This is a genomic window from Flavobacterium cerinum, from assembly GCF_004028155.1.
Taxonomy (GTDB): Bacteria; Bacteroidota; Bacteroidia; order Flavobacteriales; family Flavobacteriaceae; genus Flavobacterium; species Flavobacterium cerinum.
Genome location: NZ_SBII01000005.1, coordinates 57672 through 114417 on the forward strand (window position 1 = coordinate 57672; position 56746 = coordinate 114417).

Sequence of the window (56746 nt, forward strand, 5' to 3'; positions counted from 1 at the left end):
TTTACAGTAACCTGAATACTGGCTACAAAACCCAATATAGTATCCCTGAAAATAAGAACGATAATGGCTGAAATTGCTCCAAAAGTACCTAAAAGAGTACCTATTTTTGTGTCAAATAGAATAAGAACAATAGCTGTAATGCCGAATATCCAAAGGATTATCATAACAACCTGAACATAACTGTCTATTGGTTTGTCATTATAATCCGGCTGCTGTTTTAAATAATCACGTATAGCATTGAAGATACTTCGGATGATCCAAAGGCTGAGCGTAATGATGAAAATTGTAATTCCTTTTGAGAAAATAAATTCCCAGTATACAAAGTCTTTAAGCGCTACCGGTAATGTTTTGTAAATAAAATATAAAGGAATTAAATGGGCAACATACTTCGATGTCTTGTTTTCAACCAATAAATCATCAAAAGTAGTTTTCGTCTTTTGAGCGATTATGGCTAAAGTAAGAACAATAATCTTTTTAAAGATCTTATCTAAGAGATAAGCAACAATAGCAATTACAAAAAGATTTACGATAAGGTTACCGTAAATAGCAGATACATGCCCTAATTTAAGCTCTCTTAATAGTTTGTATGCCCAGTTAAATATTTCCATTTAGATATTTTCGGAATTCTTATATTCTTCACCTCTAAAATATTTCCATTCCATATAAAAAGTACCGAATGGGGGTATAGATGCCAGGCAGATGATCAGGTATTTTTTGAATGACCATTTTAGTTCAAATTTCAGCATTGTAGCCATAATTATATAAACTGTAAATAATAAACCATGTGCCATACCTGCTACGCGAACATACTCAGGCATGTCATACATGTATTTAAGTGGCATTGCAATAAAAAACAGAACAAGTGCCGATATACCTTCAAGGGTAGCAATAATCTTAAATAAACGAATCATAAACGAAAGGTTTTAATTTTAAGCTGCAAAGGTAGTCATTAGGCGCTTTCAATTAAAGTTAAAAGAATGCAATTCCAGCCAAATTAGCAATAAAAAAAGCTGTTTGATGACAAACAGCTTTTAATTATAATGTTTTTGGGTAATTAAAACGCTAAAAAGGCTTTATTGTACTCCTTAAGATCAAGAAGATTATTCTTATGGCTTAGGTCACTGAATAAAGATAAAAGATATTCAAGACTTTCCATGTTGTTTTCTGCGCCACCTGCATTGCTGTCTTTTACTAACTCTGTTTCGTCATCTACAGGCTCATCATCTGGTATAGCGATAAGAAAAGCTCCATTAGCCTCCAGGTGCTCATAAGTAAGACGGATCGCCTTAGTTAATACCGGATTTTGCTCTTCAAGGGAATATTCGCGTAATTTTTTCAGATCGGCAATTAATGGTTCGGCTTCAAAACCTTTTTTAAAAAGGTCGAGCTGTATTTTGTTGATCAGTTTTAGTGCACTCGGATTTTCCACAGTAAAAGTTTATTTAGTTTTGACTTTGTTTAAAGGATTGCAAAAATACTATTTTATATAATTTTTCCACATTCTTTTTTACATTTTATTGCTGATGGTAAAATTAAGCTTTATTTTTGGATGCCATGAGTAAACGCGACCTTAAAAAATACCTTGCTTCATTGCCTAATGATGAATTGCAGGAACAACTAATATCACTCTATGATAAGTTTAGTGATGTAAAAGCTTATTATGATTTTGTTTTTAATCCAAAGGAAGAAAAACTGGAACAGGAGGCGAAGGTTAAAATAGCAAATGAATATTTCCCAATAAAAGGTAAGCGTCCAAAATTACGAAGGTCAACCGCTCAAAAGTACATTAAACATTTTCTATCATTAGGCGTAGATCCTTATATTGTAGCAGATGTTATGCTGTTTAATATTGAAACGGCTCAAAAATATTCGACAAAACGTGAATTCAGTAATTCGTCTTTTTATAAAAGTATTCTCAATTCTTATAAACAGGCTGTAGATTATATTGTTGTAAATGGTATATCGGGTGATTTTAAGGCGCGGTTGTTAGCAATTCATGACCAGACTTTTAAGCAGCATTGGGAAAACAGGAAAGAATTCGAAAGGATATATGATAATTTTGAATAACTCAAAATAATTCTGTCTGGACATCAATTACATGATAACCTTCTTTAAGTTTTCCGACTCTAAATAAATTTACCTTTTCATGTGCATGGCGGGTAGGTTCGGGAATCCTATGTTTTAAAACACAAGCTCTCATTAGTTCCAGACTATCGTTTACAGATACTTTGTGACCTGGCGAAATATAAACAGGTTTTACGCCGTCTTTTGTCCGTAAAGCAAATCCCATATGCTCTCCCTGACTGATTATAGCGCTATTATTAAATTTTTCAAGTCCTAAGGGTTTGTAATCACCATGAAGCATATTTTTTGCACAACCAATTGAAGGATGGTCGGTAAGTACACCAAAGTGTGATGCAATCCCCATTCGCCTTGGATGTGTAACACCTTGACCGTCTAGTATCATTAAATCAGGCTTTTGTGGTAACTGTTCCCATGCTTTTAATAATGCAGGAACTTCACGAAAACCTAAATAGCCCGGTATATAAGGAAATGTAGTTTTAGCAATGACCAGCGAATAGGAGAGTGGTACCATTTGCGGGTAACTCAATACAACAATGCCGGCATATACAATATCAGTATCCTTATTATGAGATATATCTCCACCGGCAATTGTTGTGATATTGACGTTTTCTGTCGTCAATGAGACTTTCTTACGGAGTTCATTTTGCATATTTGTCGCTTCTGTGAGCGATATAGTATCATAGTTTATCATATATCCTTCTTCATAGAATTCCAAAATTAACAATTAAACTACTGGTTTCCTGATGTATTTTGCTAATGTTTCATTAAAGTTTAAAGTTCTCATAATAATTATGAGTATCTATACAAATAAGAACGTTTAATTATTATAATTTTGTGGATTACGAAAACTGCATGGAAAGAGAAGACGAAGTTGAGGACAGAAAAGAGCTGTACCGTTATCAAAAAGAAGATATAGATGCCATTTTTGAGAAGTTTGAAGGCAAGCCTGACAATTTCCATTTGCTTTACCAGCTCCCTACAGGAGGTGGTAAGACGGTTATATTTTCTGAAATTGCACGACGTTATATTGAAAAATATCAACGAAAGGTACTCGTATTAACACATAGAATTGAATTAAGTAAGCAAACGTCTAAAATGCTGAAAAGCTTTGGCGTAAAAAACACAGTTATTGATAGTAGTCTTAAGGATTTACCTTATGATAATGATTTCTCGTGTTATGTTGCTATGGTCGAAACACTTAATAATCGTCTTAAAGATAAAAAATTCCACATGGATTATGTGGGGTTGGTTATTGTGGATGAGGCACATTATAATTCATTCCGTAAACTGTTTACTTATTTTAAAAATTCAATTTTTTTAGGTGTAACGGCAACTCCATTAAGTTCTAATGTAGAACTTCCAATGTATGAAACGTACTCTGAGCTAATAGTTGGTGAACCAATTCAATCTCTTATTAATAAGAACTATTTGGCAAAAGCCGAAATGTTTGGTTATGATGTGGAACTTACATCATTAAAACTGGGTATTAATGGTGATTATACTGTAGGGTCTTCCGATGAGTTGTACTCACGTTCTGCAATGCAGGATCTCTTATTGCATTCTTATGAAGCCAGAGCTAAAGGAAAGAAAACACTTATTTTTAATAATGGTATTGTTACTTCAGTGTATGTTTATGAAACATTTAAAGCAGCAGGTCTACCTATAAAACATCTTGACAATAAAACACCGGATATTGAGCGAAAGAAAATATTGACATGGTTTAAGAAAACACCTGATGCGATTTTAACATCGGTTTCAATTCTTACCACAGGATTTGATGAGCCTACTGTTGAGGCTATTATTCTTAATAGAGCTACACGATCACTTACGCTTTACTATCAAATGATAGGACGTGGGTCCCGTAAGCTGCCGGAAAAAGATATTTTTACTGTAATTGATTTAGGCAATAACGCACAGCGCTTTGGGTTGTGGAGTGATCCTATAGACTGGCAGTATATATTCCGTCATCCTGAACAGTTTTTAGAAAATATCCGCACAGATGCTGAAATTGAAAGCTATCATGTGTATGAAATGACAGACGAAGTTCGTGCTAAGTTTAATAAAAGCGCCGATGTTTTGTTTAATGTTGAAGAAGAATATAAACTGGCTATGGATCAGCAGTTACGACCTAAAGTTGTTATTGAAAAATCCATTCGTCAGCACGCTGTAATGTGTATAGAGAATACAGAAAGCATTGCCGAAGCACGTAAACTTTCCAGAGTATTGGATCCGGATATTGAATATCGTGTTAAGCAGTTTACTAAGTTTTTAGCAAAAACCACCAAGAATTATAAAGAGTGGCTTATAGAAGATTATAAAAATAAGCTTACGGTACTAATAGGAAGTTTATTTATTAAATACCAAGTGTTTGATGATGAAGAAGACGAGGAAGACCCTGTCGAATTGAAAGAATTATAATTATTTGTTACGTTAAGCTGCCTTAAAAAAGGCGGCTTTTCTGTTTTTATATAGTTTATACTTAATCAAGATTGTCGACTAATATGTTAGCTATCAAAGTAATCACTCAATCTGTTCATGTATAAATAAATCTTTAGCTTTAATTTAATACAATCTTATCTTATAATTAGGATTTTAGTGATTAACTTAGGTGAACAGAAATTAGCTTATAACACCTAAAATCGCAACACCATGGAACGTATTATTACTCAGCCGGGCAAGGTTAATGAGCTTAACGCCCTTTCTTATGAGCGAGCTGCTGCAGAACTTGCAGATGAAACCGAAAAAGATGAAGAGCTTTCATGTAGTCTCCTACTTAAGAATCTTTTAATGAACAATTTAAAGCTTCTTAAACTTAATGAGATAAGAGCTATTTTACTATTCTAATATCAATAATTATGGAAAATACCGAAAAAAAACATTCGGAGGATTCTCAGGATGATGATAAAAATAAAAAAAGCAACTTCAATACTAAATCCGAAAGAGATAAAGATATTGAGGATACGGATAAGTATTTAGCTATGGAGCAGCCTGGTGTAAAATATACTAAAGAAGTTGATCCAACCGTAAACTCTGATCAGGTAAATTCAAGAACTACAGATAGTAGTGGAGAATGGAATGAAGAAGGAGGGAATAGTAAAAATTCTGAAGCATTTAATCAGGATGATGATATACTTAATGACAATATAGATCTTGATGAAGACCAAAATCAATCCATCTCAAGTGATGATGACGATTTTGAAGAAAGTAATGAACGTTACACAAATTAAGACTTTTTAATATAAACAAGAAGCCCACAAATTTATTTTGTGGGCTTCTTGTTTAATAAATTATTAAGTAAACATTCTGTAATTAATTTGTGTGAATGTTTTCAATTTGATAATTCTCAGTTATAGCTGCAATCATAATTTTACTAACATTAAATAGCCTTTTTAAAAAGGCTGGTTAAATGTTATGAGTATAAAATCAAAAACGTCAAAGTAAGTGCTTTGACGTTTTAAAGAATACTATATTTTAATATTTTCCGCTTAATAATGCACCACCCATAGGTACTTTAGTGTCTAGTCCAAGTTTTTTAAGCATTTCGTAAGTAGTACATACTGCTGCTGAAGTTACCGGGATGCCAATCTCTTTTTCGATAGCATCAATGGCTTCTAGTGATGGCATTTGTACACAGGCAGAAACTACAAGTACATCTACACCTTCAAGGTTAAGGCGTTTGTATATTTCCAATAAGTTTTGAGGATCCTGTGCCGCTACTTCAAGATTGTCTGCAATTTCAAGGGCAACGAAGTCAACAACCTCAAATCCCTGATGTTCTATATAATCAACAACTAGCTGAGTAAGTGGTTTCATATATGGCGTAATAACGGCTACTTTTTTTGCACCTAATACTTTTAGTCCGTTTATTAATGCCCCGGCACTTGTAACGATTGGAGTAGGAGCGTCGTTCTTGACAGTTTCTTCGTACAGGTTAGTTTCAGATACACAGTGGTAACCGCGTCCCATACTCATGATAGCCACAAGACAGGCGTACCCCATAACATCTACACGCGCATCAGATAGTTCCTGAGCACATTTAAGGCTCATTGCATCCATGGCTTCCAGTTCTTCTTTTGTTACTTTCTTCATGCGCATACGGCTTGAATGGAAAGTAAAACGTTCTGGAGATATGGTTTCACGAGAGCGTAATAAAGCCGGGATCTCCGTTTCCATTGTAATGTTAGAACTTGGTACGATCTGGCCTATTCTATATGTTTTCTTTGTCATTTTATTTCTATTTCAACAGTCTGTAATATCTTCTTTTATTATTGTACTTCTTCCGAATCTACAATCGTGTTTCTTAGTGTACCGATACCTTCAACAGTAGCTTCTACCACATCACCAGGCCACATAAATTCCTGAGGATCTCTTCCGGCACCTACACCGGCAGGTGTTCCTGTAGCAATAATGTCGCCTTCTTCAAGTGTAAACACTGTACTTAGATCATGAATAAGGTCTGAAATATTAAACAACATAAATTTGGTGTTAGAGTTTTGCTTTTCTACACCATTTACTGTAAGACGAAGATTAAGGTTGTGTGGATCTGCAATTTCGTCACGTGTAACTAATACCGGTCCCATTGGAGCAAAAGTATCCTGTCCTTTAGAAACGATCCACTGTCCTGAACGACGGCAGTCACGAGCACTAATGTCATTTATTACAGTATAACCATATACATGGTCCATAGCTTCATCCTTAGGGATGTTTTTACCACCTTTTCCAAGAACTACAGCAAGCTCCACTTCATAGTCAAGCTGCTTTGTTATTTTTTGGTTGTGAATGATATTTGTATTAGGTCCTGTTACGGTCGTTGGAGGTTTTGAAAAGATAACCGGTTGTTGTGGTAAATCTTTGGAGGTATCAAGCGTACGTGCAGATTCTGCTACGTGTTCAGTATAGTTTAGCCCTATTCCGAAAATGTTCTTGCGAGGTTTAGGTATTGGTGCCATTAAAGTAGCATTCGCTAATGGAATAGAGCATTCCTGTAATTGTTCTTTAGAGGCTGTATTGATAAGGTTAGTTGCCTTGTTGATACCATCAGTTCCCATATCGATGAATTCAAGCATAGTATTAGGTAACGGACTACTTTTAATGTGGCCTAATTTTTCTGCATCAATGATCATTTCTCCCTCGATAAATCCAAGGCGGGAAGGTGTATGGTTTATTCTGTATGTAACTAATTTCATTATAGTATGTTTGTTATTGTATTATTGTTTGATTTCCATCAGGGTGTGCCATTTCTTGGTATAATCCTAATGAAGTGATTACCGGTAAGTCATTAAATGAGAACAGGCATGCATTTTCGGTTTCAGATAAATTTATATGCTCATGGTATGCCCATGACGGTACACAGAAGATATCACGTTCTTTCCAGTCAAACCGTTTACCGGCAATGATAGAATATCCATGGCCTTTTGCGCATTGATATACAAATGATCCTGTGTGTCTATGCGCTTTAGTGTGTTCACCTGCCCGTAATAATTGTATACTGGCTCCCATAGTCTGCATTACGTGACCGCCTGTTACAGGATTGGTATAATGCATTAAGATGCCATCATACAGAGAACCTTCGTTAACCTTTGCAGCTTCAAGAAGTGCAGGGTATACCTGTTTCCATGAATATTTAAAAAGGGGAGAATAAGGTTTGTTCCATTCATTATCAGCAAGAACAAGTCCTGCACCGCTATAGGTAAGTGGTGAATAATTTACAGGAGCCGTTAAAGGCTGTTTGCCATCATATACTGCATAGTCATTCGCCTCAAGCGCATTTATAAGTGGAATATCAAGGCCATCCTGCCAGATACAGGTTTTACCACCTGCTTCAACACCATGTTCGTGCCATGTACTGTTTGGTGTAATAACAAAGTCATTTACTTCAAGCATGATCTTGTTACCATCTACTACGGTATAACCACCTTCGCCTTCCATAATAAAACGAAGGGCAGAGGCTTTATGCCTATGTGCTGATGTACTTTCACCTGGGCGTGTAACTTGTATGCCGGTATACAACCAACCTACAGCTGCGCTAACATCCCTGCGTTTATCGTTTACAAGATATACCACGCGTCGACCAGCTTGTTCAGGTGTAACCAGTTCAGATGACTTAAGGACCAGTTCACGCAACTGCTCATATTTCCAAAGCATTGGTATTGATGATGTTCTCGGCTCCCAAGGTTCAATATCGTTGGCAACAGTCCATAGAGCACCTGCGCCAAGAGCTTCTAATTCTTTATAATAGGCTTCCAGTTCAGGAGTGTCCTGAACTCTTGCTCTGCCTAATACACTATCGTCATGTTTTGTTTCCATACTATAGTTCTTTTTGTAATCCTTCTTCGTTATCAATAAAGGTAATGTTTTTTCGAGGTGCTGTATTTACACGCAGATCAAAAATATCAAAACGGTTATAATGCCCAAGTATATCGTGCATTTGTTTAGGCTGTATGCATTTTGACAGATCAATGTCAGCATATACAATTCCTTCATCATCAATAAGTGGTTCACCTATTACCGCGCCATTCGGACCAATAATTCCTGAGAATGCACTGTTTTTACGCGTAAGCAGTTCTTCCGCGTTAGGTACATCTTCTTTCATGATGTCGATAATCTCTTTTGTAATAGTAGAGCAGGATACTATAGTGAACAGTTTTCCTTCAAAAGAGTGTGCTGCTGCCCTAATTTTAATAGCTTCTGCCATGTTGTAATCAGGAGGAGCAACAGGAAGTGATATGTAGTTGGCGATGTGTATAAGTTCTCCCTGTGTAAGTAGTGTAAAGCGTGCTAGTGTATTTGTGTTTTCACCACAGGCTAATGTACCTATAGGGCCAATCTCTGTATTGTATACTTTAAGCGAAGAACCGTCTCCTCCAGTCCAGGTAAGCTTTTCAGCCCAAGTAGGAACCAGTTTACGGTGTTTACCGATTAAGTTCCCTTTATTGTCAATAATCAGATTGGTGTTGTATAGTTCACCAAAACTCTGGCCACGTTCATTAACACCAATCACTACATGACAGTTATTGTCTTTTGCAGCCTGGCATATTGTAGCTACTTCAGGTCCTGGAACTGTAATAGAGTTAACATACAGCTTCTCATACCATTTACTTCCCTGTACAGGAGTCATGATCCAGTTCCAGTACGGATAACCCGCTACAAAAACTTCTGGGAAAGCTACTAACGAGGCCCCATTACCGGCAGCTTCGGCTATTATAGAACAGGTTTTAGCCACTGTAGCATCTACGTTTAAAAAAACGGGAGAAGCCTGTACGGCAGCGGCTTTAAATTTTGGTAAATCCAACATAGTGATTATTTTGAATTTTAAATTTTATACTTTTCAATTTTTGATCTCATTTCTTCAGTAAAAGGGCTTGATTTTATACCACCACGGTTATCTAAAAAATCTACTTTTACAAGTGTTACTTCACCTTCAAGACAGATTGAACTGTCTTCATGCTCAAATTTAAATCCGCAAACCATTGATGATCCTCCAAGAGTTTTGATCCAGAAGTATTTAGTAAGTTCATCACCTAAACGTGCTGCTTTTTTAAACTGAATTTTCAGGTCAACTGTAGGAATACCGCCTGTTTGATGGATGTTCTTAAAAGGCATATCAAGTGCTTCTTCATAAAAGTCTTCCACAAGACAGTTAAGCATCTCTAAAAAACGAGGATAGAATACTATCCCCGCGTAATCTACATGCTGAAAGCGTACTTTTTCTTTTTTTATAAATGCGTTCTCCATTAGGGTTGTAATGTGGTTTTTAATTTAAATCGTTGTATTTTTCCTGTTTCGGTTTTAGGCAGTGCATCCATGTAACGTATTTCTCTTGGATATTTGTATGGTGCAGCTACAGCTTTAAACCAATCCTGTATCTCTTTTGTAAATGCTTCACTGGCTTTATCTTTGTTTTTTAAAACAATATAAGCACATACTAACATTCCACGGTTTTCATCAGGAAGGCCTACTACGGCACATTCCGCAATTTCATCGTGAGTGATCAACACGCTTTCTACTTCTATAGCAGCAATATTATAACCTGAAGAGATGATCATATCATCACCACGGGCTACAAACCAAAAATAACCATCGTCATCCTTACGAAAAATATCTCCTGTTATATTCCAGCCGTTCTCTACATATTCTTTTTGTTTTTCTTCACTGTTAAGGTATTTACAGCCCGTTATGCCACGTACAGCTAAACGGCCTTCTTTACCATTTTCTACCTCATTACCTTCTTTGTCTACGATCTTAGCTTCATAACCACGAACAGGTAATCCTGTTGCGCCTTTTCTCATATTATCCTCAGTAGAAGAAATAAAGATATGAAGGATTTCGGTAGAACCGATACCGTCTATGATCTTAAGACCAGTAGCTTCATACCAGTCTTCCCAAACCTTTAAAGGCAATGTTTCTCCTGCGGATATGCATTTACGCAATGAAGAGATATCGTAATCTGCTACTTTGGTTGTTAATACTCTGTAGGCAGTTGGAGCAGTAAAGCAAATAGTTACTTTGTGCTTATCAATAGCTTCTAAGAGTAAATCAGGGGATGGTTTTTCTATCAGGAAGGTTGAAGCTCCATAATAGAATGGGAATAATACAAGACCGCCTAATCCAAAAGTGAAACCTAATGGCGGACTTCCTGTAAAAATATCATCAGGTGTAGGTTGTAAAGAGTATTTAGGAAACGCTTCACATATCAGTAATATATCTTTATGATAGTGTGACGTCATTTTAGGCTTACCTGTAGTACCGGATGTAAACCCTATTATTGAAAGCGAATCGGCTTTAGTAGGGTAGTTGGTAAAGGTTTTTGGTTTATTACCCATTAAAGTTTCCAGTTTTGAAAAACCTTCTCCTGTACCATCAAAAGTTACAATGTGCTTTAAGAATGGAGACTTAACCGCATTCATGGCATCTTCCAATCTAAAATCGCATAATGCATGAGATATTTCTGCGCATTCTACCATTATGCTTAGTTCCTTTTCGCGTAATAGGGGCATAGTAGCTACGACTATTCCTCCAGCTTTAAGGATGCCAAACCAACAGGCAACATACATAGGGTTATTTGCTGCGCGTATCATTACCCTGTTGCCCGGTACAAAATTTAAGTTTTCGATTAATACATGAGCAATCTGGTTTGCTTTTTCGTAGAGATCTTTATAAGTCCAAACGGTATCAAAAGTACGTATGGCAATGGTATTGCCACGACCTTCTTTTATATGATCATCAAGTAGTTTCTCTACACAATTAAGGTCTTTGGGAAATTCAAAATCCGGATGCCCTGTAAAGCATTCAGCCTGTAATAAGGCAGGCGGCAGGTGATCGTGCGCGAAATTATCTTCGTAATGTTTCATTGCTGTACTGCTTATTACTTTTTGTGGGTTACCGGTTTTAGTGCTTTTTTCATGTTTTCTATGGCTCTTCGTTCGCCTCCTTTGTAAGGGTATAAATGTGATACAGCCGATACATAAGGTTTAGGTATACCTAAAGAATCTAAATCATGGGCATTATACTGCTCATAAGCCTGTGCATTGCGCACAAATGCCGGATCGAGCAATAGTGTTTTACCTAATGCTACTAAATCGGCACGGCCATTCAAAAGAATAGTATTTATTTGATCTATATCCTGAATGTATCCTGCTGTAATGGTTGGAATATGAACGGTGTTTCTAACCATATCAGAGAATGGTGTCTGCCACATTCTGCCCACAGCCGGTTTTTGATTTGCTACCGTTAATCCGGTAGATACATTTATAATGTCTGCACCTGCGTTTTTAAACGCTTCGGTAATAGCAATAACATCTTCTTCTGTTATGCCGTCATCTGCCCAATCTGAAGCAGAGATACGCACACTCATTGGTTTATCGGCAGGGAAAGCCGCTCTCATAGCAGTAAATGCCCTGATAGGAAATTTTAATCTGTTTTCAATACTTCCACCAAATTCATCTTTACGGATGTTTGTTAGGGGAGATAGGAAAGAAGCCAAAAGGAATCCGTGATGTGCTTGTAGTTCTATCATATCGAAACCAGCTTCATCAGCATTTTTGGAAGCGTTTACAAATTGCTCTGTAATTATGTCCATCTCTTCCAAAGTCATTTCCTTTGGAATGTTCATGTTTTCATTAAAGGCAATCGGAGATGCAGATAACAGTTCCCATGCATTTTCAATTGTGCTGTTACTATCTTCCCAAGGAAATTGTACAGCCCCTTTTCGTCCTGAATGTCCTACTTGGATTCCTATTTTAGAAGCGCTGTTTTGATGTATGAAATTAGTTACTCTTTTCCAGTTAACTATTTGCTCTGTAGTATATATGCCGGGGCATCCTAAAGTAATTCTTCCGGTAGGAGATATGGCAGTAGCTTCAGTTAATATTAACCCGATTCCTCCTGTAGCACGTGCGCCATAATGCATTAAATGCCAATCTGTAACTAATCCGTCTTTAGCATTATATTGCTCCATCGGACTCATTACAATACGATTCTCAACTGTCATACCTCTTAAGGTAAAAGGGGTAAAAGCTGCTGAGGCACTGGTGTTCTTATTCCCTTCACCAGTATTAAAATCTTCTAATACTTTTTGAGTAAAAGAAGGATCTCTTAGTGCAAGATTTTCGAAAGTTACTTTTTTCGAACGTGTCATTACGCTAAAAGCAAATTTCATGAAATCGTGCTGTATGTGCCTGTCCATGTCTTCAAACCATTGTAATGAAACATTTGCAGCATGCTGGATCATTTCAACACGATTACGGCGCAGTTTCTCATAATTAGCAAAAACAGCCTGAGTGTCTGTTTTATATTTGATAACAGAATCGGCTAAAGCAATAGCACATTCCATCGCCAGTTTAGTCCCTGATCCAATAGAGTAGTGAGCAGTAGCCTTAGCGTCGCCTAATAATACTATATTATCAGTATTCCATTTTTTATTGGTAATAACCGGGAATTGTCTCCAGTGTGAACGATTGGATATTAATCCGTGTCCGTCTAGTTCCTCTTTAAATATCTCCGATATTTTTTTAATAGTATCTTCTTCATCAGTAACGCTAAATCCTGCCTTCTGCCAGGTTTCATCGGTAGTTTCAAAGATCCATGTACTCATGCCTTCTTCATACTGATAGGTATGTGCTACAAAAGTACCGTAAGGTGTAGTTCGGAAAAAGTAAGTAAAAGAATCTAATGGTCGTGAAGAGCCTAACCACACAAAACGATTGCTTTTCATTTCTATTTCAGTACCAAACTCTTCTGTGTATTTTTCACGGATGCCACTGTTTATACCATCGGCAGCTACTATGATATCAGAATCAGAGAACTGGCTTAGATCATCTACATTGGCTTCAAAATGAAGTTCTACGCCTTCTTCACGACAGCGTTGCTGCAACAGTTGAAGCAGTGTTTTACGGGAACATCCGCAAAAGCCATTTCCGGTAATGCGCACTTTTTCGCCGTCACGAGCTACATCAAGTTCGTCCCAATAAGCAAATTTTGTACGTATAAGATCATAGGATTGAGGATCACGGGTTAAGAATTCGCTTAATGTTTCATCAGAGAAGACAACACCAAAGCCAAAAGAATCGTCGGCTTTGTTACGTTCATAAACACTCACACTACAGTCGGGTACCGCCTTTTTCAGTAATATTGAAAAATATAAACCTCCTGGGCCTCCGCCAATTACCGTTACTTTCATTGTATATTAAGGTCTTTTAATTGAAAAAATTTCGCCAAGTTTAGCATAATTAGATCCGGCAAGGCGTGCGACCGGTCTGTATGTATCCATATTTATCTTGTAATCATCCAGTAATACTGATTCGTCTACATGGAACATAATAATACGGCCTATCATGATAGTAGCTCCACCATTTTTATGATCTTCCAGGCTATAATGGTGTACAAGTTCACACTCAAATGTAATAGGACTTTCTTTTACCCTAAATGGTTTTACTTTAATGGATGGGATAGGCGTAAGCCCTGCGTATTCAAATTCATTACCATTTGGTGGTAATTCTATAGATGTAGCATTCATAGCTTCTACTAATTCTTCGGTAGCCATATTCACGACAAATTGTTTTGTAGCCAGGACATTGTTAAGAGTGTCCTTATTTTTATCTCCTGTGCGAACAGTAGAAAACATTACATGAGGCGGGTCTTCTCCCACGGCATTGAAAAAGGAAAAAGGTGCTAAGTTAGGTACTCCATCTTCGCTGATACTGGATATCCAACCAATAGGGCGGGGTATAACAGCACCGGTTAAGATTTTATATATATTTTTCTGACTTGTTTCCAGGGGATCTATTTCCATACTAACAGTTACTAATGGCTACAAATAAAAGAAAATTTTATGATCAAATTTTATACATTTTTGTTATAAAACATGTTCATTCAGATTATTTTTCAATTATACTTATTATAAAACCTGATTTACAGAGAACTTAATAAGAAAGTGTAAATTTATAATACTTTAAAAATTATAAATAAAAATTACATTGTAAATAAAAAAATGATAAATTCATTTAATTATTCATTTTAAGGAACGAAAGTGTATAAAGTTATTTGGCATGACAATCATATCCTTATTATATTTACAGATAAATAAACAAGAAACTAACCTTTAGAGAATATGAGTTACTACCAGGTAAAAAGTTTAGAACAATATTTTAAACATTATAATAAATCGGTAAGGGAACCAAGAAAATTTTGGGATAAAATAGCCGATGAAAACTTCACGTGGTATCAAAAGTGGGATAAGGTAGTAGAATTTGATATGCAGGAAGCCGAGATTAAATGGTTTGTTAATGCAAAAGTGAATATCACTAAAAACTGTATTGACCGTCATTTGGCAAAAAGAGGTACAAAAACGGCTATTATATTTGAACCGAATGATCCAAAAGAAGAAGCTCAGCATATAACATACAATGAGTTGTATGAGCGTGTTGCGAAAATGGCTAATGTTTTACGCGATCAGGGTATTAAAAAGGGAGACAGGGTATGTATTTACCTGCCAATGATACCTGAACTTGCAGTTGCTGTTTTGGCCTGTGCAAGAATTGGAGCGATAAACTCTGTAGTATTTGCAGGGTTTTCTGCTTCAGCTGTAGCTACCAGAATAATTGACTCAGGTTGTAAACTTGTCATAACTTCTGATGGTGGCTTTAGAGGTAGTAAAACAATAGAACTTAAAAGTATTATTGATGAGGCTTTGCAAAAATGTCCAACGGTAGAAAAGGTACTTGTTGTTAAGAGAACCAATACCAATGTAAATATGCAGGAAGGGCGTGACCAATGGTTACAGCCGCTTCTTGATGATGCTGTACCTAATAATGTAGCAGAAATAATGGATGCAGAAGACCCATTATTTATATTGTATACATCAGGGTCTACAGGAAAACCTAAAGGGATGATGCACACCACTGCCGGGTACATGGTGTATACGGCTTATACTTTTAAGAATATTTTTGCTTACGAAGAAAATGATGTATACTGGTGTACTGCCGATATTGGCTGGATAACCGGACATTCTTATATTTTATACGGACCACTTTTAAATGGTGCTACTACAGTAATTTTTGAAGGTGTACCTTCTTATCCTGATTTTGGACGTTTCTGGGAAGTAATAGACAAACATAAAGTAACACAGTTTTATACTGCACCAACAGCAATACGTTCTTTAGCTAAAGAAAATTGGAGTTGGGTGGATAACCACGATCTTTCAACCTTAAAAGTTATTGGATCTGTTGGAGAGCCTATAAATGAAGAGGCGTGGCACTGGTACAATGACCATGTAGGTAAGAAAAAATGCCCTATTGTAGATACCTGGTGGCAAACAGAAACCGGAGGTATAATGATATCACCATTACCTTTTGTAACGCCTACAAAACCTACTTATGCAACATTGCCATTACCAGGAATACAGCCAGTGTTGATGGATGAACTTCGTAATGAGATTGAAGGCAATCAGGTAGTGGGCAGTCTTTGTATTAAATTTCCATGGCCGGGTATTGCAAGAACAATATGGGGAGATCATCAGCGTTTTAAAGAGACCTACTTCTCTACTTTTCCGGGTAAATACTTCACTGGAGATGGTGCTCTTAGAGATGAGGTAGGGTATTATAGAATTACAGGCAGGGTGGATGACGTAGTTATTGTTTCGGGTCATAATCTTGGAACAGCACCTATTGAAGATGCTATTAACGAGCATCCGGCAGTAGCAGAATCGGCTATTGTTGGTTTTCCACATGATGTTAAAGGTAACGCTTTATACGGCTTTATTATTCTGAAAGAATCAGGTGAAGGTCGTGATAGAGAAAACCTTATAAGGGAAATTAATGAGCATGTGTCCAGTCATATTGGACCAATTGCCAAGCTGGATAAAATACAATTCGTTTCAGGCTTGCCAAAGACGCGTTCAGGTAAGATCATGAGAAGAATACTCCGTAAGATTGCTGAAGGGGATTATTCTAATTTTGGTGATACAAGTACACTGCTTAATCCTGAAATTGTTGAAGAAATAAAAGAAGGAAAATTATAATTAGTTTTTAAATTGAGTGGAAGCGGCTTCATAATTATGAAGCCGCTTCTTTTTTGGGTAAATAATAACATTGACCTGTAAGGTTTTGCCTAAATTAGCTTTTATGGAAACAAACCATGATGTCGTGATTATAGGCGGCGGTCTTGCAGGATTGACGGCTGGGATTCATTTGTCAAAAGCGAAATTATCAGTTATGATAATCGAGAAATCATTTTACCCCAGGCATAAGGTGTGTGGGGAATATATTTCTAATGAAATACTGTCCTATTTGGAATGGTTAGATATAGATATATCTGAACTCCATCCTGCAAAAATCGATACATTTCAATTAACGACTTTATCAGGGAACAACATAAATGCAAAATTGCCTTTAGGTGGCTTTGGAATCAGTAGACATACATTAGATCATTTTTTGTGTAAAAAGGCGCTGTCAAACGGTTGTAAGGTGCTAAGTGAACAGGTTACTGGTGTTTCGTTTAATGACGAGGTTTTTACGATCATGACCTCTGAAGCTGTTTTTTCAACAAAAGTAGTTTTAGGTGCTTATGGCAAACGTTCCAATGTCGATTTGGTACTGGGTCGGGCATTTGTAAAGCATAAATCGCCGTGGCTGGCTGTAAAAGCACATTATAAAGGCAATTTTCATAATAATATTGTTGCACTTCATAATTTTTCAGGTGGTTACTGTGGTGTTTCTAAAGTAGAGAATGATATTTTAAATATTTGTTACCTGGCAGATTATACTACGTTCAAAAAACATAAGAACATAGAGGACTATCAAAGGCAGGTGCTTTATAAAAACAAGCATCTTAAGAATATTTTTGAAAACAGCACTATGGTATTTGATAAGCCTTTAACTATAAGTCAGATCTGTTTTGATGAAAAAACTATTGTCGAAAATCACATACTCATGATCGGTGATACTGCCGGGCTTATCCATCCACTATGCGGTAATGGTATGGCAATGGCAATACACAGTGCTAAAATTGCATCAGAGTTAGTTGTCAATTTTAATAAAGGTATAATTACTTCAAGAAAAGAGTTGGAAAAGAAATACATCAAGGAGTGGAATAGAAATTTCGGGAAAAGAATGCATACAGGTAAATTATTAGCGAAAGCTTTACAAAGGCCTGCTATTTCAAGGGTCTTATTTTCTTTTATTTTTTTATGGCCACGGTTATTAGACATAATCATTAGGCGTACGCATGGCAAACCTATACAAATAAGCAATTAATGAGTATTACTACTAGTTACAGGGCAGACGGAACCGAAATAATGGATGATTTTTTGCTTGAAGGCGAAGAATTGCGCAACGCTTTGGATAAAATTGCAGATATAAACAGGCTTTTGGGAGGTAACAAACTTACACTTAATGGGGTGAAGCAATTATTAAAAAAAACGACTAAACAAGGAATTGTTATTGTCGATGTTGGCTGTGGTAATGGAGATATGCTCAGGATGCTTGCCGATTATGGAAAAGAAGCGAATATTGATTTCAGGCTTATAGGTATTGATGCAAATAAATATACAATTAACTATGCAGGGAAATTGTCCAAAGATTATCTGAATATTGAATATAAATGCCTTGATATTTTTGAAGATGACTTTAAGGTTCTCAATTATGATATCGTGTTGTGCACCCTTACATTACACCACTTTAAAGATGATGAGATATTAAAAATTATAGCTACCTTTAATAAGAATGCAACAGTAGGAGTGGTGATAAATGATTTGCATCGTAGTAAAATTGCTTATAGATTGTTTTCTATTATGTGCAAGTTATTTAATCTTAACCGCATGTCAAGGGAAGATGGATTGTTATCCATTTTAAGAGGTTTTAAAAAAGAAGAATTAGAACTTTATTCAAAAAAACTGAATTTAAATAACAGCCAAATCCAGTGGAAATGGGCTTTTCGTTACCAATGGATAATATCTAAACTATGAGCGTAAAAATTGTAACTGTTGCAAAACAACTTCCTAAATATTCCAGAGAAACCAAAGAAATACTCCCCTTGTTGGATAACTGGCTGGAAGGCCAGAATGAAAGATTTATTAAAAAAGTAAAAAAGATATTTGAAGGTGCTGCTGTAGACAGGCGATACTCTATAATGGAACCATTAGAGGTTTTTACAGCTACTTCTTTTGAAGAAAAAAATGATATTTATTGTAGAGAGGTGATTGATCTTGGGGAGAAAGTGCTTGTGAAAGCTCTTAATAAAGCAGGATGGAAACCTGAAGATATTGATTACATTATTACAGTAAGCTGTACCGGAATAATGATTCCGTCATTAGATGCTTATCTTATCAATAAACTGAGGTTGAGGCAGGATATCGTACGATTACCTGTTACCGAAATGGGATGTGCTGCAGGAATATCAGGTATAATATATGCTAAGAATTTCCTGAAAGCCAATCTTGGTAAAAGAGCCGCAGTGATTGCAGTAGAATCACCAACAGCAACTTTTCAATTGGATGATTTTTCTATGCCCAACATTGTTAGTGCCGCTATTTTTGGAGACGGTGCTGCCTGTTGTCTTTTATCTTCACATAACGATGATGAAGGCCCTGAGATCATTGACGAACAAATGTATCATTTTTATGATGCTGAGCATATGATGGGTTTTAAACTTACAAATTCAGGATTACAGATGATTTTAGATATTGAAGTACCCGACACAATTTCGTCACACTTTGAGAGTATCATATATCCTTTTTTAAAGCGTAATGAGTTAAAAATAGAAGATATTGATCATTTGATATTTCACCCGGGAGGTAAAAAGATTGTTAATACAGTCGAAGATCTTTTTTTAGGATTAGGAAAAAACATTAATGACACTAAGGAAGTTTTAAGGCTTTATGGTAACATGTCTAGTGCCACAGTTTTATATGTGTTGGAACGGGTTATGGATACTAAACCTAAAAAAGGAGAAAAGGGAGTTATGCTAAGCTTTGGACCGGGATTCTCGGCGCAACGTGTTTTATTACAATGGTAATTATGGATTTTAAAGAAATACTATCGAAACTTCCTTATGAAAAACCTTTTCTGTTTGTGGATGAATTACTTAATGTTGATGAAAACGGGGTAAAAGGAACTTATTTTTTTAAAGAAGATTTGGATTTTTATAAAGGTCATTTTAAAGGAAATCCTGTAACTCCGGGAGTTATATTAACGGAAACAATGGCTCAGATAGGCGTTGTTTGTCTCGGTATTTTTTTACTAAATAAAGACTTAAATAAAAACAATATAATAACCTTAACATCAACTGAAATGGAATTTTTAAAACCAGTTTTACCAAATGAAAAAGTAACTGTTGTTTCAGAGAAAATATATTTTCGTTTTGGGAAACTTAAATGCCGCGTGGTTATGCTGAATGAAGTTGAAGAACAGGTTTGTAAGGGTACAATTTCAGGAATGATACTGCAACAAAAATGAACAGAAGAGTTGTAATAACCGGTTTAGGCGTTGTTGCTCCAAATGGGGTTGGGCTTAATGCATTTACACATGCCATAAAAAATGGTATTTCAGGAATACGGCATGATGCTCAATTGCATAATCTCCAATTTTCCTGTCAGATAGTGGGTAAACCTCAAATAAGCGAAGAACTTAAACTGAACTATTTTTCTGAATTAGAATTGAGAGGGTTTAATAGTACAGGTATTTTATATGGTGTAATTGCGGGTATAGACGCGTGGAAAGACGCCGGACTCACTATTGAGAACAATGTAGATCCGGATTGGGATAGTGGTGTTATTTTTGGTTCGGGAACATCAGGCATAGATAAGTTTCGAGAAAGTATTTATAAAATTGATGAACTGCAAACCAGAAGATTAGGTAGTACAGTAGTTGCTCAGACCATGAATAGTGGTATTAGTGCCTACCTGGGAGGTAAATTAGGATTAGGAAATCAGGTTACAACCAATTCATCTGCCTGTACAACAGGAACAGAAAGCATATTGATGGCCTATGAACGTATTAAAAACGGACAAGCTAATAGAATACTCGCAGGCAGCACAAGCGATAGTGGCCCATATATATGGGCAGGATTTGATGCAATGAGAGTATGCACATTCAAGCACAATGAATCTCCTGAGCAAGGTTCCAGGCCAATGAGTGCATCGGCATCTGGGTTTGTGCCGGGAAGTGGAGCAGGGGCAATAGTGCTTGAAGACCTCGAAAGTGCTTTACAAAGAGGTGTACGTATTTATGGTGAAGTGTTGGGTGGAAACATAAATTCAGGAGGACAACGAGGCAGTGGCACCATGACAGCACCGAATAGCGTAGCTGTACAACGTTGTATTAAGGAAGCCATTAAAAATGCCGGTATTACTTCAAATGATATTGATACTATAAACGGACATCTAACGGCTACTGCTAAGGATAGTCTTGAAATTGCTAATTGGAGGGAAGCCTTAAACCGTAATGGATTGGATTTTCCGTATATAAACTCTTTAAAATCGATGACTGGGCATTGTCTTAGTGCTGCGGGAAGCATTGAAAGTGTTGCAGCAATACTACAGCTGTATCATGGGTTTATTTTTCCTAACATCAATTGCGAAGACCTGCATCCGGAAATAGAAGGCAGTACAGATCGATTAAAAATACCTACAAAACTTATTAATACAGAAGTTAATATTATTGCTAAAGCCAGTTTTGGTTTTGGAGATGTAAACGCCTGCGTAATTTTTAAAAAATTCGATGAGTAAATTATGAAAAGAGAAGAAATAATTGAAAAACTAAAAACTATTGTTAAGCCTTATGTAAATAATCAGGAAGCTTATGAGAATATGAATGAAAGTTCAGATTTCATTAAAGATTTAGGTGTTAATTCGGCAAATCTGGTAGATATAGTATTGGATGTCGAAGAGCAATTTAATATTGTAATTGACAATCCCGAAATGGAGCGTATGCTCGATGTAAAGACAGCGATTGATATTATTGAAGTAAAAACTGAATAGCATGATTGGTAACGACGTTATAGATTTAGAAGCTACACGCGTGCAGAGTAACTGGAAGCGTCCGGGTTTGCTTGAAAAGTTATTTACACAGGAAGAACGTGAAGTAATAAATAGCCATAACTCTCCCGAAATCATGGTTTGGGTTTTATGGAGTATGAAAGAAGCAGCTTATAAAATCTATAACAGACAAACCAAATTAAGAAGTTTTATACCTCTACAGCTAATTTGTACAATTGATGTGAGTTGTAGTACGGTTATTAGGGGTGTTGTGAAGTGTAACGGATTCATTTATGCAACGAAGACAGTTTTAGACGGAAACTTAATACATACTATAGCTACGGTTAATATTATTGATATTGAAAAAATTGAAGAACCAGAAAATAGTAATGTTATTAAAGATACCAGTGGAATACCTTATCAATTGATTGAAAATGAGATGTATCCTGTATCAATAAGTCATCATGGAAGATTTTATAAAATTGTTAGTTTAAAGTATTGCTAATGGAAAATAAGGATAAACCTTTTAAAATTGGGCTTTGTATGGCAGGAGCAGTTTCTGCAGGAGCATATACAGCTGGTGTAGTTGATTATTTATTGGAAGCATTAAACGAATGGGAAAAGAGGCGTGGGCAGGATAATGTGCCAAGCCATAAAGTTACTATACCCATTATGGGTGGGGCTTCGGCAGGAGGCATGACCGCAATTTTAGCTGCCAGTACAATAAACAATAGTATTATACCGGTAGATTTACCCAAACCAGAACATCTTTTTGATGAACATCCTGAAAATAAACTTTATCACAGCTGGGTAGACCTTATTGATAGAGATATGTTTTCTAAAATGCTTGATACTTCGGATATTCAAAAAGGGAAAATAGTTTCAGCTCTTAATTCTCAATTTATAGATGATATTGCTAATAAAATGATTAGTAGTACTACTCAAAACAGGAGAGAAACCCCCTCTTATTTTCAGGGATCAGTTAAAGTATTTACCACGCTTACGAACTTAGAGGGGTTTAACTATTACGCAGGGCTAAATTCTGGGAGGCGTAAGGATAAGTATTATATGAGCATCCATAATGATTATGCCTGCTTTGAAGTTCTTGATGGTGTTAAGAAACCTGAAGGAGGTGCGTGGATGCCGTTAAACTTTATGACTGGAGAAAATTTACAGACTGCCAAAAATGCGGCAATGGCTACAGGAGCATTTCCAATAGGTTTAGCTCCGCGTATACTGGAGCGTGAAGCAAAATATGTAGAGAAAATCCCATGGCTTGATTATGTATTCAGAAATACTCCTTTGGATAAAGAGATTATCAGGACACTTAATGTAGATGGTGGAATGATAAATAATGAGCCGTTTGAAAAGGTGAGAGATATTTTTAATGATGAGATGGCTGCAGAGATGAATTTGCCTTATACTACTACAGAGGAGAAAATTAAAACATTTCAGGTATTAGAAGATATTAATAGTGATTGTAATACATTCGAAAATACGATATTGATGATTGATCCATTTCCCAGTGTTCAGAATGAGAATTTTAAGATGGATACTGATATAACTGATATCATCCCAAAAACGCTTTCAGCAATGCTTTCACAGATGAGAGCTAAGCCTACTGATTATAAGGATGCAATGAAAGAAAATGACACTAGTCAGTTTATTATTTCGCCCTCAAGACAAATACGTGATGAAGCCGGTAATATAATTGAAGAGTTGTTTGGGGAAAAGGCTATTGCGTGTGGAACTTTGGGAGGTTTTGGCGGTTTTTTGAATAAAGAATTTCGTATTCATGATTATTATTTAGGGCGTTATAATTGTGAAGTTTTCCTAAGAGATTATTTTACTGTGACAGAATCTGCATTACAGGATAATGAAATTTTCAGAAATGGATATGCCCAGGTTGATAAAAGTTTATATGCTTCGGATGAAACAAAACCAGGGGAAGAAAAAAAATACCAGATTATTCCTATATTCACACCAAGACCTGCTCCTGGAACATTAAAAGTACCCACATTTTCATGTGGTGAAAACTGGCCTAAAATCACTGAAAAAGAGATTGAAAAGTTTAATAAACCTCTGAAAAGGAGAGTTGAAAAAATACTCATGAACATTGTTGAACTTAATGGAATTACAAAACCCTTATTGTATATTGGAGCGAAGGTTGTACTCAATAAAATGCTGGCAGGAAAGGTAAGTGAGTCTATAAAAAAATCCCTTTATGACTGGAGGTTAATTGAAACTAAATAATTATTCATTCTTTTCTCCAACGGAGTTAATATTTAAAAAATGGAAGAAAGGTGAGAATGTGCCAAAGGCATTCTGAGAGAATGTTATTCGTGTAAATCGGATAAAAAGGTTCAGTATGCTGAATTACGTCAAATTATACCTTTGAAAAAAATAATCATTATTAATAATAATTAGAATTATGAAAGAGTTTTTTAAGGAGCTTTTTGAGTATACTTTTCATTTTAATGAAATAGTGGTAAACTCTTTGCAGAAAATTGACGGTACAATTCCGGAAAAAGCGGTGCAACTTATTAATCATACTATTAATGCACAGGAAATATGGAATGCAAGAATAAATGAAAAACCATATAGGATTGACGTATGGGGGATAAGACCCTTAGATACACTTAAAGAGATAAATGAAATTAATTATCAAAATTCATTAAAAATAATCGATACGTTTGATTTTGAAAATAAAGTCACTTATACGAATACTCAAGGAAAGGCTTTTAGTAACACTGTACGTGATATGCTTTTCCATACTGTAAATCATTCAACATACCATAGAGGGCAAATTGCAACGTATTGTAAATTAGAAAATATAATACCTGAGGTTACAGATTATATTTTTTACAAGAGGCAGCAATTATAAAATTCTTAAACAAAATTTTTAATAGAAAGCAAATTAAATTCCAAGCTTAGTTTTTAATTTTAAAAATATTAGAGCCGTTACATAGGCATTTCCTGATGCTGTATGACGGTCACTTTTTTTAATTTTTAAAGCATCACTTAGTTCGTCTAGGGTTGCTTGAGTAGTATCGGCCAATTCTTTCCATCTAAGATATAATGCATTAGTATCCATTATAGGGTTTTTTAGCCGCCCAAGGTCAAGACGTTTTAATGCCTGATTGATCATCTCAATATCCAAATTTATATTGTGGCCAACAAGTATAGCGTCTTTAGCAAAGTTTAAAAATTGTATCATTGCTTCGGCTTCAACAACTTTTTCAGTGCCTGTTTCTTTAACGTATTTATCTAATGCAGGAGACTGTGTATCGAACTGTTCCTGAATTAAAAAAATCTCAAAAAAATCACCAACTTCAATTGCATTAGCTGTAACACCAATTGCACCTATGGAGAGAATAACATCTTCTTTAGGGTCTAAACCGGTTTTTTCCATGTAAAAAATTACATAACGTTTATGATGATTACTATTATCACTATCAAACAGAGAAATATAATTTTTCCAGAATTGTGGAAGATTATTACCGGTGAGCCAATCAAAAGCCATAAATTAATTGATGTAAGTTAATGAAAAACGATTCTTGATCATGTCCTGAATGTCATTTATAGGCTGAAAACAGTTTTTAAGTTTTACTTTGTCGGATTTAGATAACTCGTTTAAGTTCAGGTATCTTCCATTAGAGTTGTTTAGTAATCCTTCTTCAGTTCTAAAACGCATAAGAACATTGAATGCTTCAGCACATTCGTCATAAAGTTCGGCATTATTTGGTTCTAATTCAGCAAGTTTTTTATAACGATGATATGTATTCGTAATTTCGGTAAGATTATGTGTTAATGCTAATAGTCGGGCAGCATCAATTAAGGGTTCCAAGGCACGGCTTTTAATATCAAAACTGTCTTTGTGTTCACCATCGTTTTCAACGAGGAACTGCCTAAAAAAGCCTAGTGGAGCTGGGTTTCTTAGTGTATCTGCTGCTAAAAAGGCAAAGAATTTTTTATTATGGTTGATCTTTTCATGAATATTCTCAGTTAAAACATTTTCTAATGCAGGAGCACCATATATAAAGTCGAAATCAAAGAAAATTGTACTTAATTCAACTCCTTTTTCGGCAGGTGTATTTATCCATGTATTGTATTGTTTAACCCAGTCGCTTAATGATTTACACCATTGTGTATTGCTAGCCAATAAACCTGAGGGCGAATGTTCGTAACCTACTTTTTCAAGATATTCTGTTACCATTTCCGCTAATTCCAGGAAATATCTTTTTACATCATCGTATATTTCAGGGGCTACATCCTCAAATATAAGGGCACTATCCTGATCTGTTAATAATAGCTGCTCTTTTCTTCCCTGGCTTCCAATGTTCATCCAAACAAAACGAACAGGTGGAGGAGTTCCCATTTTTTCTACAGAGAGTTCTATTGAACGTCGCGTAAGTGCTATATTGATTTCTGAAACAATATTAGATATATGAGATATTGGTATGTTAGTATCAATTGAGTTCTGAATTAAATCAGTAAGCTTTTCTCTTACATATTTAAGTTCTTTAGCATTTGTTGCTCTTCTGGTTTGTTTAAGCAGCACACCTGGAGTATTTGACTGTGCAGCAACTACATCATGTTCTGAAATAATCCCGCTGACAGGTGACTTATCACTACCATCGCGGGTAACACAAAGATGCCCAACGTTATGTTTTAGCATGATCATTTGTGCTTCAGCTACAGATATATTTTCAGGTACAGTAATAACAGGACTTGTCATAACTGTACGGGCATCAATTTCGATAGGGAAGAGGCCTGTTGAAATTTTTGAACGCAGATCCCTATCAGTAATAATTCCAATTGGTAATTGATTTTCTTGAATTATAACACTTCCTACAGCGCTATTAGACATTGATTTAGCAATAAATTTTAATATATCATCAGGATTTGCAGTAATAGGGTTTCGGGTATATTTAATAGGTTGAAAATACTGAATGTCAGCAACCTGTTCACTAAAAATCATATTTTCAGTAACAAGTTTACCCTGACGTTCTTTATCATAAGGATTGCGGGTTTGAGAAGCAAAACTTTCTAATAGAAAGGCTAATACGTTTACGTTTTCGGTGAAATAAGGTTGAAATGCCGCAAAAGAAATACCATAAACAATTGCTTCTTCACGTGAACGCGCTGTCATTAGATAATCATTTTTAGCAAAGTATGGTCTTAAGCCTAAAATATCGCCTTCATCACATTTGTCGATTAGTGTTTCTTCAGCATCTGAAGTAACTGAAAGCCCTACAACGCCATCTTTTACAACATAAAAGTCTGAGTGTATGGCCTCGCCACCTTTGAAAAGAACTTGGTTCTTTTCGAGATAAATCACTTTAGATTGCTCTGCAACAGCGAGTAACTCATCGTACTGCAAGCTAATGAAGGGTGGATATCGTTTTAAAAAATCGGCAATGCTCTGTGCAACAGGGTTTTTCATAATAGGCAATTGAAATCTAAAAGTAGTACTTTTTCGGTTTTTTTAAAAGAAAAGACTACAGGAAATGTATAAACCTATGTTAAAATTATTTAGAACCCAATGTAAAAACTTTTGAATCAATAACATTTAGAATGTTTTTACATATTTAGGATCGAAAATTGAGTATAAAACAGTTTAACAGTAAGAATTAAGCCAATATATATAATCGCTATTCTATGAATATTGCTAAATTTACAAAACTAATAACCATAAAAATTTAAAGATGAAGTTTACAACAAAGATTACAATGCTACTTGTAGCTGTATTTATGACTACTGTATCTGTTGCGCAAGAAAAAAAACAAGCCAGTCCGGCAGCAACAGCAAAAGGAACAATAAGCGGTGCTAATATTACAATTAACTATAGCAGCCCATTTGTAAAAGGTAGAGTTATCTGGGGAGAATTAGTACCTTATAATAAAGTATGGCGTGCAGGTGCAAATGCACCAACAACATTTGAAACTGACAAAGCTCTTAAAATTGAAGGTAAAGATTTACCAGCAGGAAAATATGCTGTTTATGTAATTCCTGAAAAAGATGCAGCAACTGTAGTTTTTGGAAAAGATCCTAAAATGAGTGCTTATGATTACGACCAGGCTAAAGATCAGCTTAGAGTAAAAGTAAAAACAAAAAAATCTGCTAAGATGAATGAAAGCCTGGTTTACACAGTAAATAAAAACAACGTGACACTTAGTTGGGAGAATTTAGATATTCCTGTTTCTGTTAAATAAGAATATATAACTATCTTTTTAAAGCACATTATCCTCAATTGAAGATAATGTGCTTTAAAGTTTTAAATACATATAAAAAACAAGAGGTAACGGTAGTATTTATTATTTTACATAATATACATTATAGTTCACTTTGCCTACGAATTAAAAGCGGGGGTTAACCCGCTAAATATCTTTATAACAGCAATATATACCCTTTTTAGCTGTTTGCATGATGTCAATGATTATTATGCAATAATACAAATAAATTTGATTCTAACAAGAATTATTTTACAGGCTTAAATGTATAATCATATAAACCCACATAAGGCGCTCGATAATTATTAGTAGTTATTTTACCATCCTTATAAGTAACCAAATCATAACCATAAACAACCTTATTAGGAAACCTTAAATATTTAACGTCAGAAACAACATCATCAGGCAAATTCTTCAAAGTTAATCTAAACTCGTTATCAGGCATTATTTGCGTAAAATATCTTTCATCCTCAAATTGTATATGCTGTAAAATATCAGATAAATAAATTTCTGTTACTTTTTCAGGAATCAAAAAAGACCTAAAAGTATTCATTTTCTTTAAAATAATCAATAATTCATGATGTTTCAAAGACAGAGTAACCTCTTTTTTCACAAACTGTTGAGCATTAATATTAAAAGATACAGCAAGCAATAAACATAGTAGTAATTTTTTCATATTGTAAGGATTGGATTATTATTACCCCAAATATAGGAAAGTTTTTTATTGAGCAAACAAATCATTTAAAAGGCGAAATTCTAAAACAAGCTTTGAACTTTTTTTCTTAAAGCCGTTACGCTTCGCTTCACTTTTTACAAAAAAGTATCAGCATTGTTTTGGTTTGAAGCCTTAAAATCGCTTTGATGCTAACAACTTCACTCGGTCGCAGTAAAAAAAAATCAAAAAAAAAAAAAGGTTTTAAGCTTCGTTACTTCAGCTAGCCGTTTACAAATGGATAAAGCCGACGTGTTAAGTCGGCTTTTGGTTTATACATCTTTAACAAAAGGAATATTGTACTCCGTATCTGCTTTCCTATATAATGAACATTCTAATTTAGGACAACACGTAATTGCAGGAAAATAGTTCTTAATTATCTCATATTCTATGTTATTTAGAATAAGCTGGAAATCTCGTAACGGATGATACACAAACTCGAAATCTTCAGGCAGTCTCAAAAACGAAACGACTATATAAGGAACACTTTGAGCAGGAATGTAAAAACGCTCATTTGTTTTTGCACCATTATTGAGATCATAGTCATATTCAAATATGAGATTCATTTCTTTTAACATATCACATGAAGTCATAATAAGTACAGGGAAATATATATATCTTCTTTCCATAATTACCAAAATATTATTTTAAAATAATCCTCATCCAAATACTTTTGACTGTCTTGGAATAAATCCCGATTACCCGAAACTAAACGATATGCATCATATAAAAGCTGTGGGACTTCCTTACCTTTTGCAATGGAAGTTATAGCGAGATACGCATCTTCATCGTTTTCAGTCCACATTGATGGTTTTAACCAATCCCAATTATCTTTCGGTATAGAATACGACTGATAAATAATTTTAGCAGCGTTATGGTAATCTTTATCTGTTGTTAACTGATTTAAAGCGTTATCGAGTTCCTGAGGGTTATCCCTTAAAGCATTACTTTGACTTTGCAAATCATCGATTGCAGTATTATCGATATACCTTTTTATAAAGGGATATGCTATAAATATACCGACAAGCATTAACCAATTTTTTGCAAGAAAGTCCAATACACCCTGCATTGGACTTTCTGTTTTTTTAGTTCTAGGTGGCATTACCTTACTTTTTAAAGTATTTAGCAATGAAAACAACGCCTAAGATAATTATAGCACCGTTTACCCACATTTTGTATTTTCCGTAAAATTCTTTTAATTGTGTGAACATAATTTTAAATTTTTAAAGTATTGATTATTATTTGATTAGTTTATTCTTTTTAAGCCATTGCTTTAACTTACCACTGTAAAGTAGGTAAAAAAAAACAGGGCTATAACGGTTAGAATATGACCGCAATATTCGCATTTAGAACGTGATATTTCAAGTTCGGGAAGTTCACCAGAACCGTACTGAGAATCCATCAATAACCAAGCATCTTCATAATTTGCCTGTGTGATTTTTGCAGAATACATTGAACCCAATTCCACTCTAAATTTTGCTTTTGCTAATTGAATTAGCGTTGCCTTATTTGCCGTTAGAACTTTGTCTTTTGAAATTCCCATAGCAGAAGCAACTTGCGTGATATAGCTTGCCGTGTTGTTTTCAAACGATGGTGCGTACTCGGTTACAAGCTTTTCAACTGTATTTGCGCCTTTATTTATATCATTGATGATATCTTTATAAAACGCCCTTATACCCCATGCAATTTCCCTAAACTGCTCAAACTTCGTATCTTTTGACTCTTTAAATGGTATTTTACCCTGCCATTTATTAACCGTTCGGATTAAGTTACCCGGGTTATTGTTTCGTAATCCGCGGGACTCACTGTTATTCAGAAACGACTGCGCCATCTTTCAAATTTTTTGAGGGTTCAGGGACTTCTTTTATATCTCCCAATTTTTCCTTTAAACGGTCGTTAAAAAACTCTATAGTTTCAATAATAACCATAGCAATTCCTGCATACTTGACGATAACACCCATTACCGTTACAAGACCTTGAATTTTTTTCATAGCGTTAGTTATTTGTAAATGAACCTGTATAACCGCCTTTACCGCCTTTTGGAGAGATTACAAGACCTAAGGAGTCAATTACAACTTTGCCCGTTTTATACTCCATAGTACCCCAGTAAAAAGACTTTTGCTTATTACCCGAGATAACCTCACAAGCAATAGAACCCATCCATCCCGATTCTTTTAGTACACTTTTAGAAGTTGTATTACAACTGAAAGTTGTTAACCCCTCGCGTCTTCTGTACATCCATCCATGCGTGTGAGTCATTTCGACACCTGCATTTCCGCCCGTTTTAGGATAGTACTTTTTAGTTTTAGCACCTGAATGCTTTTTAGCGGGTTGTTGATTATTATAACCTGATTGGTTAGAATAAGAATTACCCTGATACGATTGTCTTTGTTCCTGTGGCACGTATGCCCTTTTATTACCGTAAGCCATTGCTTTAATTTATTAAAATGATTAATTCTTTTAGTTTCTTTATTAGTAGTATGAGCGCATCTAGGCAAGCTATTAGCGCATAAACACGCCACATACTAAACTTTTTTTTATTTGGTTCTTGGTCCTTTGCCCCCACTTGTATATGCTTTTTGAGGGCGAAAAAGGAAATAGCCTACAGCACATACTGGAACTACAACCCAGTACCAATTCTTTTTGAACCATTGAGATATTGCAGAATCTGCAACATTACCCAAGAACCCGCCAAGCGTATCTTCAAATTTCTTGATTGGTTTTGTTCCGAATAGTTTTTCAATACCCTTATCAAAACCTTTTTCAATAGTTCCCGAAACACCTGTTTTAACTGAACCTACAGCAGTATTCACAATATCTTTTACAATATTCTGTATTGTACCGCCATTCGCGTTTAAACCTGAGTTTAATTGACCTTCTACAGCCGTTACCATCTTTTGACCCTCTGCACTCTGTAAATAAGCAACCGAAGCTTGCATTATTTTTCTGTGCCATTGGTCTTTACGAAGCGAACCCCTTGGTATTTCAGCAGTAAAACGAACAAACAATTGTGCAAGTACCGTTTCTTCTGCCTTTTGGCGATTAGTTTTAGAACCTTCACCGCCGTTACCTGTTATCTCGCTATATGCGCCTTCAAAATCGCCATCCACGACCTCTCCGACTGCTTTCCATACGTTGTTAAAGAATCCCATAGGTTATTCTCCCCACCACATTTGATTACCATTACCCGAACCTTCTACGGTATTGCTAATATTCTTAGCCTCTTTTGGCACAACCCAAGGATCTTCGGGACGTCCATTTTCAGTACCAAGAAGACCAAAAGTCTTTTTATACGCCCACATTCTCAAAGCATTACCCGCCTTACTACCACGCGGTTTTTTTTCAAATAGTCTTCCAAACCATCCCATAATTTTAAATTTTAAATTGTTAGTTAATACCGTAAAGCTTTACTTTCCTTGACAAAGGGTTTTCGCAAAGCTTTACAGCTTTTTTTAGTTGCAACCGCAAGAATTTTTTGTGCCTGAAGATCGAACAGAACCAATCGGAGCAGATTGGAAAGCACCAATAGAACCTAGTGTTCTGCCATCTTTGAACACAGCAGAAGTACCTACTAATTCGTTGTATTTCATTAGGGTTAATGACATACTACCAGCATCATCTTTGTAAATATTTAAAGCCTGTACGCCCATTAAACCCAAGACAATAGTTTTCTCAAAAGTTTGAAGTGGGTTTTCAGTAAAATCGTATTTACAAACAGGATATTCCTGAACCATTAAGGCACGGAGTTCGAAAGGAGTAAAACGAGTTTCGACACCTTTTACAATGATACCAACCTCTTTTAAATTGGGAGTTTCATTAAATAAAGCGATTACATGTTCAGAAACATCAAATAACTTTTCTCTTTCTCCCACCCCGATTGATTTGTAATCAAATTCAACGTGAGAAAGCGTATTTGATGGACTTGTAACTACAGAAACATCATACTTTTTAGCAGGGTTCAACTTCGTGAACTTCACATGGATTTTTTCGTTTGTCTGCAACATAATTCCCGACTCAAAACCTAACTCGCATACCGCAATAGTTTGAAGTACTGGGTGCCATCCCTGAATTGAATCGTCTTGATTACAATTTGTTGCGAGGATAAAATCCCTAAGTAGTAAATCAGTACAGATGTAAACATTTGGAGAACCGGTTCTTTCTATGTGAATAGAAATTAATTCGTTGTCCAAGTCCGCTAACGGTACATCCGTACCGATTATTAAAGTACCTGAACTTTTTACAATCGGGTTACAGACCGCCTCAGTTGACCCCGTGTGCATGTTTAAAATATTCATAAAAACTTTGTTTAATTAATTGGCACTATTGCCGTTATTGTTGAACAAAGGTTTGCTGATATTGAAAAGAGGGTTACCGTTTTTTACCGCTTTTTACCGTTTTTTACCGTTTATTACCGTTTTTTACCGTTTATTACCGCTTTTTACCGCTTTTGGACTTTTATATACCGTACTTTTGAAGGTCGTTAAACGTAAGATAATTGCGTTTTATACCTAATGAATCAATTATAATTTTGTATTCCTTACGGGCAGTTTTTTCACCAATTCCCAAAATATGTGCTAATTGCTTTCTATTTACTTTATTGGTTGTTTTTGACATGGCGTATATATTTATTTAAGGGTTATTTTGATACAATTTCGATTTTAAGGCGTTCACGATATAGAAAGGTGCGCTTATCCCACTTAGCATTTAAAAGTTGCCCAAAAAGGCTGTTTTTAGGTATTTCATCTAAATACCTTGAAAGTGTGTTGGCAGAAGCTAAAACACATTTATTTGTCTTTAAATCGCGAACCCTGATTACAAAGTTTTTATTAATAAAAACATGATGCCTATTTTGTGACTTTACTGCACTCATACGATTAGTTTATTAAAAGTATCGACGAAGAAAGATTGATTGAAAGTGTGCCTAAGCCGTTCTTTATTCTCAAACTCTCGTTTGTAGAAATCATATTTTTCCATAAACCAATCCTGCAAATTATATTCACGTAAAACCTTAATTAAGGGATATAGAAAAGCTAAACTTTGCTCAACATAGTATTGTCTAAAAAGTCCCTTGATTAGTCGCTTTTGAGCATTAATTGAAGGCTCAAATATTTTCTTTATTCGTGAAACTATAGAACTGTATTTACCACGTAAGTTTTCACGTAAGAGTGACCAGTTATGTAGCACAATCAATTTTTCTTTGTTAGTTTCAGTTTTACCAGTATTTTCAACAATTTCAAAATGATTTTTTTCAGCTAATTCTATTAAGTCAATTAGCGTTTCTAACTCAAAAATTTGGTTAGTAATATTCTTTTTACACTTTCGTAAGTATGTAAAAAAAGTGCTGTTTAATTGATATTCAAAACGCCATACATCAAGACCCGGAGAGGAAGCCATATTATTAACCTCTAAATAATCATTAATATATGTTTTTGGGTTTTTAAGGTCTTTTAAAGCTTCTGTTTTATTATAGACGCGTAAGAACCGTGAACTACTTCTTTTGCCAACCGTAAAGCCGTTAAACTGCCCTCTACCCTTTTTAGTAACACCATACGAAGCAATATTTTTTTCTCGACCTTTTACAAGCTTTCTACCTGCCATAAGATCAGTATACAATTGTTCGTATTTTATGCGGTTTTCCTTTTTATCAATAGCTATATCAAGTCTATTTACACCGTCAAATGCTAAATCGAAATAGTATTGGAATTCGTATACTATCTGCCCTAAATCATTTAGCTTTTTTGTGTAAAACAAATGGTTTTCAAATTGAAGCTGAATTAAGCTAGCATCAATAATACTTGCGCGTGGTACAGCATTCAATAAGCCTATTTTCTCATTATTGTAAAAAAGGTCGTAAACGTCCGTATATATCTTATTACCATGCTCATGGCGGTTTAAAGTAAAGGGATTTATTTTATGTAAGTTGTAAAGACTATTACCGCGTTCTTTGGTAAGAGAGCCTTTTAAATTGATGATTAAGTAATCTATAATTAGTAACATTTGTTTTATTGAATAAGGTGTGAATAATGGTTTTGGTCGAGTTGGTAGCCGTTATACCTAACGGCTACCTTGAAGGTTCAGGAGCTTCATAAAATGGTCTCGAGTTGTGAAACAATTTCTCTCGCTTGATTTAATGTAATTTCCTTATTACCATAAAAAGCGACAGGAACTCTATTTTTATTAAGCACAACATGACCAGTAATAGAATTACGCCTAACATACTGTGACAATACCTTAATTGAAGTAAAAGGCTTTTCTACAGGACTAACAAAAACACCGAGTTTAAATCTTAATATGTACATAATTAAAAAGCTTTACCAAGTTGATCAAACAATGATTGAAGTCGCGGAGAGTGTATTTTTACACCGTATTCAGTATCAATAAGGCGTTTTAATTCATTCCATGTAAATTTTTGAGTAGGCGTGTATGCAGGGCGATACATAAAAATCTCAATTCCTGATGCAGTTACATCAATAGAATGATTTTGTATATCATATCTTCTTTGTGTTAATGTAGACAAGTAGTAACTAAATGTGTGAGCAGAAGTTTGGAAACCCTCGGGTACAAACATTTGCAACACCTTAACGTATTCGTTTGATGCTGTAATCATTAGATTAAATTGTAATGGATTAATTTTTGGAGAAATTCCTTGTTTGTAGATACATTGAAATCGAACTGGAAAGCATTCCCAAATCGAGTTGAATGTTTAATTGTGATACGAACAGTACCGTCGAGATTATACTCGTACGAACCACCGCAATAGAAGTCTGTTTTTCTGTTAGTTATAGAAAAACTATTATGAAATTTTCCATGCCCTATGGAGAGTAAAGGCGAAAATTTTCTACGAAGTTTTAGAACGTCAAAAACCCGCTTATCATACATGGTAGATACCATATCGATAAGCGGGTAAATGCTTTTTAATTTTGTGTTTCGAGATAATGTCATATAAAAAGGTTTTATGTGACACCACGCTAACGACTAAAAAAAGCTTATATTATAAAGACAAAAAAAATGTTAAAATGTAGGAATGAATTTACTTGTTATACATTATAAGTCAAAAAATACAAAAGAAAAAAGCGGGTGAAAGCCCGCCATATCTTTATTTCTGCTTATTTCTTTATAGACCCCGTATAAACAAATTTCTCTGCTTGGTATACTGTTACCTGAATAACTCCATCTTTCCCTGTCATCATTGCATAACCAAAAAGCGTATTGTTTGGGAATCTTATATAGTAAGTTGTTTTTACAAATGTTGGCGCCGGTTTTTTCATCTCGAATCTAAATTCTCCATCGGCCATAATTCGTAAAGTAAATTTATCTGTTTCAGCTGATGTATACATTAATTCGCCACCCACATAATGTTCATTTACAGTTTCTGGCAACGCTGGGAAATCTTTAAATGAATTTGATTTTTTTAATATAGAATACAATTCGAAATTCTTTATTGATAATGGCACTGATTTGTCCTGCGCATTCATCGAAAAAGCAAATGCTATTAAAAAGCAAACAAGAAATTTTTTCATTTTTTAGTTTTAAAGATTATTAGTTTGTAAATATAGAAAGTTTTAATAATTCTTAATATTTTAAAGATATAAAATCAATTTAAAATGTATAATTTGTTTAATAATTTTTCATTTAATCTTACAATACTATGTAACTATAAATCTCGTTAGTTATGAAGTTAAAATACTCTTTATAATATACATAATGACAGATAAAATTAAAATTCAATCATCTACAATACTTTCTGATAATTGGGGAAAACTCAATAAGGTAAAATATGATTATCAATTAAAAGATGGTTCCTGGCAGACACATGAGCGTGAAGTTTATGATCGTGGCAATGGTGCTGTTATACTATTATATAATAAAGTTCAGGATACTGTTATACTTACTAAACAATTTCGTTTACCAACATGGTTTAATGGTAATGCTGATGGAATGATGATTGAAGCCTGCGCCGGACTTCTGGATGAAAGAGACCCGGAAGATTGCATACGTCGTGAAACGGAAGAAGAAACTGGCTATACGCTTTCAGATGTTTGTAAAGTCATGGAAGTATATATGTCTCCCGGTTCAGTGACAGAGATACTTTATTTCTTTGTTGCTACCTATTCTTCAGCGATGAAAACAGGAATCGGAGGCGGTTTGGATAACGAGCAGGAAAACATTGAGGTTTTAGAACTGCCCTTTAATGATGCTATGAAAATGATAACATCGGGAGAAATTAAAGATGCTAAAACAATTATGTTATTACAATATGCAAAAATTCATGAACTCCTATAAATACTAAGGGTTTAGTTTAACACTATTTTAAATTTCGTCTCTAGGTAATTGTCTATTTTTAAGGTTTAAACCTATTTATCATGGATATTACTTTCAATAACGATCCCAAATTAAATATAGTATTACCTGTATTGTATCTTGCTTGGCAGGATAATACACTTACAAAGAAAGAATTTGATACTTTAAATGAGTTCATAAATAAGCAGGAATGGATTACCAAAGCCGAAAAGGAATTCCTAAAATCAAAAATTAACCTGACCTCCCCTCCTAGTCGTTCTGAATTTTATCATTGGAAGGAAAGGATAGACAGGGCTCTTAATGAGCATAAAAAACCACAGAATCTAACCGAATTGGGGCTGCTTATTGCAAATGCAGACCGTCCCGCTTTTACTGATGATGATATAAAAAAAATAGCACCATCTTTTGCAGCTATGGAATCTGAGTTGGGAATTATGAGTCGTGAGGTTATATCTGGTTTTCAATCGCAAAAAAACACGCTAACAGATAAACATAATACCGTAGAAAGCTTTGATGTTAAAAAGCTTACGTCTTTATTAGACGGTAGTCAGGCAGCCATTATAAATAAAGTTAAAGAACTTATAGCTACACCTGAATTTGCTTTTGAAACCTCTACAGATATTATGGTGTATCGAGAGCGTGTTCTCGAATGGAGCAAAATACTAGCGGAACATGGACTTGGTTCTTATGCTTATCCTAAAGAACACGGTGGTAAAGACGATATCGAAGGTTATTTTTCTATCATGGAAACCCTTAGTTATCACGATCTGAGCCTTGTTATAAAGTTTGGTGTACAATTTGGCCTTTGGGGAATGAGTATTTTATCATTGGGTACTGAAAAGCACTACGCTAAATATTTAAAATCTGTTGGTACACTGGAACTTCCAGGGGGTTTTGCGATGACCGAAACCCATCATGGTTCTAATGTAAAAGGTGTACAGACAACAGCTACTTACAATCATAAAGACAGAACCTTTACAATACATACCCCTGAAAAGTATGCCAGGAAAGAATATATAGGTAATGCAGCAAACCATGGAGAAATGGTAACTGTTTTTGCTAAACTTGTTATTGATGAGAAAGATTATGGCGTTAATGCTTTTATTGTCCCGATCCGGAGTAAAGACAAAAATGTATTAGAAGGTGTAACTATTGAAGATTGCGGTCATAAAATGGGACTGAATGGTGTTGATAACGGAATAATCACTTTTGATAAAGTAGTTATCCCTTATGAGAACATGCTGGATCGTTTTGCTCAGGTAAACGAAAAAGGTGAGTTTGAAAGTCCGATACCAAGTGATAACCGTCGTTTTTTTACGATGCTTGGTACATTAGTCGGCGGACGCATTGGTATACCAAGATCGGCATTGGCGGCAGCTAAAACCGGAATTACAATTGCTATAAAATATGGTAATAAACGCAGGCAGTTTGGCCCCGAGGGTGGATCAGAAGTTCCTATATTGAATTACAGGATGCACCAGCAGCGATTAATGCCTTATCTGGCAAATGCTTATGCCATACATTTTGGTTTACAGTACCTTACTAAGCGTTTTATTAATCGCACCGAAAATGAGATGCAGGAAATCGAAGCACTTGCAGCCGGAATGAAATCCTATTCTTCGTGGAATACCCGTAATACGCTTCAGGAATGCCGTGAAGCTTGTGGTGGTAAGGGTTATCTATCTGAAAATCGAATTGACGACCTTAAAAATGACACCGAAATATATACTACTTTTGAAGGCGATAATACAGTATTGATGCAGCTGACAGCCAAAAATCGTTTGGGTGAATTCCGTAAACAGTTTGGTGAGATGAATGTATCTTCTATATTCAGTTATGTACTGGATCAGGCAAAGACAAGCATTACAGAAAAAAATCCATTTGCTACCCGTAATACGGATGAACAGCATTTAAAAGACAGAAGTTTCCATCTTAATGCTTTCTTATACAGAGAAAAAGAAATTGTGAGTTCCGGGGCGCGACGTTTTAAAAAGCTGGTTGATGATGGACTTGATGCTTTTGATGCTGCAAATGTTATGCATCCACATATGCTTCAAATTGCCGATGCTTATCTGGATCGCGTATTCTTGGAACAGTTTCAAAATCAGCTTGATTTAGTAAATGATACAGGTGTGAAAGAAGTTTTAATAAGACTATATAACCTATTTGCCCTTAACAAAATAGAGCAGCATAAAGCATGGTATCTGGAACAAGGCTATATGGAAGGAGTAAAAACCAAAGCTGTAAGGAAATTAGTGAGCCAGTTGTGTTGGGAGATCAGACAGGATGCTGTTCCTCTAGTAGATGCATTCAATATTCCTGAAAACTGTCTTGGCGCTATAGTGACCAATAAAGCTGCGGAAGCTTAAAAGATTAAATACATTAAACACACTTTATAAATAAATTATGGTACGATTTGGATATACGATCCTATATGTTTCAGATGTAGAAAAGTCAATAGAATTTTATGAAAAGGCCTTTAGTTTCGAGCGAAAATTTATTTCTCCCGAAAATGACTATGGTGAGATCATATCGGGAGAAACAACTATTTCGTTTGCTTCCAAGGAACTGGCAAGAACAAATCTTAAAGAGGGTTTTATAGAAAGCAGGCTAACCGAAAAACCATTTGCAATAGAACTGGGTTTTATAACTGATAACGTAGAACAAACTGCCAAACAAGCAGAAAACTCAGGAGCTACAATTATAGAATCTCCAAAACAAAAGCCTTGGGGACAAACTGTAGCTTACATTAGAGATATTGACGGATTTCTAATTGAACTTTGTACGGCAATAAACTAAAGTAATCGAACCTCCGAAGCTATATTATTTGTTTTGCAGGTTTGCTTATACAGGCTATTATTACAAGCAATAAAACCATAATTGAAGCAATTGTTCTGATGGTATGAAATCTATTCCAGAGTATTTCAAACTGCTTCCTTGCATTGGCGATTTCCTGAATGGTTGCTGATTGTAAACTGAATTTATCCAACGCTTCATTTAAAGGTACATTGCCAAACATAGTTATTCCAAAAGCACCAACAAAGTATAGTACAGTTGCAGCTAATAGTAGCCAAAAAGTATTCATTGTTCCATCTTTATATTGAAGGAAGGTACTAATGGGCAGCATTATTAGTGTTCCTATAAAGCTCAAAAAAAAAGCAGGATTTTGTATCTCTCTGTTTATGATCTGCATAGCAGCGATGTATTGATTATCAGGTAATTTTGACAACCCGATATTTACAGAACAGCTATAAGCATACAACAAACCTGCAATGAGTGCTGTTAATATAGCTGTAATACCCAAAATTATGTTTTGTGCTGTCATTTTTTACTAATTTTATAATAAAGATATTTATTTTAAAAATTGATGATCAATATTTTAAACTGAGATTGTATTCCACACACCTGATTCTGTTGCTCTTTTAGCATATTCAGAAAAATCTCTTGGTTTTCTAGCCAATGCACGCTCTACCCCATCGGTAATGCTTTCATTCCTACCATCCAGTACTTCTGTAAACAGATAAGTGATTAAATTTATAATAACATTTGGTACATTATATTCTGCCAGGGTCGCTTTGTAGTGATCAATAGATATTTCTTCATAATGAATGGTTTTACCTGAAGCAGCAGCGATCTCTATTACAGCTTCTTTAAAAGTAAGCAATCTTGGGCCGGTAACCTCATAGATATGGCCATTGTGTTTATCATCTGTTAAAGCTGCACTAACTACATCGGCTATATCATCAGTATCAATAAATGGTTCACGCACATTTCCTGCGGGTAATGCTACATAGCCAGCTATAATTGGTTCCAGAAAATTACCTTCGCTAAAGTTTTGACAAAACCAGCTTGCTCTTACAATAGTCCAGTCTGCTCCTGAACGTATTACTGCTTGTTCGCATTCCTGAGCCTCAGGCTCTCCCCTACCTGACAATAGCACCAGTTTTTTTACTCCTGATGCTACAGCTATTTTAGAGAAAGATGCTATTGTTTCAACACTGCCCGGTAATGCCAGATCGGGTTGAAAAGTAATATAAACGGTATCAACATCTTTTAAGACTGGTTTCCATGTCGATACATCTTCCCAATCAAAAGATATTTCGGCAGATCGTGAGCCAATCCTGACCTTATATTTTTTTTCGAGTAATTGCTTTACAACCCTGCTGCCTGTTTTTCCGTTGCTTCCCAGTACTAAAAATGTTTTTTCTGTGTTTTGTTTTGCGCTCATAATAGATTTTATTTTTAAGCAAATCTATAGCAGCCTAAAACCATAAAATAGAATAAAACCGACAGGTTAATTATGTTAAGAAAGTTTTACAGGTTTATTGTTATTTGAAAGTAACAAGAGAAAAACAGCAACAATTATTAGTAATACAATATTGCCGAAAGTTGCTGTTTTATAGGCAGTCAAATAGGCTTCCTGATTTATAGAAGGTTTCTCTAAGATGTTGAAAAATAAACCTCCAATAGTACTAATACCCAAAGCAATTGCAGTTTGTTGAAATGTTGAGTAGGTTCCCGATGCCATGCCTGAAAGCGAGGATGGTAAACTCCTAAGTGATACAGTTAATAGTGATGGCAATACAGATCCACAGCCAATACCGTAAATGAAGAAGACCGCAGCAATGTTAATGGTATTCATTTCTATTCCGTCTAAAATTATTATATGGAATGCTAAAGATATAATCATGATAATGACTCCAAAAATGAGAACAAATTTTCCATATATCGGAATTAATTTTATAGAAATCAGAGAAGCAATAACATAGCCAACACCCTGAAACATAAAATACAGACCTGTATCAAGAGAACTGATTCCGAATCCGGTTTGCAGCAGTACTACATTGATAAGAAAATAAGTGTCCTGAACCATAAAATAAAAAACGGAAGCACAAAGTCCGATGTTAAAACTTTTGTAAGTAAACACACGTGTGTCTATGAGATTAGACATTCCTTTTTGTTGTCGGGTTTTCTGCTGCAAAAAAAATATAACAGCTGTAATAACAGATAAACCAAAAATGAACAATATCCATACTGGCCAGCCAAGCTCTCTTCCTTGAATCATTGGATAGATAAAAAAGATAAGCGTAACTATTAAAAGGAATGCACCAACCCAATCAAATTTTTTCGTTCTAACTATTGTAGTATTCTCTAAATATTTAACCGCTAAATAAACGGTAACAATTCCAATAGGTACATTTATCAGGAATATTAGACGCCATCCTTCAATAAAACTATGAACTTGTGGCAGCATGCCCCCTAAGAACTGACCTAATACTGAAGCTGCTCCAGCAATACTCCCATATATACCTAATGCTTTTGTTCTTGATCTTTGGTCTTCAAAAAGAACCTGGATATATGCTATTCCCTGTGGCACCATAAATGCTGCACTTATGCCCTGCAGTGTTCTTCCTATGTTTAACTGAACAGCATCATGAGATAATCCGCAAAGACAGGAAGCAAGGGTAAAGGCTGCCATACCTATTATAAATACAGGTTTTTTTCCAAAATAGTCACCTACTCTTCCTCCAGTAATTAAAAAGGCAGCATATCCCAGGACATATAGGACTATGACCCATTGTATATCGGTATCTGTTCCGTTTATGCCTTTTTTAATAGAAGGAATGGCACCATTTACTACAAAAATATCAAGTACAGATAAAAAGACAGAAGTTGAAACTAATAACAGCAGTGACCATCTAGAGATATTTCTAGCCATAAGGCAATTTTTTTATACATTTATTGTTCAAAACTACGGCATGTAAAAAGTGCTCGCAAGTAGTTTCTAAAACAGTACTAAGTATGGAAAACAATACTAATAGTGATTATCAGTCAATTGCTAATGAAGAAATTTTGGAGATTTATGAAAATAATTTTCCATTAAAGAATGTGTTTAAAATTATTAGTGGAAAATGGAAAACGCCGTTGATATACGCTATTAGCCATGAGTGCCCTAAACGGTTTGGAGAATTAAAGCGGAAAATGGAAGATGTTACTCAAACGACACTAACTATACAATTAAGAGAGCTTGAGCGTGACGGAATTATAAGCAGGGAGGTTTTTGCAGAATCACCTCCCAGAGTAGAATATAAATTGACCGAACAAGGAATTAAACTCCTACCTGTACTCAAAATGCTGAATAATTGGTGGGATGAATACAATGAAAGTAAAAAAGGCTAATGATCACTCCTTAGCCTTTTCGTTTCTTATTCCTGTCGGTATGATTTTAGCGAGCCATCATCATTAAACTGTATTGAATAACGCTCACGACTGCCATTAATGCCTGATGGAAGCCAACGAATCTGATTGTCCCATATAGATATGTAAGTGTTTGTAGAAGGCTTAGCCCCTTCAACCTCCTTTACTTTTTGATTATAAGTTTCTGTTACTTTTGCTACGTTGATGAAATTGATCCTATTAAGAGAAACCAGTTTACTTTGCACATTATCCCTAAGTGATAAAGTTACAGGTTCAGGTTTAGACCAATTTCCATTATTGTATATGTATTTATCTACATAGTTAGGGTTTTCCGGATGCTGAAGCATAGTATGAATACTGCCATCATTATAAAAATGGATAGTAGAATAGATGAAAATTTCCTTGCCTGCATATTGCGATAGTTTTTTTAAAGCATCTTCGGCATTTGTTAAGGCCTTGAGATTAGTTAAAAAATCTTTTTTATTGGTTTTGACAGGCTCAGTATTTGTTGTTTGAGTATGGGTTATAGTAGGAATTTTAATTTCAATACTAGTAAAGGTAGTATGGCTCTCGCTTATCGTGTCGGATTTAGTGACAGTAATATTCGGCTTTTCGGTTTGCTTATTAACTAACGTGTCATTAGGCTCAAACGTTTCGTGGATACTTTTAGAAATTTGTTCACAACCTAATAAATAAGGACAGCAGATTGCTATAATGATTAATTTCTTCATATTTATATTTCGTTTAAGTCGCTGGCAAAGGCAATTTGTTTTGGGTTGTCAGGAAGATAAAAAATCCCGACCTGTTCCTGTTTAGTGCTGTCCAGATTTAGAAGATCAACGATTTTTTTTAAACTTTCACGATGTAGCTGCTTGTGATTATCAGTATATTCAAGGTCAAAACGAATCATAGGCTGCTCATTAATATAGGTTCCCGTTTGACTCACTCTAATTACTTTTGCCCATGTTTTTATCCCTTTAAACTTAATCAGGGTCATATCATCAGGATCTCCCAAAAGTTTTCTGAAAACTAAACGTGAAATAAATTTATAGAATAAAAGCACAAGCGCACAAACAATTAATGGGTGGCCGAAACCAATAAAGCGCCAGCCCATACCATGGCTTTCTAACTTGTAGGAATAGATATAATACCAAATTACACCTGCTAAAAGAGCCAACCAGGTTAATAGGATAAGTATAGTTCTCAGGATATTTATTGATACATCAGAAGTTGCTATTATAAAATAAGGTTTGTGTTTCATATCGCGGTCCAGCAGTACCCCTGTTTTTTTATCAACTTCAAAACGACGTTCGTGAGGTTTAGCATCGTTCACTGTTATTTTTTGGATAATCTCAGAATCAGCTAAATTTTTAAAAGACAGTTCTAGCTCATAAGTGTTATATTTTGCATTTAGACTTGAAGTTTTTACAGCACTCAGAATTTTAGCTTCCCGCCTTACCCCCTTATTTTTAATATGTTCAATGTTTTTTTTAGAAATAAAAATCTGTAAAAACCACCTTTTAAAATATCCCATTAAAAGGATTATCCAGATAATTATTGATACCCCAAGTAGGCTTAATGCTACCCATGGGCTTTGATCTTTTAATTCTAAAATATCGGTTTCACTTTTAATATTATAGTATAGAAGCATCGGAAAAGGAATAGCAAAAAAGAGCATATAAATAATCCAGAATATTGTAAAACCACGTTTCATAGGCTTTCTATTGTCAAGTTATTATCTAAAGCATTTTTGTTATTTTATAATTTGGGAGAGATTTTCTACAATCTCATTGGACTTTATTTGGTACTGATTGGGTGAAAAACCGGTAAATTCTTTGAACGATCGTATAAAGTGAGATTGGTCTGAATAATCGTTTTCAAAAGCGATATCAGAAAGTTTTTCAAAACTGTTATGGCGTATCTGGCATAGTGATGCCTGAAAGCGGCAGATACGTGTAAAAAGTTTGGGCGAAATCCCCACGTATTCCTTAAATTTTCGTTCAAAAGTCCTTTCGGTCATTTGTGCTTTTTCCTGCAATTCTTTTAATGAAATATTGCCTCCCGATTTCATTATCATTGATAATGCATACCCTATAATTTCATTTTTATGATGGACGTTGTTTTTTATCTGGAATAGAAGATATGCGGATAATATCATGATCCTTTCGGGAATTGAAGGAGCTTCCGAAAGTTGTTCAGACAGGTAAAAACCATGTTTTCTAGCTTCATCATCTACATCAAAGCAGGAGTCTGTGAATTCCTGGGCATTGATACCAAAAAGTAATTTTAAAGCGCTTGGATAAAAGAAAACACCTATAGTATTGAAAGTTCCTTTTAGACTGAACTCACCAAATTTGGTTGACTGGCCATAAAGAAAAGTTTCTGGCAGCTGTTTATCAGATTGGTAAAATAAGCCATTATCAGCCTGCTGGAAAATAAGTCCGGGACAGCCATCGGCCATTGTCCTAAAACTTTGTGAAGTGAAATAGGTAGTAGTACTCTGTAGTGACCAGAAATACCGCACATAAGGCTTTAGAGCATCGGCAGGAGCATATACTTTATAATCCATTGTTATAGCTTTACTATACCAAAGTTACAAATTTACTTTCCATTGTAAATCAGTATTATAAGTAAGTTGTCCATTTTTTACTTCGAGAGGCGAATCGAAATTATTAGTGTATAAAGCTCCTGTTCCCAATCCTTGTGGCATAGGGTTGTTTTGAAGATAGGTCCATTGTGCAATAGCATTAAGGCCGATATTACTTTCTAATGCTGATGTTATCCACCAGCCAATGTTAAGTTTTTCCGCGAGGTCGATCCATTCCTTTGTGCCTCGGAAGCCACCTACTAAACTTGGTTTTAAAATGATGTATTGCGGCTGTATTTTTAGGAGTAAAGCTTCCTTATTTTCAAGTCCGAATACACCTATTAACTCTTCATCTAAAGCGATGGGTAACGGAGTGTTTTTGCATAGTTCTGACATGCTGTCAGTTTGATTTTTTGTAATTGGTTGTTCTATGCTATGTATTTGATATTCATTTAACTGATTTAATTTATATAAAGCATCAGTTGTAGAAAAAGCGCCGTTTGCATCAACCCTTATTTCTATTTCATCGGCACTAAAGTTTGATCTTATAAAACGTAAAAGGTCTAATTCCTGTTGAAAATCAATAGCTCCGATTTTCAATTTTATGCAACTGAATCCCTGTTGAATTTTTTGTTCAATCTGCTCTTTCATGTATTGTTCTTCACCCATCCAAACAAGTCCATTTATGGTAATAGGATCTTCTCCTTTTGTAAACGGAGATGGAAATAAAAGATAAGGCGTTTCGCTTTTTAGTGACTGGAAAGCCATCTCTAAGCCAAACTGTATGGAGGGAAATTCTATTAGTGCCTCCCAAAGTGCCTGTTCACCTAAATGTATAGAGTGACAAACCCATTTTAGTTTATCTTCATAATCAGGCCTGTCATCAATACTAAGTGAACGTAGGATACCGCACTCACCTATACCTGTTTTACCATCTTTTTCTAGAATAATGAACCAGGTTTCTTTTTGGGTAAGTACACCTCTTGAAGTGCCGCTTGGGCGTTTGAAATCGAGAATGTATTTTTTATAAGTAGCTTTCATATAATTGTAATAAAAAATTCCACTAATCAGTTAAATTAGTGGAATTTAGAATTCGTAATTTTTAAAGTTCTAATGAACTTCCTATTTCAAGCAGCATCAGGTCTTTTCCTTTGTCGAAGAATTGTTTGATTGCTTCATCATGGTTGATTTTAATGTACCCAAAGGTGTCAAAATGGTAGCCTAATATTTTGTCACATTCCAGGAAATTCGATGCTATAATAGCATCTTCAACATCCATAGTAAAATTGTTACCAATTGGCAATATTGCAAGATCCAGTTTGGTACGCATCGGGATAAGCTTCATGTCAAAAGTAACGGCTGTATCTCCGGCAATATAAATATTTTTATGTTCTCCTTCAATAACAAAACCTCCGGGATTTCCGCCATAGCTGCCATCAGGGAATGCGCTTGAGTGGTGTGCCGTTACATATTTAACTTTGCCAAAGTCAAAATTCCAGCTTCCACCATGATTCATTGGGTGTGTCCGGAATCCTTTCTTTTCATAGTATCCTGCAATTTCAGCGTTCGAAACGATTACAGCACCTGTGTTTTTAGCAATGGCATCTACATCCAGAACGTGGTCGCCATGTGCATGTGTTAGTAGGATATAATCAGCTTTAAGCTGTGAGATGTCAATGTGTTTTGCATTTTCATTTGCAGAAATATAAGGATCTACAATAATATTTTTCCCACCTACCTCAATACCAAGGCTTGCGTGGCCATAAAATGTTATTTTCATATTTTATTTTTTTAGTCGTGGTTATTTTTAAATAGTTTTTGTTTTAAAACTGTAATATGATACAAAGCAGTACAGAAAGAAAGAATGTGCCTAAGGCTACTTTTTTAAGTTCTGGATCCAAATCTCTTGGCACTGTGTTTTTAGCTACTGTTTTTAAATGCAGTACAAAAGGTACATAAGCAACAAGAAATAAGTACTGTAATGGCTTAAACCCAGACAAGATAGCAAATAACAGCGTTAAAAACAATGCTGTTACTATTATACTATAGTGATATATCTTGGCTTTTTTCGTCCCCATCTTTACTACAATAGTATTTTTACCCGACATAGTGTCTGAAGCCTGGTCACGCATGTTGTTAAGGTTTAGAACCGCTACGCTTAGTAATCCTACAGTAATGGCTGGCAATATAATAAGAGGATCGATGTGTTTCGCAAACAGGAAATAGCAGCCTATAACGCTTACCAATCCAAAGAAAACAAAAACAAATACATCACCTAATCCCCTGTATCCATAAGCTGAGTTACCTACGGTGTATTTTATAGCAGCTGCTATAGATGCCAGTCCTAAAAAGAAAAAGAACAGTGAATATCCAAAATTATCTTTTCCGAACGAAAGGTAAATTAAAAGGATTGCAGCGATAAGTGTAAGTATCGAAGTGATTATTATTCCCTGCTTCATTGCCTTGATGGTGATAGCACCACTTTGTATGGCACGTTTCGGACCAATACGGGTTTCATTATCGGTGCCTTTAACGCCATCGCCATAATCGTTTGCAAAATTGGAAAGTATCTGCAGACCTAATGTGGTTAGCAAGGCAAATCCTAATATTGCCCAATTATAGGTTTCTTTTTGTTGTGAATAGGCATAAAAACTACCTACTAATATACCCGATACCGATAAAGGTAATGTTCTTAATCGGGCGGCTTCAAACCATGCTTTTATATTTGACATTTTATTAATTCTTAAATTTTATATAGACTACATCCAGTTTCTGGGACTTGCCTCCACCTGGTATAACCAATAGTTAACAAGTTGTTTTAAACGGGTATAATCGGCTAAACCAAACGAAATTGTTCCTCCGGCTGTGTGTAATGTAACAATACCTATATCTGAGCTTTTGTGCCAAAAGTATTGTGTTAACGATATGGTTTGTATTTTATGAGGGGCAATAAAATCGTTATCAATATCCCAGGCGCCACTTTGTTTTACGATGAAATCATCGGTAACAAAAAGCCTGCTGTGACTAAAGGCGAAGTAGATCATTATTGCAACAAATAATACATAAACAGGCACAAAAATTGCATATTCCATGATGGACGGGAATGCATAATAGGCAAGTGAAAAGAAAATGCCTAACGGAATGATAAGTAAGCCAATAGCTTCCATGATTATTTTACGGATACTTGGTTTTAAAGCTATTCCCCTTTCCGGGATTTTTTCCAAAAGAAATCTCATCAATAAATCCTTTTCAGCATTATTGCATCCCGGAATTTCTATAGCTGTTTTTTTCTGATCTTTATCATTAGCTTCCACGCCCGATGCCTGTCGTATCTTAATATCGTTTATGTCCAGTCTTTTTTGGAAATAGTTACGGCCAATAGTTACTATTTGTACTTTTTCCGGGCGAATGATCGTATTCTTTGTATTAATGAGTCCGTAAGATAATAGCAATGAATCCTGTTGTCTGGTGATCTTAAAATTATAATATTTCACAATGGTTCGTACAAGGTTGATAATCAATGTAAGAACCATAATTCCAACAATGATGAAGGAAATAAAGCGTAATAGTACTTCGGTATTAATGTATTGATCCAATGGATCTTCATCATAACCGGCTACTTTTACAAAATCTTCAATGTATTGAAATGAAGTTATAACAAAGGCGAGTAATAGAGCAAAGCTTCTTGTGTAGTTAGATGTGATTCCTGTTTTGAAGAGGCTCAGAAGGCTAATCTGTATAAACGAATGATTGTGATTGTCTTCTGTTTCCAAGCCGTCAGCAAATTCTTTGGTAACTGCCTTTTTTTTGTATCCAGCCTCTAATAGTCGTTCTTTTAATGCAAGAGCAGCATCGTGACTAATAGCTCTTATAGCTACTTCTTTACCACTACTTCCGGCTGTATCTACTTCAAGAGCATGAACTCCTATTATTTTTTGAATAATAGATTGGTTAATGTTTACCTGTTGTATTTTATCAAAAGGAATAGCAATACGGCTTTTATTCCATATCCCTTTGTGTACTACAAATTCTTCATTTTCTTCATCCAGGAAGAAAGTAAAATTCCGGTATTTTAAGTAAGCAATTAAGCTCACTCCTATTAAAACCGCAACAGCACCAATGATGAAGTATATTTTGTTTAGCTCGTCAATTTTTAAGATCCACACAATCAAAATAAACCAAAGAGCACGTATAGCACTCTGAAGCGTATCAGCAAACATAACAACTACTCCTATCAGTGACTGGCGCTGTGGCTGGCTAAAATTATTCTTCATTAGCCTCTTCCTTTATAATTTTACCCATAAGGAGCTGCTTTATTTTTTCAGCCTGTTGTTTTTCAATACCCGAAATCTGAATATCACTTTTGTCGCCTCCTGCTGTAAATATTTCTATTTGAGCAAGTCCAAATGCCCTGGCAATAAAACCTTCGTGTAAAGCAACATGCTGCACTCTATTGTAAGGAATTATAGTTGTGGTAAGGCTAATGGCTCCGCTGCGATAAATGGCATCGTGGGTACGAAAAGCATAGCCTTTGTTCCTAAAGCTTACTAACGAGATAAAAATGGAAAGTAAAACGATAACAACATAACATATTGTTATGGGGAGCCAATAAGGTCGCAGTTCTTCAATAAAATAAAAAGCAACACCTGCTGCAATGCTAATAATGCCATAAACCATCGCAAAGTTCAGCCAGATTACTTTTAAGTAAGAAGGGTGTAATGGTGTTAGCTCCACGTCTTCAAAACGTGGTAGTGCAGCAGTATTTATAGGCTCATTTGTATATCCTTCCATTATGGTATCCACTTGATATTTTTGAAGTTAGGCTTTCTCTTTTCAAGAAATGCATCACGTCCTTCTTTAGCTTCTTCAGTCATATAAGTAAGACGGGTAGCTTCTCCTGCAAAGATTTGCTGGCCAACCATACCATCATCTGTAGCATTGAATGCAAATTTCAGCATTTTTATAGATGTTGGCGATTTTTCCATTATTTCCCGAGCCCATTGGTAAGCAGTATCTTCCAGTTCTGCATGAGGGATAACAGCGTTTACCATCCCCATTTCATAGGCATCCTGAGCTGAATAATTTCGACCTAAAAAGAAGATCTCTCTTGCACGCTTCTGCCCTACCATCTTAGCAAGGTATGCAGAACCATAACCACCATCAAAGCTGGTTACATCGGCATCTGTTTGTTTAAATATAGCGTGTTCTTTACTTGCAAGTGTTAAATCGCAGATAACATGAAGGCTGTGTCCTCCTCCTACTGCCCATCCCGGTACTACAGCAATAACTACTTTTGGCATAAAGCGGATTAAGCGTTGTACTTCAAGAATATTAAGGCGGTGCATACCATCATCACCTACATAGCCCTGATGGCCACGTGCTTTTTGATCGCCGCCACTGCAAAAAGAATAAACACCGTCTTTAGACGATGGCCCTTCGGCAGAAAGCAGAACAACACCTATCGAAGTGTCTTCTCTTGCATCAAGAAAAGCTTCAAAAAGTTCGGCTGTTGTTTTTGGACGAAAAGCATTACGCACATCCGGCCTGTTGAATGCTATACGGGCTACCCCATTGCATTTTTTATAGGTTATATCTTCAAACTCTTTTACGGTTTTCCAGTTTATATCACTCATATTGCATACTAATTTACCGTAAAAATAAGCCATTTTTTACATTAACCAATAAAAATATATTAAGCAGGAAAGTGATTTCTGACGATTAAAATATGGAATATGTAATTCTGAAAACTATAAACAATTTGTATTCAAACTATTAATAGTTTGATGAACAATAAATCAAAAAAAATACTGTTAACCCTATAGAAAATTCTTTCCAAAAGTTATGGTTTAATTATATTTGCTATTTACGCATTACCACAACATGAAGTTATCACGACTATTACCCTATATATTTGCAGTTACCTTAGTATCCTGTCTTAAAGAAAAAACTACCGTTGCCGAAAATACAACCGAAACAGAAAAAGATACTGTTTTAAGGATCGCTCAGCTTGACATTAAATTAAATAAAGTTTCTAATGCTTACAAAAATGCCAAAGGCAATAGCATAGAACATTTTTATAAAAAATTATGGCCTAAAAATGATCTGAGCGGTGGTTTTCTGGTTGCAAAAAACGGTCAGATCCTTTATGAGAATTATGGCGGATTTGCTAACAGGACAGCAAAAGAAGAAATCACATCGCAAACACCGATACATATAGCATCAGTAAGTAAAGTACTTACGGCTGCTGTTGTGCTTAAACTGATCGATCGCGATAAGCTGGATGTTGATGCTAAAGTAAACAGTCTGCTTCCTGAGTTTCCTTATGAGGATATTACAGTCAGGATGCTTTTGAATCACCGCAGCGGACTGCCTAACTATGCTTATTTTTGTGACGATCGTGCCATCTGGGATCGCAAAGTACTTACGAATCAGGATGTTTTGAATCTTTTTGCTGAACATAAATTTAATCTTTATTTTAAGCCTGATAAAAAGTTTGGCTATTGTAATACCAATTACGCCATGCTGGCTCTTATAATTGAGAAGGTGACGCATATGAATTACCGTGATGCCATGAAGAAAATTCTTTTTGAGCCTTTGGGTATGAAGAACACTTATGTTTTTGATTATGATAAAGATCGTTCTACAGCAAGTTTATCCTATAAAGGGAATAATGTATTGTATGGTTTTGATTTTCTTGATAATGTTTATGGCGATAAAAATATTTACTCTACTCCCCGCGACCTTTTAAAATTTGACCTTGCTACCTATTCTAAAAAATTCCTGAACCCAAAACTTTTAAAAGAAGTGTTCCAGGGATATAGTTATGAGCATAAGGGCACAAAAAATTACGGACTTGGTATTCGCATGCATGAATGGGAAAGTGGTGAAAAACTATTTTATCATAACGGCTGGTGGCACGGTAATACTTCTTCTTATGTAACACTTAAAAAAGATACTGTAGCTATAATAGCCCTTTCAAATAAATTTTCATATAAACCCTATAAAGTTTGGAAGTTATCTCCTCTATTTGGACATTATCCTATCAAACCGGAAAAAGATGAAGATCTCTTGGAATAAACAAAACCCCAGTAAATACTGGGGTTTTTCTTTTCTAAAAACAATTAACATCACCCCTTAATAAATAGTCTACTAAATTAGTAGACTATTTGCTATTTTTGCAGAACCAAAAATGGTATTATGGAGAATTTAAATTATTTGGCTTTTGCTATGCCTGCATTTTTCCTGTTCTTATATATGGAATATAAACTGGCACAACATAGGAAAAAAGAGAATGTTTTTAAGTATGATAGTTCGGTTTCAAATATTAGTATTGGAATTGCTGAACGATTAATAAATTTGTTTGTAGCGGCGAGTTTTTATCAGGTGTATTATTGGGTGTATAATAATTATGCCTGGTTTTCCATTCCAAATAACTGGATGGTATGGGTTGCTTTAATACTGGCTACCGATTTTGTTTGGTATTGGTATCATCGTTTAGGCCATGAAGTCAACCTTTTTTGGGCAGCACATATAGTGCATCATCAAAGTGAAGAATTTAATCTTACTGCATCGGCCAGGATTACAACTATACAAGCGTTGATAAGAACTGTTTTTTGGTGTGTACTGCCATTAATAGGGTTTCATCCCAAAATGGTTATAACGATGCTCTTAGTGCATGGAGCTTACTCTTTCTTTACTCATACACAAGTTTTAAAACGTATTAAATGGTTGGAACATGTTTTTATTACGCCTTCACTCCACGGTGTACACCACGCATCCGATGAAAAGTATCTGGATAAGAATTATGGCGATATGTTTGTATTTTGGGATAAGATGTTTGGTACTTTTCAGCCCGAAGAAGAAAAACCCAAATACGGACTTACACATCCATTAAAAAGCTATAGTTTTTTATGGCAGCACTTTCACTATTATTTTGAGATCTATGAATCGTACAAAAGAGCAGATAATTTTAGAGGGAAATGGAGTGCAGTTTTTGGCAGTCCGGCTTACATGGACCAAGACATCAGACCAGAACTGGAAAAGAAATTCCTTCAGGACAGACGGCTTCGTCTTAAAGACCTAAAGTTTAAAGGATATCTTGCTTTTCAAATAGGTTTGTCTACTTTAATGCTTACGTGGTTTACTTATTTCTATGATGTGCAGCATGTTGTAGATAAACTCTTTTTTTTGTGTTTTATCATGATTACACTTATAAATTGCGGAGCACTTTTAGAACAGCGTAAATGGATCTATTATTTAGAATACAGCAGACTAATACTTTTCTCAACCTACTTGTTATACAGGCAGGGTTATATAGAATTCTTATTCCTTCCGGTTCTTATAATTATTGCAGTAGAGAAACTATTTTCTTTAGGAAAGAGGTATCAGGAGTATATTTTGCAATCAAAATAGCCTATCCAATTTTAACTGAAGTCATATTTAATGAACCGCCTACGAGTTTGTCATTAAAGAAACTGATCGTATCATTATTATCCTGTAAGCCTAAGTTATATAATAAAGGATAATAATGATCTGGGGTTGGTATGGCTAGTTTTGCGGCTTTATTTAGGTTCTCGTAATCAATAAGCGCTTTATGATTGCCGTCGGCAATTTTCTGTTTAAAAATATCGTTCATTTCTATGGCCCAGTCAAAACCATAATTTGGTTCGTTAAGCTTTTGCCAGTCAACCATTCTAAGATTATGAACCATATTGCCACTACCAATTATAAGTACGCCTTTTTTACGTAGAGAAGCTATTTCTTTGGCAAGTTCGTAGTGGTATTCAGGTGGGCGTCCGTAGTCAATACTTAACTGTAGTACAGGGATATCAGCATTTGGGTACATATGTCTTACCACAGTCCATGTACCGTGATCCAGTCCCCAATCGTGGTCTAAACCAACATTTGTGGAAGTCACTAATTTAGATGTTGCTTCAGCTAATTCAAAGCTTCCCTTTGCAGGATATTGTACATCGAATAAAGCCTGGGGAAATCCTCCAAAATCATGAATAGTTTTAGGCTTTTCCATAGCAGTAATATGCGTACCTCTGGTTAGCCAGTGTGCTGATATTACCAATACAGCTTTGGGACGGGTAATTTCCTGACCCATTTTTGCCCATGTTCGTGAAAACTCATTATCCTCAATACCATTCATAGGTGATCCATGCCCTATAAAGAGCACCGGATGCTTTATATCTTCTTCTCCTAAACTGTCGGTCCAATTTTTAAAATCGTGTAAAGACATTTTAATAGTATTGAGCGATTTGAATATTCAGTGAGAAACGAAAACTATTCCTTAACCAAGTAAATTCCGTCTTCTTTTATTTCGATAAGCTTTTGTTTGTATAAGGTGCCAATAGCCTTTTTAAAAGTCTTCTTACTCATTTTAAGTACGGTCTTGATATCTTCCGGATGGCTGTCGTCATTAAGGCGTAAAAAACCACGGCTTGCACGAAGTTCGTCTAATACTTTTTCAGCATTAGGTTCAATATTGTCAAATCCGTCTTTTTGTAGTGAGACATCAATTTTGTTATCAGGGCGAATATGTTTAATGTACCCTTTCATTCTGTCGCCTGTACGAAGATCTTCATATACCTGATCTTTGTACATCAACCCTTTGTGCTGTTCGTTAATGATAACGTTGATTCCCATTTCGGTAATATGCGAAATAATAAGGTCAACCTCTTCACCTTCTTCAACCGTAAGTTCTTCATTACTTAAGAACTGGTTGATCTTGCTGGTACCTGCTAATCTGTTCGATTTTTCATCGATATACATATAAACAAGGTAACGTTTGCCTTTTTCCATGGGACGCGCCTGTTCCCTAAACGGAGCAAATAAATCTTTTTCAAGACCCCAGTCTAAAAAAGCACCAAATTTATTGGTGTAATTTACACGAAGTAAAGCAAACTCATTAAGGTAAATGTATGGTTCTAATGTAGTAGCTACCGGGCGTTCTTCATGGTCAAGGTAAACGAATACGATAAGCTCCTCACCTACTTCAAATTCACGCGGTACATATTTATTGGGTAATAATATATCTTCTTTTCCATCGCTTAGATAGAGTCCTACCTGAGTATCTCTAACAATTTTAAGCGTGTTGTATTTTCCTATTTCAATCATTTCTGTTAATTTCAGGTTACAAAGGTACGAAGATTATAATAAGGAAAATATGGCTAATGGATAGCATTACCTGAAAATGATCTATATTTATCTTAATATAAATCTTGAAAATGTTATTTAAGGAAAAACACTTACAGGGAATCAGATCGGGAGAAATTTCATTGGCGTTTCGCAAATGGAAAAAATCTGCGGTTAACCCCGGGAGTCTTATTAAAACCAGCATTGGTCTTGTTGAGATAAAAGCAGTTTCGGGAGTTACTATCTCTAATATAACTCTTGATGATGCAATTAGTGCCGGATTTAGTTCTTTAGACGAATTGCTTCAGCTTTTAAATAAAATAGCAGATGGAATTATTTATAAGATCAGTATTTCTTATTTTGATGAGGATCCCAGTATTGCTTTACGAGAGAATATAACTCCTGAGGAAATAACATTACAGGAAATTACAACTAAACTGGAACGTCTTGACCGCTACAGTAAACAGGGAGACTGGACATTGGAAATTTTAAAACTCATACATCAATACCCTACACTAAGAGCAGCCGATCTTGCCCAAAGAACAAAATGGGAAAAAGAATGGCTCAAGCTCAATATCAGAAAATTAAAAAATATAGGGCTAACGATTAGCCATGAAGTTGGTTACTCGATTTCGCCTTTAGGAGAAAAATACCTGGAATGGTTATCCAGATAGATTAAACCAACTCTTTAAAATATTGAAGGAGAATCTTATCATTTTCCAGCATAGGCGTAAATACTTCCAGGATTTTTGGCTGAGATGAGTCACTCATGAATGTTTTAAGCTCAGATTTTAACGTTGCTTCATCAGATGCCTGCTGGTATTCGAAACCAAACATTTTAGCCAAATGTTCCGCTGTTAATTTGTGTGCTGTTTCAAAATAAATATTAAATACAGGAGTTTCATTATGTCCCGGTAATATCCTGAAAATTCCACCACCGCCATTATTGATCAATATTATTTTAAAATTTTTAGGAATATAATTATTCCATAAAGCATTACTGTCATACAGGAAGCTGATGT

At 35.3% G+C, this 56746-nt stretch carries 65 protein-coding genes (2 of these 65 only partly in view); 22 read left to right on the plus strand and 43 right to left on the minus strand.

The genetic code is table 11. The features are described 5' to 3' along the window. From EPI11_RS08825 to EPI11_RS08835, 3 genes are all read right to left on the minus strand, one after another. Positions 1–608, minus strand: partial view of a mechanosensitive ion channel family protein gene (locus tag EPI11_RS08825; RefSeq protein WP_128389600.1) — the start only. The gene continues 637 nt to the left of window position 1, outside the view; only the first 608 of its 1245 coding nucleotides appear in the window; the start codon lies at positions 606–608; the stop codon falls past the left edge of the window. Then, positions 609–911: a DUF3817 domain-containing protein gene (locus tag EPI11_RS08830; protein WP_128389601.1), complete on the minus strand. Its 303-nt coding sequence runs from the start codon at positions 909–911 to the stop codon at positions 609–611. 143 nt (positions 912–1054) lie between these two features. After that, positions 1055–1429 (minus strand): hypothetical protein, encoded by a 375-nt coding sequence (locus EPI11_RS08835; RefSeq protein ID WP_128389602.1) that lies wholly within the window; start codon positions 1427–1429, stop codon positions 1055–1057. A gap of 125 nt (positions 1430–1554) precedes the next feature. Here EPI11_RS08835 and EPI11_RS08840 point away from each other — a divergent pair, with 125 nt between their 5' ends. After that, positions 1555–2067: a DUF6155 family protein gene (locus tag EPI11_RS08840; protein ID WP_128389603.1), complete on the plus strand. Its 513-nt coding sequence runs from the start codon at positions 1555–1557 to the stop codon at positions 2065–2067. A 1-nt stretch (position 2068) separates the two neighbouring features. On the opposite strand, the gene nfi is transcribed toward EPI11_RS08840, so the two are convergent. Beyond that, positions 2069–2800 (minus strand): deoxyribonuclease V, encoded by a 732-nt coding sequence (gene nfi / locus EPI11_RS08845; RefSeq protein ID WP_241657599.1) that lies wholly within the window; start codon positions 2798–2800, stop codon positions 2069–2071. A 137-nt stretch (positions 2801–2937) separates the two neighbouring features. On the opposite strand from nfi, the gene EPI11_RS08850 reads away from it, so the two are divergent. The 3 genes from EPI11_RS08850 to EPI11_RS08860 all read left to right on the plus strand — a co-directional run bounded on the left by EPI11_RS08850 (position 2938) and on the right by EPI11_RS08860 (position 5312). Next, positions 2938–4503 carry a DEAD/DEAH box helicase gene (locus EPI11_RS08850; protein ID WP_128389604.1) on the plus strand — a complete coding sequence of 522 codons (1566 nt, stop codon included), beginning with the start codon at positions 2938–2940 and terminating at the stop codon, positions 4501–4503. A gap of 231 nt (positions 4504–4734) precedes the next feature. Further along, positions 4735–4929, plus strand: coding sequence for a hypothetical protein (locus tag EPI11_RS08855; RefSeq protein ID WP_128389605.1), 195 nt, complete (start codon positions 4735–4737; stop codon positions 4927–4929). 11 nt (positions 4930–4940) lie between these two features. After that, positions 4941–5312, plus strand: a complete 372-nt coding sequence (locus EPI11_RS08860; protein ID WP_128389606.1) for a hypothetical protein — start codon at positions 4941–4943, stop codon at positions 5310–5312. 244 nt (positions 5313–5556) lie between these two features. Here the strand turns inward: EPI11_RS08860 and EPI11_RS08865 are convergent, their stop codons facing one another. Genes EPI11_RS08865 through EPI11_RS08900 form a run of 8 tightly spaced genes read right to left on the minus strand, consistent with a single transcriptional unit; the run spans position 5557 to position 14374 of the window. Continuing rightward, positions 5557–6312 (minus strand): maleate cis-trans isomerase family protein, encoded by a 756-nt coding sequence (locus tag EPI11_RS08865; RefSeq protein WP_128389607.1) that lies wholly within the window; start codon positions 6310–6312, stop codon positions 5557–5559. A gap of 38 nt (positions 6313–6350) precedes the next feature. Then, complete coding sequence (locus EPI11_RS08870) at positions 6351–7271, minus strand: fumarylacetoacetate hydrolase family protein (RefSeq protein ID WP_128389608.1); 921 nt, start codon at positions 7269–7271, stop codon at positions 6351–6353. Between the two features lie 13 nt (positions 7272–7284). Beyond that, positions 7285–8391: a cupin domain-containing protein gene (locus tag EPI11_RS08875; RefSeq protein ID WP_128389609.1), complete on the minus strand. Its 1107-nt coding sequence runs from the start codon at positions 8389–8391 to the stop codon at positions 7285–7287. 1 nt (position 8392) lies between these two features. After that, positions 8393–9379 (minus strand): carbon-nitrogen hydrolase family protein, encoded by a 987-nt coding sequence (locus tag EPI11_RS08880; protein ID WP_128389610.1) that lies wholly within the window; start codon positions 9377–9379, stop codon positions 8393–8395. A gap of 17 nt (positions 9380–9396) precedes the next feature. Beyond that, a complete protein-coding gene (locus EPI11_RS08885) occupies positions 9397–9819 on the minus strand; it encodes an acyl-CoA thioesterase (RefSeq protein WP_128389611.1) in 423 nt (140 codons plus the stop codon). After that, complete coding sequence (locus EPI11_RS08890) at positions 9819–11435, minus strand: AMP-binding protein (RefSeq protein WP_128389612.1); 1617 nt, start codon at positions 11433–11435, stop codon at positions 9819–9821. The genes EPI11_RS08885 and EPI11_RS08890 overlap by 1 nt, the downstream gene beginning before the upstream one ends. A gap of 14 nt (positions 11436–11449) precedes the next feature. Beyond that, positions 11450–13762: an oxidoreductase gene (locus EPI11_RS08895; RefSeq protein ID WP_128389613.1), complete on the minus strand. Its 2313-nt coding sequence runs from the start codon at positions 13760–13762 to the stop codon at positions 11450–11452. Between the two features lie 6 nt (positions 13763–13768). Then, positions 13769–14374 carry a flavin reductase family protein gene (locus EPI11_RS08900; RefSeq protein WP_128389614.1) on the minus strand — a complete coding sequence of 202 codons (606 nt, stop codon included), beginning with the start codon at positions 14372–14374 and terminating at the stop codon, positions 13769–13771. A gap of 318 nt (positions 14375–14692) precedes the next feature. On the opposite strand from EPI11_RS08900, the gene acs reads away from it, so the two are divergent. The 10 genes from acs to EPI11_RS08950 all read left to right on the plus strand — a co-directional run bounded on the left by acs (position 14693) and on the right by EPI11_RS08950 (position 24437). After that, positions 14693–16600 carry an acetate--CoA ligase gene (gene acs, locus EPI11_RS08905; protein WP_128389615.1) on the plus strand — a complete coding sequence of 636 codons (1908 nt, stop codon included), beginning with the start codon at positions 14693–14695 and terminating at the stop codon, positions 16598–16600. A 103-nt stretch (positions 16601–16703) separates the two neighbouring features. Continuing rightward, positions 16704–17834 carry an NAD(P)/FAD-dependent oxidoreductase gene (locus tag EPI11_RS08910; RefSeq protein ID WP_128389616.1) on the plus strand — a complete coding sequence of 377 codons (1131 nt, stop codon included), beginning with the start codon at positions 16704–16706 and terminating at the stop codon, positions 17832–17834. Beyond that, the gene (locus EPI11_RS08915; RefSeq protein WP_128389617.1) at positions 17834–18544 is read left to right on the plus strand and encodes a methyltransferase domain-containing protein; all 711 of its coding nucleotides are present in this window, start codon (positions 17834–17836) and stop codon (positions 18542–18544) included. Before EPI11_RS08910 ends, EPI11_RS08915 begins: the two co-directional genes overlap by 1 nt. After that, positions 18541–19593, plus strand: a complete 1053-nt coding sequence (locus EPI11_RS08920; protein WP_128389618.1) for a type III polyketide synthase — start codon at positions 18541–18543, stop codon at positions 19591–19593. The genes EPI11_RS08915 and EPI11_RS08920 overlap by 4 nt, the downstream gene beginning before the upstream one ends. A gap of 2 nt (positions 19594–19595) precedes the next feature. Beyond that, entirely contained in the window at positions 19596–20033 is a 438-nt protein-coding gene (locus tag EPI11_RS08925) for a 3-hydroxyacyl-ACP dehydratase FabZ family protein (protein WP_128389619.1), read from the plus strand. Continuing rightward, positions 20030–21304, plus strand: coding sequence for a beta-ketoacyl-[acyl-carrier-protein] synthase family protein (locus EPI11_RS08930; protein ID WP_128389620.1), 1275 nt, complete (start codon positions 20030–20032; stop codon positions 21302–21304). Before EPI11_RS08925 ends, EPI11_RS08930 begins: the two co-directional genes overlap by 4 nt. A gap of 3 nt (positions 21305–21307) precedes the next feature. Beyond that, positions 21308–21556 (plus strand): phosphopantetheine-binding protein, encoded by a 249-nt coding sequence (locus tag EPI11_RS08935; protein ID WP_128389621.1) that lies wholly within the window; start codon positions 21308–21310, stop codon positions 21554–21556. A 1-nt stretch (position 21557) separates the two neighbouring features. After that, complete coding sequence (locus EPI11_RS08940; protein ID WP_128389622.1) at positions 21558–22058, plus strand: 4'-phosphopantetheinyl transferase family protein; 501 nt, start codon at positions 21558–21560, stop codon at positions 22056–22058. Next, on the plus strand, positions 22058–23806 hold the full coding sequence (locus EPI11_RS08945) for a patatin-like phospholipase family protein (RefSeq protein WP_128389623.1): 1749 nt from the start codon (positions 22058–22060) through the stop codon (positions 23804–23806). The genes EPI11_RS08940 and EPI11_RS08945 overlap by 1 nt, the downstream gene beginning before the upstream one ends. A gap of 178 nt (positions 23807–23984) precedes the next feature. After that, positions 23985–24437 (plus strand): DinB family protein, encoded by a 453-nt coding sequence (locus tag EPI11_RS08950; RefSeq protein WP_128389624.1) that lies wholly within the window; start codon positions 23985–23987, stop codon positions 24435–24437. Between the two features lie 33 nt (positions 24438–24470). Here EPI11_RS08950 and EPI11_RS08955 read toward each other — a convergent pair whose 3' ends face one another. Further along, entirely contained in the window at positions 24471–25076 is a 606-nt protein-coding gene (locus tag EPI11_RS08955; RefSeq protein ID WP_128389625.1) for a 3'-5' exonuclease, read from the minus strand. A 3-nt stretch (positions 25077–25079) separates the two neighbouring features. Next, positions 25080–26999 carry a DUF294 nucleotidyltransferase-like domain-containing protein gene (locus EPI11_RS08960; protein WP_128389626.1) on the minus strand — a complete coding sequence of 640 codons (1920 nt, stop codon included), beginning with the start codon at positions 26997–26999 and terminating at the stop codon, positions 25080–25082. Between the two features lie 262 nt (positions 27000–27261). On the opposite strand from EPI11_RS08960, the gene EPI11_RS08965 reads away from it, so the two are divergent. Beyond that, on the plus strand, positions 27262–27768 hold the full coding sequence (locus EPI11_RS08965; RefSeq protein WP_128389627.1) for a DUF2911 domain-containing protein: 507 nt from the start codon (positions 27262–27264) through the stop codon (positions 27766–27768). A 265-nt stretch (positions 27769–28033) separates the two neighbouring features. On the opposite strand, the gene EPI11_RS08970 is transcribed toward EPI11_RS08965, so the two are convergent. The 14 genes from EPI11_RS08970 to EPI11_RS09030 all read right to left on the minus strand — a co-directional run bounded on the left by EPI11_RS08970 (position 28034) and on the right by EPI11_RS09030 (position 36018). Beyond that, positions 28034–28462 (minus strand): hypothetical protein, encoded by a 429-nt coding sequence (locus EPI11_RS08970; protein WP_128389628.1) that lies wholly within the window; start codon positions 28460–28462, stop codon positions 28034–28036. A 308-nt stretch (positions 28463–28770) separates the two neighbouring features. Then, positions 28771–29127, minus strand: a complete 357-nt coding sequence (locus EPI11_RS08975) for a hypothetical protein (protein WP_128389629.1) — start codon at positions 29125–29127, stop codon at positions 28771–28773. A 2-nt stretch (positions 29128–29129) separates the two neighbouring features. Next, positions 29130–29600: a hypothetical protein gene (locus EPI11_RS08980; protein WP_128389630.1), complete on the minus strand. Its 471-nt coding sequence runs from the start codon at positions 29598–29600 to the stop codon at positions 29130–29132. Between the two features lie 171 nt (positions 29601–29771). Beyond that, on the minus strand, positions 29772–30329 hold the full coding sequence (locus tag EPI11_RS08985; RefSeq protein WP_128389631.1) for a structural protein: 558 nt from the start codon (positions 30327–30329) through the stop codon (positions 29772–29774). After that, positions 30307–30489 carry a hypothetical protein gene (locus EPI11_RS08990; RefSeq protein ID WP_128389632.1) on the minus strand — a complete coding sequence of 61 codons (183 nt, stop codon included), beginning with the start codon at positions 30487–30489 and terminating at the stop codon, positions 30307–30309. Before EPI11_RS08990 ends, EPI11_RS08985 begins: the two co-directional genes overlap by 23 nt. A 4-nt stretch (positions 30490–30493) precedes the next feature. Next, positions 30494–30928 carry a hypothetical protein gene (locus tag EPI11_RS08995; RefSeq protein ID WP_128389633.1) on the minus strand — a complete coding sequence of 145 codons (435 nt, stop codon included), beginning with the start codon at positions 30926–30928 and terminating at the stop codon, positions 30494–30496. A gap of 107 nt (positions 30929–31035) precedes the next feature. Then, positions 31036–31650 carry a hypothetical protein gene (locus EPI11_RS09000; protein WP_128389634.1) on the minus strand — a complete coding sequence of 205 codons (615 nt, stop codon included), beginning with the start codon at positions 31648–31650 and terminating at the stop codon, positions 31036–31038. Between the two features lie 3 nt (positions 31651–31653). Beyond that, positions 31654–31866: a hypothetical protein gene (locus tag EPI11_RS09005; protein ID WP_128389635.1), complete on the minus strand. Its 213-nt coding sequence runs from the start codon at positions 31864–31866 to the stop codon at positions 31654–31656. 84 nt (positions 31867–31950) lie between these two features. Further along, positions 31951–32793: a hypothetical protein gene (locus EPI11_RS09010; protein ID WP_128389636.1), complete on the minus strand. Its 843-nt coding sequence runs from the start codon at positions 32791–32793 to the stop codon at positions 31951–31953. Positions 32794–32953: 160 nt separating this feature from the next. Next, positions 32954–33112, minus strand: coding sequence for a hypothetical protein (locus tag EPI11_RS18965; RefSeq protein WP_164879138.1), 159 nt, complete (start codon positions 33110–33112; stop codon positions 32954–32956). Positions 33113–33364: 252 nt separating this feature from the next. Next, on the minus strand, positions 33365–34495 hold the full coding sequence (locus EPI11_RS09015; RefSeq protein ID WP_128389637.1) for a replication initiation factor domain-containing protein: 1131 nt from the start codon (positions 34493–34495) through the stop codon (positions 33365–33367). A 304-nt stretch (positions 34496–34799) separates the two neighbouring features. Continuing rightward, entirely contained in the window at positions 34800–35105 is a 306-nt protein-coding gene (locus EPI11_RS09020) for a hypothetical protein (protein ID WP_128389638.1), read from the minus strand. Beyond that, positions 35105–35440 (minus strand): hypothetical protein, encoded by a 336-nt coding sequence (locus EPI11_RS09025; RefSeq protein WP_128389639.1) that lies wholly within the window; start codon positions 35438–35440, stop codon positions 35105–35107. The genes EPI11_RS09020 and EPI11_RS09025 overlap by 1 nt, the downstream gene beginning before the upstream one ends. Before the next feature lie 164 nt (positions 35441–35604). Continuing rightward, positions 35605–36018 carry a hypothetical protein gene (locus EPI11_RS09030; RefSeq protein ID WP_128389640.1) on the minus strand — a complete coding sequence of 138 codons (414 nt, stop codon included), beginning with the start codon at positions 36016–36018 and terminating at the stop codon, positions 35605–35607. 184 nt (positions 36019–36202) lie between these two features. Between EPI11_RS09030 and nudK the strand changes: the two genes are divergently transcribed. From nudK to EPI11_RS09045, 3 genes are all read left to right on the plus strand, one after another. Continuing rightward, positions 36203–36781: a GDP-mannose pyrophosphatase NudK gene (gene nudK, locus EPI11_RS09035; RefSeq protein WP_128389641.1), complete on the plus strand. Its 579-nt coding sequence runs from the start codon at positions 36203–36205 to the stop codon at positions 36779–36781. A gap of 80 nt (positions 36782–36861) precedes the next feature. Continuing rightward, positions 36862–39168: an acyl-CoA dehydrogenase family protein gene (locus EPI11_RS09040; protein WP_128389642.1), complete on the plus strand. Its 2307-nt coding sequence runs from the start codon at positions 36862–36864 to the stop codon at positions 39166–39168. A gap of 37 nt (positions 39169–39205) precedes the next feature. Further along, on the plus strand, positions 39206–39598 hold the full coding sequence (locus EPI11_RS09045; RefSeq protein ID WP_128389643.1) for a VOC family protein: 393 nt from the start codon (positions 39206–39208) through the stop codon (positions 39596–39598). Between the two features lie 19 nt (positions 39599–39617). Here EPI11_RS09045 and EPI11_RS09050 read toward each other — a convergent pair whose 3' ends face one another. From EPI11_RS09050 to EPI11_RS09060, 3 genes are all read right to left on the minus strand, one after another. Next, complete coding sequence (locus EPI11_RS09050) at positions 39618–40124, minus strand: anthrone oxygenase family protein (RefSeq protein ID WP_128389644.1); 507 nt, start codon at positions 40122–40124, stop codon at positions 39618–39620. Between the two features lie 54 nt (positions 40125–40178). Continuing rightward, complete coding sequence (locus tag EPI11_RS09055; protein WP_128389645.1) at positions 40179–41027, minus strand: NmrA family NAD(P)-binding protein; 849 nt, start codon at positions 41025–41027, stop codon at positions 40179–40181. A 75-nt stretch (positions 41028–41102) separates the two neighbouring features. Further along, on the minus strand, positions 41103–42518 hold the full coding sequence (locus tag EPI11_RS09060) for an MFS transporter (protein ID WP_128389646.1): 1416 nt from the start codon (positions 42516–42518) through the stop codon (positions 41103–41105). 83 nt (positions 42519–42601) lie between these two features. Here EPI11_RS09060 and EPI11_RS09065 point away from each other — a divergent pair, with 83 nt between their 5' ends. Further along, complete coding sequence (locus EPI11_RS09065; protein ID WP_128389647.1) at positions 42602–42979, plus strand: winged helix-turn-helix transcriptional regulator; 378 nt, start codon at positions 42602–42604, stop codon at positions 42977–42979. Positions 42980–43005: 26 nt separating this feature from the next. Here EPI11_RS09065 and EPI11_RS09070 read toward each other — a convergent pair whose 3' ends face one another. The 9 genes from EPI11_RS09070 to EPI11_RS09110 form a co-directional block, all read right to left on the minus strand. After that, the gene (locus EPI11_RS09070; RefSeq protein WP_128389648.1) at positions 43006–43728 is read right to left on the minus strand and encodes a hypothetical protein; all 723 of its coding nucleotides are present in this window, start codon (positions 43726–43728) and stop codon (positions 43006–43008) included. Between the two features lie 2 nt (positions 43729–43730). Next, positions 43731–44711 carry a hypothetical protein gene (locus tag EPI11_RS09075; protein WP_128389649.1) on the minus strand — a complete coding sequence of 327 codons (981 nt, stop codon included), beginning with the start codon at positions 44709–44711 and terminating at the stop codon, positions 43731–43733. A gap of 39 nt (positions 44712–44750) precedes the next feature. After that, positions 44751–45566 carry a helix-turn-helix transcriptional regulator gene (locus EPI11_RS09080; protein ID WP_128389650.1) on the minus strand — a complete coding sequence of 272 codons (816 nt, stop codon included), beginning with the start codon at positions 45564–45566 and terminating at the stop codon, positions 44751–44753. A 24-nt stretch (positions 45567–45590) separates the two neighbouring features. Continuing rightward, positions 45591–46625, minus strand: coding sequence for an o-succinylbenzoate synthase (locus tag EPI11_RS09085; RefSeq protein ID WP_128389651.1), 1035 nt, complete (start codon positions 46623–46625; stop codon positions 45591–45593). 61 nt (positions 46626–46686) lie between these two features. Continuing rightward, entirely contained in the window at positions 46687–47364 is a 678-nt protein-coding gene (locus EPI11_RS09090) for a metal-dependent hydrolase (RefSeq protein WP_128389652.1), read from the minus strand. Between the two features lie 43 nt (positions 47365–47407). Then, positions 47408–48316 carry a 1,4-dihydroxy-2-naphthoate octaprenyltransferase gene (menA, locus tag EPI11_RS09095; protein ID WP_128389653.1) on the minus strand — a complete coding sequence of 303 codons (909 nt, stop codon included), beginning with the start codon at positions 48314–48316 and terminating at the stop codon, positions 47408–47410. A 27-nt stretch (positions 48317–48343) separates the two neighbouring features. After that, on the minus strand, positions 48344–49858 hold the full coding sequence (locus EPI11_RS09100) for a PH domain-containing protein (RefSeq protein WP_128389654.1): 1515 nt from the start codon (positions 49856–49858) through the stop codon (positions 48344–48346). Further along, on the minus strand, positions 49848–50387 hold the full coding sequence (locus EPI11_RS09105; RefSeq protein ID WP_241657600.1) for a PH domain-containing protein: 540 nt from the start codon (positions 50385–50387) through the stop codon (positions 49848–49850). Before EPI11_RS09105 ends, EPI11_RS09100 begins: the two co-directional genes overlap by 11 nt. Next, on the minus strand, positions 50375–51217 hold the full coding sequence (locus tag EPI11_RS09110) for a 1,4-dihydroxy-2-naphthoyl-CoA synthase (RefSeq protein ID WP_128389655.1): 843 nt from the start codon (positions 51215–51217) through the stop codon (positions 50375–50377). The genes EPI11_RS09105 and EPI11_RS09110 overlap by 13 nt, the downstream gene beginning before the upstream one ends. Positions 51218–51464: 247 nt before the next feature. Here EPI11_RS09110 and EPI11_RS09115 point away from each other — a divergent pair, with 247 nt between their 5' ends. Both EPI11_RS09115 and EPI11_RS09120 read left to right on the plus strand, forming a co-directional pair. Beyond that, on the plus strand, positions 51465–52661 hold the full coding sequence (locus tag EPI11_RS09115; RefSeq protein WP_128389656.1) for a serine hydrolase domain-containing protein: 1197 nt from the start codon (positions 51465–51467) through the stop codon (positions 52659–52661). Positions 52662–52781: 120 nt separating this feature from the next. Beyond that, positions 52782–53996, plus strand: a complete 1215-nt coding sequence (locus tag EPI11_RS09120) for a sterol desaturase family protein (protein WP_128389657.1) — start codon at positions 52782–52784, stop codon at positions 53994–53996. A 1-nt stretch (position 53997) separates the two neighbouring features. Here EPI11_RS09120 and ygiD read toward each other — a convergent pair whose 3' ends face one another. Next, a complete protein-coding gene (gene ygiD / locus EPI11_RS09125; protein WP_128389658.1) occupies positions 53998–54828 on the minus strand; it encodes a 4,5-DOPA-extradiol-dioxygenase in 831 nt (276 codons plus the stop codon). 44 nt (positions 54829–54872) lie between these two features. Next, a complete protein-coding gene (locus tag EPI11_RS09130; protein WP_128389659.1) occupies positions 54873–55706 on the minus strand; it encodes a CvfB family protein in 834 nt (277 codons plus the stop codon). A 110-nt stretch (positions 55707–55816) separates the two neighbouring features. Between EPI11_RS09130 and EPI11_RS09135 the strand changes: the two genes are divergently transcribed. Continuing rightward, complete coding sequence (locus tag EPI11_RS09135) at positions 55817–56398, plus strand: ASCH domain-containing protein (RefSeq protein ID WP_128389660.1); 582 nt, start codon at positions 55817–55819, stop codon at positions 56396–56398. Between the two features lies 1 nt (position 56399). Here EPI11_RS09135 and menD read toward each other — a convergent pair whose 3' ends face one another. Beyond that, positions 56400–56746 carry the final stretch of a 2-succinyl-5-enolpyruvyl-6-hydroxy-3-cyclohexene-1-carboxylic-acid synthase gene (menD, locus tag EPI11_RS09140; protein ID WP_128389661.1) on the minus strand. 1312 nt of this gene lie beyond the right edge of the window, so 347 of the gene's 1659 nt are visible here — the last part of the coding sequence; its start codon lies off the right edge, out of view; it ends in the stop codon at positions 56400–56402.

Bases quoted from the DNA above. Each gene is read 5' to 3' on its own strand.
- EPI11_RS09055 (WP_128389645.1), bottom strand. From the start codon at position 41,027: ATGAGCGCAAAACAAAACACAGAAAAAACATTTTTAGTACTGGGAAGC.
- EPI11_RS08910 (WP_128389616.1), top strand. From the start codon at position 16,704: ATGGAAACAAACCATGATGTCGTGATTATAGGCGGCGGTCTTGCAGGA.
- EPI11_RS08935 (WP_128389621.1), top strand. From the start codon at position 21,308: ATGAAAAGAGAAGAAATAATTGAAAAACTAAAAACTATTGTTAAGCCT.
- EPI11_RS09100 (WP_128389654.1), bottom strand. From the start codon at position 49,858: ATGAAGAATAATTTTAGCCAGCCACAGCGCCAGTCACTGATAGGAGTA.
- EPI11_RS08840 (WP_128389603.1), top strand. From the start codon at position 1,555: ATGAGTAAACGCGACCTTAAAAAATACCTTGCTTCATTGCCTAATGAT.
- EPI11_RS09135 (WP_128389660.1), top strand. From the start codon at position 55,817: ATGTTATTTAAGGAAAAACACTTACAGGGAATCAGATCGGGAGAAATT.
- EPI11_RS08950 (WP_128389624.1), top strand. From the start codon at position 23,985: ATGAAAGAGTTTTTTAAGGAGCTTTTTGAGTATACTTTTCATTTTAAT.
- EPI11_RS08945 (WP_128389623.1), top strand. From the start codon at position 22,058: ATGGAAAATAAGGATAAACCTTTTAAAATTGGGCTTTGTATGGCAGGA.
- EPI11_RS08990 (WP_128389632.1), bottom strand. From the start codon at position 30,489: ATGAAAAAAATTCAAGGTCTTGTAACGGTAATGGGTGTTATCGTCAAG.
- EPI11_RS09045 (WP_128389643.1), top strand. From the start codon at position 39,206: ATGGTACGATTTGGATATACGATCCTATATGTTTCAGATGTAGAAAAG.
- EPI11_RS09040 (WP_128389642.1), top strand. From the start codon at position 36,862: ATGGATATTACTTTCAATAACGATCCCAAATTAAATATAGTATTACCT.
- EPI11_RS09015 (WP_128389637.1), bottom strand. From the start codon at position 34,495: ATGTTACTAATTATAGATTACTTAATCATCAATTTAAAAGGCTCTCTT.
- EPI11_RS09060 (WP_128389646.1), bottom strand. From the start codon at position 42,518: ATGGCTAGAAATATCTCTAGATGGTCACTGCTGTTATTAGTTTCAACT.
- EPI11_RS09090 (WP_128389652.1), bottom strand. From the start codon at position 47,364: ATGAAAATAACATTTTATGGCCACGCAAGCCTTGGTATTGAGGTAGGT.
- EPI11_RS09080 (WP_128389650.1), bottom strand. From the start codon at position 45,566: ATGGATTATAAAGTATATGCTCCTGCCGATGCTCTAAAGCCTTATGTG.
- EPI11_RS08865 (WP_128389607.1), bottom strand. From the start codon at position 6,312: ATGACAAAGAAAACATATAGAATAGGCCAGATCGTACCAAGTTCTAAC.
- EPI11_RS08965 (WP_128389627.1), top strand. From the start codon at position 27,262: ATGAAGTTTACAACAAAGATTACAATGCTACTTGTAGCTGTATTTATG.
- EPI11_RS08985 (WP_128389631.1), bottom strand. From the start codon at position 30,329: ATGGCGCAGTCGTTTCTGAATAACAGTGAGTCCCGCGGATTACGAAAC.
- EPI11_RS09030 (WP_128389640.1), bottom strand. From the start codon at position 36,018: ATGAAAAAATTTCTTGTTTGCTTTTTAATAGCATTTGCTTTTTCGATG.
- EPI11_RS08850 (WP_128389604.1), top strand. From the start codon at position 2,938: ATGGAAAGAGAAGACGAAGTTGAGGACAGAAAAGAGCTGTACCGTTAT.
- EPI11_RS08885 (WP_128389611.1), bottom strand. From the start codon at position 9,819: ATGGAGAACGCATTTATAAAAAAAGAAAAAGTACGCTTTCAGCATGTA.
- ygiD (WP_128389658.1), bottom strand. From the start codon at position 54,828: ATGTCTTTACACGATTTTAAAAATTGGACCGACAGTTTAGGAGAAGAA.
- EPI11_RS08880 (WP_128389610.1), bottom strand. From the start codon at position 9,379: ATGTTGGATTTACCAAAATTTAAAGCCGCTGCCGTACAGGCTTCTCCC.
- EPI11_RS08940 (WP_128389622.1), top strand. From the start codon at position 21,558: ATGATTGGTAACGACGTTATAGATTTAGAAGCTACACGCGTGCAGAGT.
- EPI11_RS09000 (WP_128389634.1), bottom strand. From the start codon at position 31,650: ATGGGATTCTTTAACAACGTATGGAAAGCAGTCGGAGAGGTCGTGGAT.
- EPI11_RS08915 (WP_128389617.1), top strand. From the start codon at position 17,834: ATGAGTATTACTACTAGTTACAGGGCAGACGGAACCGAAATAATGGAT.
- EPI11_RS09075 (WP_128389649.1), bottom strand. From the start codon at position 44,711: ATGAAACGTGGTTTTACAATATTCTGGATTATTTATATGCTCTTTTTT.
- EPI11_RS09110 (WP_128389655.1), bottom strand. From the start codon at position 51,217: ATGAGTGATATAAACTGGAAAACCGTAAAAGAGTTTGAAGATATAACC.
- EPI11_RS09005 (WP_128389635.1), bottom strand. From the start codon at position 31,866: ATGGGATGGTTTGGAAGACTATTTGAAAAAAAACCGCGTGGTAGTAAG.
- EPI11_RS09120 (WP_128389657.1), top strand. From the start codon at position 52,782: ATGGAGAATTTAAATTATTTGGCTTTTGCTATGCCTGCATTTTTCCTG.
- EPI11_RS09115 (WP_128389656.1), top strand. From the start codon at position 51,465: ATGAAGTTATCACGACTATTACCCTATATATTTGCAGTTACCTTAGTA.
- EPI11_RS08900 (WP_128389614.1), bottom strand. From the start codon at position 14,374: ATGGAAATAGATCCCCTGGAAACAAGTCAGAAAAATATATATAAAATC.
- EPI11_RS08995 (WP_128389633.1), bottom strand. From the start codon at position 30,928: ATGGCTTACGGTAATAAAAGGGCATACGTGCCACAGGAACAAAGACAA.
- acs (WP_128389615.1), top strand. From the start codon at position 14,693: ATGAGTTACTACCAGGTAAAAAGTTTAGAACAATATTTTAAACATTAT.
- EPI11_RS09025 (WP_128389639.1), bottom strand. From the start codon at position 35,440: ATGACATTATCTCGAAACACAAAATTAAAAAGCATTTACCCGCTTATC.
- EPI11_RS08855 (WP_128389605.1), top strand. From the start codon at position 4,735: ATGGAACGTATTATTACTCAGCCGGGCAAGGTTAATGAGCTTAACGCC.
- EPI11_RS08980 (WP_128389630.1), bottom strand. From the start codon at position 29,600: ATGCCACCTAGAACTAAAAAAACAGAAAGTCCAATGCAGGGTGTATTG.
- nudK (WP_128389641.1), top strand. From the start codon at position 36,203: ATGACAGATAAAATTAAAATTCAATCATCTACAATACTTTCTGATAAT.
- EPI11_RS09085 (WP_128389651.1), bottom strand. From the start codon at position 46,625: ATGAAAGCTACTTATAAAAAATACATTCTCGATTTCAAACGCCCAAGC.
- EPI11_RS08925 (WP_128389619.1), top strand. From the start codon at position 19,596: ATGGATTTTAAAGAAATACTATCGAAACTTCCTTATGAAAAACCTTTT.
- menA (WP_128389653.1), bottom strand. From the start codon at position 48,316: ATGTCAAATATAAAAGCATGGTTTGAAGCCGCCCGATTAAGAACATTA.
- EPI11_RS08830 (WP_128389601.1), bottom strand. From the start codon at position 911: ATGATTCGTTTATTTAAGATTATTGCTACCCTTGAAGGTATATCGGCA.
- EPI11_RS08955 (WP_128389625.1), bottom strand. From the start codon at position 25,076: ATGGCTTTTGATTGGCTCACCGGTAATAATCTTCCACAATTCTGGAAA.
- EPI11_RS08895 (WP_128389613.1), bottom strand. From the start codon at position 13,762: ATGAAAGTAACGGTAATTGGCGGAGGCCCAGGAGGTTTATATTTTTCA.
- EPI11_RS09020 (WP_128389638.1), bottom strand. From the start codon at position 35,105: ATGATTACAGCATCAAACGAATACGTTAAGGTGTTGCAAATGTTTGTA.
- EPI11_RS08860 (WP_128389606.1), top strand. From the start codon at position 4,941: ATGGAAAATACCGAAAAAAAACATTCGGAGGATTCTCAGGATGATGAT.
- EPI11_RS09065 (WP_128389647.1), top strand. From the start codon at position 42,602: ATGGAAAACAATACTAATAGTGATTATCAGTCAATTGCTAATGAAGAA.
- EPI11_RS08890 (WP_128389612.1), bottom strand. From the start codon at position 11,435: ATGAAACATTACGAAGATAATTTCGCGCACGATCACCTGCCGCCTGCC.
- EPI11_RS08870 (WP_128389608.1), bottom strand. From the start codon at position 7,271: ATGAAATTAGTTACATACAGAATAAACCATACACCTTCCCGCCTTGGA.
- EPI11_RS08975 (WP_128389629.1), bottom strand. From the start codon at position 29,127: ATGGAAAGAAGATATATATATTTCCCTGTACTTATTATGACTTCATGT.
- EPI11_RS08970 (WP_128389628.1), bottom strand. From the start codon at position 28,462: ATGAAAAAATTACTACTATGTTTATTGCTTGCTGTATCTTTTAATATT.
- EPI11_RS08920 (WP_128389618.1), top strand. From the start codon at position 18,541: ATGAGCGTAAAAATTGTAACTGTTGCAAAACAACTTCCTAAATATTCC.
- EPI11_RS08875 (WP_128389609.1), bottom strand. From the start codon at position 8,391: ATGGAAACAAAACATGACGATAGTGTATTAGGCAGAGCAAGAGTTCAG.
- EPI11_RS09010 (WP_128389636.1), bottom strand. From the start codon at position 32,793: ATGAATATTTTAAACATGCACACGGGGTCAACTGAGGCGGTCTGTAAC.
- EPI11_RS08930 (WP_128389620.1), top strand. From the start codon at position 20,030: ATGAACAGAAGAGTTGTAATAACCGGTTTAGGCGTTGTTGCTCCAAAT.
- EPI11_RS09050 (WP_128389644.1), bottom strand. From the start codon at position 40,124: ATGACAGCACAAAACATAATTTTGGGTATTACAGCTATATTAACAGCA.
- EPI11_RS09130 (WP_128389659.1), bottom strand. From the start codon at position 55,706: ATGATTGAAATAGGAAAATACAACACGCTTAAAATTGTTAGAGATACT.
- EPI11_RS08960 (WP_128389626.1), bottom strand. From the start codon at position 26,999: ATGAAAAACCCTGTTGCACAGAGCATTGCCGATTTTTTAAAACGATAT.
- EPI11_RS18965 (WP_164879138.1), bottom strand. From the start codon at position 33,112: ATGTCAAAAACAACCAATAAAGTAAATAGAAAGCAATTAGCACATATT.
- EPI11_RS09070 (WP_128389648.1), bottom strand. From the start codon at position 43,728: ATGAAGAAATTAATCATTATAGCAATCTGCTGTCCTTATTTATTAGGT.